The 57,671-nt window shown below is 75.8% G+C and carries 49 protein-coding genes (2 of these 49 only partly in view); 33 read left to right on the top strand and 16 right to left on the bottom strand.

Annotated features, from left to right (window positions below):
* The 4 genes from Sya03_RS21410 to Sya03_RS21395 all read left to right on the top strand — a co-directional run.
* Positions 1 to 3,063, top strand: partial view of a CARDB domain-containing protein gene (locus Sya03_RS21410; RefSeq protein ID WP_203940149.1) — the 3' portion only. It extends 318 nt beyond the left edge of the window; the window shows 3,063 of its 3,381 coding nt (coding positions 319-3,381); its start codon lies off the left edge, out of view; the stop codon is at positions 3,061 to 3,063.
* A 486-nt stretch (positions 3,064 to 3,549) separates the two neighbouring features.
* The gene (locus Sya03_RS21405; protein ID WP_203940148.1) at positions 3,550 to 4,155 is read left to right on the top strand and encodes a helix-turn-helix transcriptional regulator; all 606 of its coding nucleotides are present in this window, start codon (positions 3,550 to 3,552) and stop codon (positions 4,153 to 4,155) included.
* A 488-nt stretch (positions 4,156 to 4,643) separates the two neighbouring features.
* Positions 4,644 to 6,014, top strand: coding sequence for a sugar transferase (locus Sya03_RS21400; protein ID WP_239107733.1), 1,371 nt, complete (start codon positions 4,644 to 4,646; stop codon positions 6,012 to 6,014).
* A gap of 39 nt (positions 6,015 to 6,053) precedes the next feature.
* On the top strand, positions 6,054 to 6,659 hold the full coding sequence (locus Sya03_RS21395; RefSeq protein WP_203940146.1) for a helix-turn-helix transcriptional regulator: 606 nt from the start codon (positions 6,054 to 6,056) through the stop codon (positions 6,657 to 6,659).
* Positions 6,660 to 6,672: 13 nt separating this feature from the next.
* On the opposite strand, the gene Sya03_RS21390 is transcribed toward Sya03_RS21395, so the two are convergent.
* Positions 6,673 to 7,155, bottom strand: coding sequence for a hypothetical protein (locus Sya03_RS21390; protein WP_203940145.1), 483 nt, complete (start codon positions 7,153 to 7,155; stop codon positions 6,673 to 6,675).
* Between the two features lie 117 nt (positions 7,156 to 7,272).
* Here Sya03_RS21390 and Sya03_RS21385 point away from each other — a divergent pair, with 117 nt between their 5' ends.
* Positions 7,273 to 8,208, top strand: a complete 936-nt coding sequence (locus Sya03_RS21385; protein ID WP_203940144.1) for a hypothetical protein — start codon at positions 7,273 to 7,275, stop codon at positions 8,206 to 8,208.
* 8 nt (positions 8,209 to 8,216) lie between these two features.
* A complete protein-coding gene (locus tag Sya03_RS21380) occupies positions 8,217 to 9,113 on the top strand; it encodes a polysaccharide lyase family 20 protein (protein ID WP_203940143.1) in 897 nt (298 codons plus the stop codon).
* Here Sya03_RS21380 and Sya03_RS21375 read toward each other — a convergent pair.
* On the bottom strand, positions 9,092 to 10,165 hold the full coding sequence (locus tag Sya03_RS21375) for a glycosyltransferase family 4 protein (protein ID WP_203940142.1): 1,074 nt from the start codon (positions 10,163 to 10,165) through the stop codon (positions 9,092 to 9,094). The genes Sya03_RS21380 and Sya03_RS21375 overlap by 22 nt on opposite strands.
* 144 nt (positions 10,166 to 10,309) lie before the next feature.
* Between Sya03_RS21375 and Sya03_RS21370 the strand changes: the two genes are divergently transcribed.
* From Sya03_RS21370 to Sya03_RS21335, 8 genes are read left to right on the top strand one after another with little or no spacing between them, the layout of a single operon-like run.
* Positions 10,310 to 11,899 (top strand): tyrosine-protein kinase domain-containing protein, encoded by a 1,590-nt coding sequence (locus Sya03_RS21370; RefSeq protein ID WP_203940141.1) that lies wholly within the window; start codon positions 10,310 to 10,312, stop codon positions 11,897 to 11,899.
* The gene (locus tag Sya03_RS21365) at positions 11,896 to 13,179 is read left to right on the top strand and encodes a nucleotide sugar dehydrogenase (RefSeq protein WP_203940140.1); all 1,284 of its coding nucleotides are present in this window, start codon (positions 11,896 to 11,898) and stop codon (positions 13,177 to 13,179) included. The genes Sya03_RS21370 and Sya03_RS21365 overlap by 4 nt, the downstream gene beginning before the upstream one ends.
* Positions 13,179 to 14,279 carry a non-hydrolyzing UDP-N-acetylglucosamine 2-epimerase gene (gene wecB / locus Sya03_RS21360; RefSeq protein ID WP_203940139.1) on the top strand — a complete coding sequence of 367 codons (1,101 nt, stop codon included), beginning with the start codon at positions 13,179 to 13,181 and terminating at the stop codon, positions 14,277 to 14,279. The genes Sya03_RS21365 and wecB overlap by 1 nt, the downstream gene beginning before the upstream one ends.
* A gap of 22 nt (positions 14,280 to 14,301) precedes the next feature.
* Positions 14,302 to 15,456, top strand: coding sequence for a hypothetical protein (locus Sya03_RS21355; protein ID WP_203940138.1), 1,155 nt, complete (start codon positions 14,302 to 14,304; stop codon positions 15,454 to 15,456).
* Positions 15,453 to 16,268 carry a WecB/TagA/CpsF family glycosyltransferase gene (locus Sya03_RS21350; protein WP_203940137.1) on the top strand — a complete coding sequence of 272 codons (816 nt, stop codon included), beginning with the start codon at positions 15,453 to 15,455 and terminating at the stop codon, positions 16,266 to 16,268. The genes Sya03_RS21355 and Sya03_RS21350 overlap by 4 nt, the downstream gene beginning before the upstream one ends.
* Positions 16,265 to 17,602: a hypothetical protein gene (locus tag Sya03_RS21345; protein WP_203940136.1), complete on the top strand. Its 1,338-nt coding sequence runs from the start codon at positions 16,265 to 16,267 to the stop codon at positions 17,600 to 17,602. Before Sya03_RS21350 ends, Sya03_RS21345 begins: the two co-directional genes overlap by 4 nt.
* A complete protein-coding gene (locus Sya03_RS21340) occupies positions 17,599 to 18,729 on the top strand; it encodes a glycosyltransferase (RefSeq protein ID WP_203940135.1) in 1,131 nt (376 codons plus the stop codon). Before Sya03_RS21345 ends, Sya03_RS21340 begins: the two co-directional genes overlap by 4 nt.
* The gene (locus Sya03_RS21335; protein ID WP_203940134.1) at positions 18,726 to 20,099 is read left to right on the top strand and encodes a lipopolysaccharide biosynthesis protein; all 1,374 of its coding nucleotides are present in this window, start codon (positions 18,726 to 18,728) and stop codon (positions 20,097 to 20,099) included. The genes Sya03_RS21340 and Sya03_RS21335 overlap by 4 nt, the downstream gene beginning before the upstream one ends.
* Here Sya03_RS21335 and Sya03_RS21330 read toward each other — a convergent pair.
* From Sya03_RS21330 to Sya03_RS21315, 4 genes are all read right to left on the bottom strand, one after another.
* Positions 20,083 to 21,198 carry a GNAT family N-acetyltransferase gene (locus tag Sya03_RS21330; protein ID WP_203940133.1) on the bottom strand — a complete coding sequence of 372 codons (1,116 nt, stop codon included), beginning with the start codon at positions 21,196 to 21,198 and terminating at the stop codon, positions 20,083 to 20,085. The two genes, Sya03_RS21335 and Sya03_RS21330, sit on opposite strands and share 17 nt — an antisense overlap.
* Positions 21,199 to 21,215: 17 nt before the next feature.
* Complete coding sequence (locus Sya03_RS21325) at positions 21,216 to 22,334, bottom strand: GNAT family N-acetyltransferase (protein ID WP_203940132.1); 1,119 nt, start codon at positions 22,332 to 22,334, stop codon at positions 21,216 to 21,218.
* Position 22,335: 1 nt separating this feature from the next.
* Entirely contained in the window at positions 22,336 to 23,091 is a 756-nt protein-coding gene (locus Sya03_RS21320) for a polysaccharide deacetylase family protein (protein ID WP_203940131.1), read from the bottom strand.
* A 79-nt stretch (positions 23,092 to 23,170) separates the two neighbouring features.
* Positions 23,171 to 23,821, bottom strand: coding sequence for an FMN-dependent NADH-azoreductase (locus Sya03_RS21315; RefSeq protein ID WP_203940130.1), 651 nt, complete (start codon positions 23,819 to 23,821; stop codon positions 23,171 to 23,173).
* A 91-nt stretch (positions 23,822 to 23,912) separates the two neighbouring features.
* On the opposite strand from Sya03_RS21315, the gene Sya03_RS21310 reads away from it, so the two are divergent.
* Entirely contained in the window at positions 23,913 to 24,443 is a 531-nt protein-coding gene (locus Sya03_RS21310; protein WP_203940129.1) for a MarR family winged helix-turn-helix transcriptional regulator, read from the top strand.
* Here Sya03_RS21310 and Sya03_RS21305 read toward each other — a convergent pair.
* From Sya03_RS21305 to Sya03_RS21295, 3 genes are read right to left on the bottom strand one after another with little or no spacing between them, the layout of a single operon-like run.
* Positions 24,440 to 25,090: a response regulator transcription factor gene (locus Sya03_RS21305; protein ID WP_203940128.1), complete on the bottom strand. Its 651-nt coding sequence runs from the start codon at positions 25,088 to 25,090 to the stop codon at positions 24,440 to 24,442. The two genes, Sya03_RS21310 and Sya03_RS21305, sit on opposite strands and share 4 nt — an antisense overlap.
* A gap of 49 nt (positions 25,091 to 25,139) precedes the next feature.
* Complete coding sequence (ppsA, locus tag Sya03_RS21300; protein ID WP_203940127.1) at positions 25,140 to 27,497, bottom strand: phosphoenolpyruvate synthase; 2,358 nt, start codon at positions 27,495 to 27,497, stop codon at positions 25,140 to 25,142.
* Positions 27,498 to 27,499: 2 nt separating this feature from the next.
* Complete coding sequence (locus Sya03_RS21295) at positions 27,500 to 28,318, bottom strand: pyruvate, water dikinase regulatory protein (protein WP_203940126.1); 819 nt, start codon at positions 28,316 to 28,318, stop codon at positions 27,500 to 27,502.
* A 129-nt stretch (positions 28,319 to 28,447) separates the two neighbouring features.
* Here Sya03_RS21295 and Sya03_RS21290 point away from each other — a divergent pair, with 129 nt between their 5' ends.
* Positions 28,448 to 29,086, top strand: coding sequence for a papain-like cysteine protease family protein (locus Sya03_RS21290; protein ID WP_203940125.1), 639 nt, complete (start codon positions 28,448 to 28,450; stop codon positions 29,084 to 29,086).
* A 42-nt stretch (positions 29,087 to 29,128) separates the two neighbouring features.
* Here the strand turns inward: Sya03_RS21290 and Sya03_RS21285 are convergent, their stop codons facing one another.
* From Sya03_RS21285 to Sya03_RS21270, 4 genes are all read right to left on the bottom strand, one after another.
* Complete coding sequence (locus Sya03_RS21285; RefSeq protein WP_203940124.1) at positions 29,129 to 29,566, bottom strand: CBS domain-containing protein; 438 nt, start codon at positions 29,564 to 29,566, stop codon at positions 29,129 to 29,131.
* A gap of 15 nt (positions 29,567 to 29,581) precedes the next feature.
* On the bottom strand, positions 29,582 to 31,417 hold the full coding sequence (locus Sya03_RS21280; protein ID WP_203940123.1) for a Xaa-Pro dipeptidyl-peptidase: 1,836 nt from the start codon (positions 31,415 to 31,417) through the stop codon (positions 29,582 to 29,584).
* 135 nt (positions 31,418 to 31,552) lie between these two features.
* The gene (locus tag Sya03_RS21275; RefSeq protein ID WP_203940122.1) at positions 31,553 to 32,440 is read right to left on the bottom strand and encodes an ABC transporter substrate-binding protein; all 888 of its coding nucleotides are present in this window, start codon (positions 32,438 to 32,440) and stop codon (positions 31,553 to 31,555) included.
* 22 nt (positions 32,441 to 32,462) lie between these two features.
* Positions 32,463 to 33,515 carry a PDDEXK family nuclease gene (locus tag Sya03_RS21270; protein WP_203940121.1) on the bottom strand — a complete coding sequence of 351 codons (1,053 nt, stop codon included), beginning with the start codon at positions 33,513 to 33,515 and terminating at the stop codon, positions 32,463 to 32,465.
* Between the two features lie 93 nt (positions 33,516 to 33,608).
* Here Sya03_RS21270 and Sya03_RS21265 point away from each other — a divergent pair, with 93 nt between their 5' ends.
* Positions 33,609 to 34,523 (top strand): NAD-dependent epimerase/dehydratase family protein, encoded by a 915-nt coding sequence (locus Sya03_RS21265; protein WP_203940120.1) that lies wholly within the window; start codon positions 33,609 to 33,611, stop codon positions 34,521 to 34,523.
* Positions 34,520 to 35,443 (top strand): RNA polymerase sigma-70 factor, encoded by a 924-nt coding sequence (locus Sya03_RS21260; protein WP_203940119.1) that lies wholly within the window; start codon positions 34,520 to 34,522, stop codon positions 35,441 to 35,443. Before Sya03_RS21265 ends, Sya03_RS21260 begins: the two co-directional genes overlap by 4 nt.
* Positions 35,444 to 35,457: 14 nt before the next feature.
* Here Sya03_RS21260 and Sya03_RS21255 read toward each other — a convergent pair whose 3' ends face one another.
* Genes Sya03_RS21255 through Sya03_RS21245 form a run of 3 tightly spaced genes read right to left on the bottom strand, consistent with a single transcriptional unit; the run spans position 35,458 to position 37,445 of the window.
* The gene (locus Sya03_RS21255) at positions 35,458 to 36,126 is read right to left on the bottom strand and encodes a DNA alkylation repair protein (RefSeq protein ID WP_203940118.1); all 669 of its coding nucleotides are present in this window, start codon (positions 36,124 to 36,126) and stop codon (positions 35,458 to 35,460) included.
* 55 nt (positions 36,127 to 36,181) lie between these two features.
* The gene (locus Sya03_RS21250; protein ID WP_203940117.1) at positions 36,182 to 36,652 is read right to left on the bottom strand and encodes a GrpB family protein; all 471 of its coding nucleotides are present in this window, start codon (positions 36,650 to 36,652) and stop codon (positions 36,182 to 36,184) included.
* The gene (locus tag Sya03_RS21245; protein WP_239107732.1) at positions 36,642 to 37,445 is read right to left on the bottom strand and encodes an alpha/beta hydrolase; all 804 of its coding nucleotides are present in this window, start codon (positions 37,443 to 37,445) and stop codon (positions 36,642 to 36,644) included. The genes Sya03_RS21250 and Sya03_RS21245 overlap by 11 nt, the downstream gene beginning before the upstream one ends.
* A gap of 77 nt (positions 37,446 to 37,522) precedes the next feature.
* Here Sya03_RS21245 and Sya03_RS21240 point away from each other — a divergent pair, with 77 nt between their 5' ends.
* The 15 genes from Sya03_RS21240 to Sya03_RS21165 all read left to right on the top strand — a co-directional run.
* A complete protein-coding gene (locus Sya03_RS21240) occupies positions 37,523 to 37,879 on the top strand; it encodes a MerR family transcriptional regulator (protein ID WP_203940116.1) in 357 nt (118 codons plus the stop codon).
* Positions 37,873 to 38,208, top strand: a complete 336-nt coding sequence (locus tag Sya03_RS21235) for a thioredoxin family protein (protein WP_275411466.1) — start codon at positions 37,873 to 37,875, stop codon at positions 38,206 to 38,208. Before Sya03_RS21240 ends, Sya03_RS21235 begins: the two co-directional genes overlap by 7 nt.
* A gap of 43 nt (positions 38,209 to 38,251) precedes the next feature.
* Entirely contained in the window at positions 38,252 to 39,256 is a 1,005-nt protein-coding gene (locus Sya03_RS21230; RefSeq protein ID WP_203940115.1) for an alcohol dehydrogenase catalytic domain-containing protein, read from the top strand.
* A complete protein-coding gene (locus Sya03_RS21225) occupies positions 39,253 to 39,786 on the top strand; it encodes an SDR family NAD(P)-dependent oxidoreductase (RefSeq protein ID WP_203940114.1) in 534 nt (177 codons plus the stop codon). The genes Sya03_RS21230 and Sya03_RS21225 overlap by 4 nt, the downstream gene beginning before the upstream one ends.
* 102 nt (positions 39,787 to 39,888) lie before the next feature.
* Complete coding sequence (locus Sya03_RS21220; RefSeq protein ID WP_203940113.1) at positions 39,889 to 41,196, top strand: MFS transporter; 1,308 nt, start codon at positions 39,889 to 39,891, stop codon at positions 41,194 to 41,196.
* A 97-nt stretch (positions 41,197 to 41,293) separates the two neighbouring features.
* Positions 41,294 to 43,309, top strand: coding sequence for a molybdopterin oxidoreductase family protein (locus Sya03_RS21215; protein WP_203940228.1), 2,016 nt, complete (start codon positions 41,294 to 41,296; stop codon positions 43,307 to 43,309).
* Positions 43,306 to 44,694: an FAD-dependent oxidoreductase gene (locus Sya03_RS21210; RefSeq protein WP_203940112.1), complete on the top strand. Its 1,389-nt coding sequence runs from the start codon at positions 43,306 to 43,308 to the stop codon at positions 44,692 to 44,694. Before Sya03_RS21215 ends, Sya03_RS21210 begins: the two co-directional genes overlap by 4 nt.
* Positions 44,691 to 47,141, top strand: a complete 2,451-nt coding sequence (gene nirB / locus Sya03_RS21205; RefSeq protein WP_203940111.1) for a nitrite reductase large subunit NirB — start codon at positions 44,691 to 44,693, stop codon at positions 47,139 to 47,141. Before Sya03_RS21210 ends, nirB begins: the two co-directional genes overlap by 4 nt.
* Positions 47,138 to 47,473 (top strand): nitrite reductase small subunit NirD, encoded by a 336-nt coding sequence (nirD, locus tag Sya03_RS21200; RefSeq protein ID WP_203940110.1) that lies wholly within the window; start codon positions 47,138 to 47,140, stop codon positions 47,471 to 47,473. Before nirB ends, nirD begins: the two co-directional genes overlap by 4 nt.
* Entirely contained in the window at positions 47,470 to 48,558 is a 1,089-nt protein-coding gene (locus tag Sya03_RS21195) for a uroporphyrinogen-III synthase (protein WP_203940109.1), read from the top strand. The genes nirD and Sya03_RS21195 overlap by 4 nt, the downstream gene beginning before the upstream one ends.
* A complete protein-coding gene (locus Sya03_RS21190; RefSeq protein WP_203940108.1) occupies positions 48,555 to 49,277 on the top strand; it encodes a sirohydrochlorin chelatase in 723 nt (240 codons plus the stop codon). The genes Sya03_RS21195 and Sya03_RS21190 overlap by 4 nt, the downstream gene beginning before the upstream one ends.
* A 31-nt stretch (positions 49,278 to 49,308) precedes the next feature.
* Complete coding sequence (gene glgX, locus Sya03_RS21185) at positions 49,309 to 51,417, top strand: glycogen debranching protein GlgX (RefSeq protein WP_203940107.1); 2,109 nt, start codon at positions 49,309 to 49,311, stop codon at positions 51,415 to 51,417.
* 84 nt (positions 51,418 to 51,501) lie between these two features.
* Entirely contained in the window at positions 51,502 to 54,333 is a 2,832-nt protein-coding gene (locus Sya03_RS21180; protein WP_203940106.1) for an SWIM zinc finger family protein, read from the top strand.
* Positions 54,330 to 55,391, top strand: coding sequence for an ATP-binding protein (locus Sya03_RS21175; protein ID WP_203940105.1), 1,062 nt, complete (start codon positions 54,330 to 54,332; stop codon positions 55,389 to 55,391). The genes Sya03_RS21180 and Sya03_RS21175 overlap by 4 nt, the downstream gene beginning before the upstream one ends.
* Positions 55,384 to 57,671 carry the 5' portion of a DUF5682 family protein gene (locus tag Sya03_RS21165; protein WP_239107731.1) on the top strand. 190 nt of this gene lie beyond the right edge of the window, so only the first 2,288 of its 2,478 coding nucleotides appear in the window; its start codon is at positions 55,384 to 55,386; its stop codon lies beyond the right edge, outside the window. The genes Sya03_RS21175 and Sya03_RS21165 overlap by 8 nt, the downstream gene beginning before the upstream one ends.

Genomic DNA, 57,671 nt, shown 5'->3' with positions numbered 1-57,671 from the left:
AGCGTGCAGGGCAGCACCGACGGCACCGGTTTCAGCACGCTGAGCGCGTCCGCCGGGCGGGTGTTCGACCCGGCGCGGGCCAACACCGTCACCGTCGACTTCGCGGCGGCGACCGTCCGGTTCGTGCGCGTGCACGTCACCGGCAACACCGGGTGGGGCGCGGCGCAGCTGTCGGAGCTGGAGGTCTACGGCGCCGGCGGGTCCGAGCCGGAGGAGCCGGAGGAGCCGCCGGCGGGCGGCAACCTGGCCGCGGGCAAGCCGCTGGAGGCGTCGTCGTCGGTGTTCGGCTTCGTCGCGGCCAACGCCGGCGACGGCAGCACCGGCACCTACTGGGAGTCCGGCGCGCTGCCGGCCACGCTGACCGCCCGGCTCGGCGCCGACGCGCAGATCACCGGGGTCGTCGTGAAGCTCAACCCGGACCCGGTGTGGGGGCCGCGGACGCAGGCGGTGCAGGTGCTCGGCCGGGTGCAGGGCGCCGCCGGGTTCACGTCGCTGAAGGCGCGCGCCGACTACGCGTTCAGCCCGGCCGGCAACCAGAACACCGTGACGATCCCGGTCACCGGCCGGGCCGCCGACGTGCAGCTGCAGTTCTTCGCCAACAGCGGCGCGCCCGGCGGCCAGGTCGCCGAGCTGCAGGTGCTCGGCTCGTGGGCGCCCGGGCCCGACCTGGTGGTCACCGGGCTGACGTGGTCGCCGTCGGCGCCGAGCGAGGCGTCCGACGTCACCGTCTCGGCCACGGTGCGCAACCAGGGCACCGCCGCGGCGCCGGCCACCACCGCGGACATCAGCGTCGGCGGCACCGTCGCCGGCAGCGCCGCGGTGCCCGCGCTGGCCGCGGGCGCGTCGGCCACGGTAACCGTGAACGCCGGCCGGCGCGCGCAGGGCAGCTACGCCGTGGCGGCCGTCGTCGACCCGGCGAACACCGTGCCGGAGCAGAACAACGACAACAACCGGTTCACCGCCGCCGCGCAGCTCGTCGTGGCGCAGGCGCCCGGCCCGGACCTGACCGTCACGGCCATCACCTCGAACCCGCCGAACCCGGCGGTCGGCGCGGCCGTCACGTTCACCGTGGCCGTGCAGAACCGCGGCACGTCGGCGGCGGGCGCGTCGGTCACCCGGCTCACCGCGGGCGGCGCGACCCTGACCGGGGCCACCCCGGCGATCGCCGCCGGGGCGGGCGCGACCGTCACCATCGGCGGCAGCTGGACCGCCACCAGCGGCGGCGCCACCCTCACCGCCACGGCCGACGCCACCGGCGTCGTCGCCGAGACCAACGAGGGCAACAACGCGCTCAGCCGCTCGATCGTCGTCGGCCGCGGCGCCGCCGTGCCGTACGTGTCGTACGAGGCGGAGGCCGGGCGCTACCAGGGCACCCTGCTGGAGGCGGACCCGAAGCGCACGTTCGGCAACGGCAACTTCGGCACCGAGTCGTCCGGCCGCCGGTCGGTGCGCCTCGGCTCGGCCGGCCAGTTCGTGGAGATCACGTCGGCGAACCAGGCCAACTCGATCGTCGTGCGCAACGCCATCCCGGACGCCCCGGGCGGCGGCGGCATCGAGGCCACCATCAGCCTGTACGTCAACGACGTGTTCAGCCGCAAGCTGACGCTGTCGTCGCGGCACAGCTGGCTGTACGGCAGCACCGACGACCCCGAGGGCCTGACCAACACCCCGGGCGGCCCGGCCCGGCGGCTGTTCGACGAGTCGAACGCGCTGCTGGCCCAGAGCTACCCGCCGGGCACCCGGTTCCGGCTGCAGCGCGACGCCGGCGACACCGCCGCGTTCTACGTCATCGACCTGATCGACCTGGAGCAGGTGGCGCCGGCCGCCGGCAAGCCGGCGGAGTGTCGCTCGATCACCGAGTACGGCGCGGTGCCCAACGACGGCAACGACGACACGGCGGCGCTGCAGCGGGCCGTCACCGACGACCAGAACGGCGCCATCGCCTGCGTGTGGATCCCGGCGGGGCAGTGGCGGCAGGAGCAGAAGATCCTGACCGACGACCCGCTGAACCGGGGCACCCACAACCAGGTCGGCATCCGGAACGTGACGATCCGCGGCGCGGGCATGTGGCACTCGCAGCTGTACACGGTGACCGAGCCGCAGAACGCCCAGGGCGCGATCAACCATCCGCACGAGGGCAACTTCGGCTTCGACATCGACGACAACACCCAGATCTCGGACATCGCCATCTTCGGCTCGGGCCGCATCCGCGGCGGCGACGGCAACGCCGAGGGCGGCGTCGGCCTCAACGGCCGGTTCGGCCGCAACACGAGGATCAGCAACGTCTGGATCGAGCACGCGAACGTGGGCGCCTGGGTCGGCCGCGACTACAGCAACATCCCTGAGCTGTGGAACCCCGGCGACGGGCTGGAGTTCACCGGCATGCGCATCCGCAACACGTACGCCGACGGCATCAACTTCACCAACGGCACGCACCACTCGCGGGTGTTCAACTCCTCGTTCCGGACCACCGGCGACGACGCGCTCGCGGTGTGGGCCAGCACGTACGTGAAGGACCAGGCCACCGATGTGGGGCGCGACAACGCGTTCGTGAACAACACGGTGCAGCTGCCGTGGCGGGCCAACGGCATCGCGGTCTACGGCGGCCGCGACAACCGGATCGAGAACAACCTGGTGTACGACACGGCGAACTACCCGGGCATCATGCTGGCCACCGACCACAGCCCGGTGCCGTTCTCGGGCACCACGCTGATCGCGAACAACGGCCTGTACCGCACAGGCGGCGCGTTCTGGGGCGCGGCGCAGGAGTTCGGGGCGATCACGCTGTTCCCGCAGACGCACGACATCGTCGGCGTGACGATCCGGGACACCGAGATCGTCGACTCGACGTACGACGGCATCCAGTTCAAGAACGGCGGCGGCGCGATGCCGGGCGTGCAGATCACCAACGTGCGCATCGACAAGTCGAACAACGGCGCCGGCATCCTCGCGATGGGCGGGGCGCGGGGCAGCGCGACGCTGTCGAACGTCACCATCACGGGTTCGGCCGAGGGCGACATCGTCCGCGAGCCGGGCTCGACGTTCACCATCACCGGCGGCTGACCGCCGGCGGTCCGGGCCGGCCGGGGACGACGTCCCCGGCCGGCCCTGCGCCGCGAACCGGACTCCGGTCGCCGGGCGGCCGCCCGCTCGACACGTCCGACATGTCGCATGTGCCGCGCAGGCGGTGGCGAACAGGCCGAACCGTCCGCCGTGGACGGCAGATGTGATTCGGTCGATCGGGCAGCGTTTGGCCGCCGGACGCGCCGGGAACGCCATGGGTTACACGCTGAGCGACGGTCCGGACACGGCGCGAACGTCCACATCGACCGGCCGGCGCCGCCGCTGACCTGCCCCGACGCCGGTCGGCGGCGTCCCGCCGGGCGTCGCCGGTGCGGGCGCGGTGGCGGTGCGTGAGCGGGGATTCCGGCGTGTGCACGGGGCGTGGCTTGGCGCTACGGTAGCGGGGCGGTCTGCCGGGTCCCTGCCGGCAGGCCCGTCGCGGTTCGGCGACCGGCCTCGGCCGGCGTCCGCAGGCGAGGAGGTGTGATGACCCGGGTCCTGGTGGTGACGGACGGCGGGCGGTCCGGCTCCCACGTCCGCGCCCTGCTCGGCGTCGAGCCGGACATCGACATCGTCGGCACGCTGCCGTTCGACGGCGACCTCGCGGTGCGCGCCGCCGAGCTGTGGCCCAAGGTCGTCGTCATCGACACCGAGTACATGGTGAGCCAGGTCCTGCCGGTGGCGGCGGAGCTGCGCGCCCGCATCCCCGGCGTCTCGATGCTGCTGCTGTGCGACCCGACCAAGCGCGGCATGCTGCCGCCGCGCCGGCGCGCGGGCGACCTGAGCTTCCTGCTCAAGGACGCGTCGCCGGCGCTGCTGGCCGACTCGGTGCGCCGGCTGGCCGGCGGGGAGCGGATCGTGCACCCGCGCCTGCAGGCCGCCTCGCTCAACACCGAGCGCGGGCTGAGCACCCGCGAGCTCGAGGTGCTGGGCCTCGCCGCGGAGGGCGAGTCCGTGGCCGACATCGCCCACCGGCTCTACCTGTCCGGCGGCACGGTGCGCAACTACCTGTCGGCCGTGATCATGAAGACCGGCGCCCGCAACCGGCTCGACGCCATCCGCATCGCGCGCAAGGACGGCTGGCTGCGCTGACCGGCGCCCGCCCCGTCCCATTTCCGCGCCTGGTTCCACCATTCTTCGGTGAATGGAAATCGTCCGCGCGGTGAACATGAACGACGCTCACGTTTGTTATGACATCTGGCACTGTGGCATTACCGCCGCCGGTGACACGCTTTGTTCAACGCGGAGAACGTCGTTCGGTGACGACCGCGAGGGGACACACGCCTGAGCCAGTGGTGTGGCCGCGCTGTGCCTGAAACCAGGTCAGAGGGGCCGCGCAGGCCACCGGACCGCGGCGCGGGGCCCCGGCGGACGGCGACCTGAAATGCGGACGGGCGTCACCGGACAACCAATTATCCGATCCGTCGAAGGTTTGTCGGAGGGGTACGGGAATGACCTCGAGCATGACGGCGGTTCCTCTGACCGGCGTCCAGGAGCCGAGCCGGGCCGAATCCGGAAAACGGCCGCCCCGGCGCCCCGCACGCCATTGGGAAACCGCATACCGGGCGAAGCTGGTCGCCGTGGACGGCGTGGCCGGCGCGCTCGCCGCCGGCGCCGCGTACGCCGTGCGGCCGGGCGCCGACCGCGACGTCTGGGGCACCGGTGCCTACGCCGCCGTCGCCGCCCTCGCCCCCGTCGTCTGGCTGGCCGTGCTGGGCACCGTCCGCGCCCACGACCGGCGGCGCCCCGGCGACGGCCGCGCCGACCTGCGCGACGTCACCGTCACCGTGGCCGCGCTGCTCGGCTTCGTCGCCTGGCTGGCCTGGGCCACCCCCGTCGAGGTGCCGCGCGACTTCATCCTGCTGCTGCTCGCCGTCGCCGCCGCCGGCACCCTGCTCGGCCGCACGCTGCTGCGCCTCGACCTGCAGGTGCGCCGGGCGCGCGGCGAATGCGTGCAGCGGGTGCTGGCCGTCGGCCGGGTGCCCGCGGTCGACGCCCTCGTGCGCCAGCTGCGCCGCGACAAGCACAACACCGCCCACGTCGTCGGGTGCTGCGTGCCGGTGCTCCCGCCCGACGACGCCGCCTTCTACCTCGGCCCGGTGCCCGTCGTCGGCGGCTTCGACGACGTCGCCGCCGCGCTGCGCACCGTCGGCGCCGACACCGTCGCCGTGCTGCCGTGCCCCGAGCTGGACGCGCCGGCGCTGCGCCGGCTCGCCTGGGCGCTGGAGGACGCGGTCCCGCACTTCGTCGTCATCCCCGGCCTGGCCGACGTCGCCGGGCCCCGGCTCGCCGTCGGCCCCGTCGGCGACCTGCCCGTGCTGCACGTCCGGCACGCCCGCCGGCACGGCCTCGCCTGGCTGCTCAAGGGCCTGCTCGACCGGCTCGCCGCCCTCACCGCCCTGCTGCTGCTGGCGCCGCTGATGGCCGTCATCGCGCTGGTGGTGCGCGCCGGCTCGCCCGGCCCCGCCCTGTTCCGGCAGACCCGCGTCGGCCTCGACGGCCGGGAGTTCACGTTCCTGAAGTTCCGCACCATGTACGTCGGCGCCGAGCTGCGCCGCGCCGAGCTCGAGGACAACAACATCAACGGCGACGGCGTGCTGTTCAAGATGCGCGACGACCCCCGGATCACCCGGGCCGGCCGTATCCTGCGCCGCTGGTCGCTCGACGAGCTGCCGCAGCTGCTCAACGTCCTGTCCGGCGAGATGTCGCTGGTCGGGCCCCGCCCGCCGCTGCCGCAGGAGGTCGCCCGGTACGGCCCGGACGTGCACCGCCGGCTCGCCGTGCGCCCCGGGCTGACCGGCCTGTGGCAGATCAGCGGCCGCTCCGACCTGTCCTGGGAGGACGCCGTCCGGCTCGACCTGCGCTACGTCGACAACTGGTCGCTCGGCCTCGACGCCGTCGTCCTGCTGCGCACCCTCCCCGCCGTGCTTAACCGCACCGGCGCCTACTGACCACCGCCCACACCCCCCGACCGTAGGAGGCTCCCGCCGATGACCACCGTCCTGATCTGCGACCACCACCGGCTGTTCGCCGAGGCGTTCGCGAGCGCGCTGCGGGCCGTGGGCGCGGACGTGCGCGTGGCGGCGGACCCGGCCGAGGCGCTCGCCGCGCAGGCCGCCGAGCCCGCCGACCGGGTGCTGATGAGCGTGCGCTTCCCCGGCGAGGCCGGCCGGGCCGCGATCCGCGAGATCCAGCTGACCTGGCCGCAGACCCACGTCGCGTGCCTCGGCGCCGACGACCCCGCGGCCGAGGAGGCGGTCGTGCTCAGCAAGAAGCGCCCGCTCACCGAGCTCGTCGACGCGGTGCTCCGCGGCACCGGCGCCCCCGAGACCCCGGCGGCACCGGCCGTCCCGCGCGCCCCGCTGCGCACCGCCCGCGTCGACGGCCAGACCCTCGCCGCGCGCTTCCTCACCGACCGCGAGCGCGACGTGCTGCGCCTGCTCGTCGGCGCGCAGCCCACCGGTCAGATCGCCGACGAGCTCGGCATCAGCATCACCACCACCCGCGGCTACGTGCAGTCGATCCTGTCCAAGCTGGGCGTCCACTCCCGCGTGCAGGCCGTCTCGTACGCGGTGCGCCACTCCGTGGTCTCCTGAGGCGGCGGTGCCGTCAGCACAGCAGCGCCAGGTCCCGCTCGATCGCCTCGCGCAGCGACCTGCGGTCCGCCCGGGGCACCCGCCACGCGCCCTCGGACACCTTCGCCAGGAACGCCCGCAGCGCGAACCGGGTGCGCACCGCCGTGTCCGGGCCGATGAGCACCACGCCGTCGGCGGCGGACTCGATGGCGAACGCCCACAGCGTCACCGTGCTGCCGGCGCTCTCGCCGAGCACCGCGGCGTGCCACGGGTCGGCGTCGCCGTTCGCCGCCGCCCAGCAGGCGACCTGCCCGAGCGCGGCGACGATGCGCGCGGCGTCCGGCACCGGCAGCAGCATCGGCGACGCGGCCCGCACGGCCACGTGCAGCGACAGCGCCCCGCAGGCGAGATCCGCCCCGGCCGCGGGCCCGGCGCCCGCCCGCACCCGCAGGCGGGCGAGCCGGCCCGCGCAGGCGCGCACCAGCGTCGTCGCGGCGGCGAACACAACTCCGGCCATACGTCGCCTCCTGCCCTCGAAGAGCACGCTACGACCGCCGCGGCGCGCCGTGCCCGTACGGGCGCACTACTCCGTTTGACCTGTCCCGCTCCGCGCGGACGGGCGTAGGCAGGAGGCATGCCGTTGCGTGGTCGTACCGCCGTCCTGGCCGGGCTGCTGGTCTCGCTGTCGGCCGCGGTCGCGGGCGCGGCCGGCGACCGCCCGGCGCGCGCCGTGACCGTGCCGCCGGTGGTGGCCGGGTGGTGGCGCACCGACCTGACCGGCGTGCCGCTCGGCACCGCCGAGGGCGCCAACCCCGTCGCCGCGGCGCTGGCGCAGCAGTGGTCGCACCACGGCGAGGGCCAGGAGGACGACTACGGCAACCCGGCCGTCGTCTCCGCGCACGCCGAGGGCCTGCCCGCGCCCCCGGCCGGCGGCGACCGGGTGATCCGCCTCGACCACCCGCCGGGCGACCCGGCCACCCACCGCAAGCTGTACAAGTCGTTCAGCGAGCGCACCTGGCCCGGCGGCGCGGAGCCGTTCCGGCAGCGCGACGGCAGCCCGGCCGACGTGTCGGGCCGCTACATCGTGTACGCGTACGTCAGCTCCGCGCGGCTGCGCCAGTCCGACCGCGGCTGGATCAACCTGGCCCAGCTCAAGGAGGGCTACGCCACGGCCGGCGGCGTGCAGACCAGCGACCCGTCCTGGTGGCTGGTGCTGTACCAGCGCGACGGCCGGCAGTTCCTCGACCTGGCGCACTGGAACGAGGGGCGCATCGCGGGCCGCCGCGCCGACATGGCGCCGTACCTCGACCGCTGGGTGAAGATCGAGCTGCGCGTCCGCCAGCACGACCGGATCGAGGTCCACCTCGACGACGAGCTGTTCGACGTCGGCCGGCACGAGCAGTACCCGGTCGGCCGCATGCACCACGCCGGCCGGCCCGGCCCCGACGGCACCGCGGTGACCCGCGAGGAGGGCTGGATCTTCGGCGCCGGCAACTACTCCGACCCCGCCGACCCGGGCGCGGGCAGCCTCGTCCACGTGGGCCTGGCGACCGTGCTCCCGCTCGAGTAGGACAGCCGATGCGCCTGCGCCCCACGGCGGCCGTGACCGCCCTCGCCCTGCTCACCGCCGCCTGCGCGCAGCCGGGCGCGGCCACCCCCGCCGCCGTGCCGCCCGCGCCCAGCGGCGCGCTGTGCACGCTGCCGTCGGTCGCGCCGGCGCTGAGCACCCTGGACTGGGAGTCGGCGCGCCAGCAGACCGTGCCCGGCGACCCGCCGCAGGGCTGGGCCGGCGAGTACGACGCCGGGCTGGTGCACCCGGACAACCGCCAGCCGCAGCTGCGGGTGGTGCGCGCCCCGGACCCGGTGCGGGCCGGCGGCGCGGCCGCCCGCTTCGAGCTGCGCCGCGACGACCCGGTCATCAACAGCGGGACCCGCGCCGAGCTGTCCGCCCCGATCGAGCCGAGGAACGCCGAGCGCTGGTACGCGTTCAGCGTCTTCCTGCCGAGGACGTGGGCGCGCGACCGCTCGCCGGAGATCATCGCGCAGTGGCACCAGCACCACTCGGTGCCCGGCAACCCGCCGCTGGCCATCGCCACCTACCGGGGCCAGTGGGAGATCCAGACCGCCTGGGACGGCCACGAGGACGCCGCCCGGGTGGGCGCGTACCGCACCGGCCGGTGGACGGACTGGCTGGTGCACGTGAAGTGGTCCACCGGCGCTGCCGGCGTGGTGCAGATCTGGCGCGACGGCGAGCCCGTGCGCGGCTTCGCCGACCGGCGCGGCCCGAACACCTACCGCAGCGACCACGGCGTGTACCTCAAGGTCGGCATCTACAAGTGGGACTGGTCGCAGAAGCGGCCGACCGACACCACCCGCCGCTTCCTCTACCTGGACGAGCTGCGGATCGCCCAGACCCGGGCCGGTGTCGCGATCCCGCGGGCCGCGGAGGCCTGCTACCGGCCGAGCAACCCGTAGAACACGCCGAGGTGGTGGGCGGCCGCCGCGGGGGAGTGGTCGCGCAGGTAGCGCTCGCGGCCCGCCGCGCCGTCGCGGCCCGCCGCGGCCGGGTCGGCCAGGTACGCCACGAGGGCCGCCGCCAGCGCCGCCGCGTCGCCCGGCTGCACCACCCGGCCCGCGCCCGCCAGCATGCCCGGCATCGCGCCCACCGCCGTGCCCACCACGGGCCGGCCGGCCGCCATCGCCTCCAGCACGAACATCGGCATCGCCTCGGCCCGGCTCGGCAGTACCGCCGCGCGGGCCTCGCCGAGCAGCTCGCGGACGCGCGCCGGGGGCACCGCGCCGAGCGCGCGCACGCCCGGCACGCCGTCGGTGGCGACGCCGCCGGCGGGGCCCGCGACGACCAGGGTGGCGTCCGGGACCGCCCGCAGCACCGCCGGCCAGGCGGCCAGCAGCACGTCGACGCCCTTGCGGTGCGACACCTCGCCCGCGAACACGACCGTGGGCGGCGCCGCGGCCGCGCCGGTCGCCGGCCGCCAGTCCGCCGGCACCGGGCCGGGGTTGTGCAGCAGGGTCACCGGGGTGCGCGGGGCGAGCCGCCGGACGGCCGCCAGGGCGCCGTCGTTGAGCACCGCCACGCCGTCGGCGGCGCGCAGCACCGCCGCGTACACCGGCCGCCAGAGCCCGGTGCGGCTGGTCGCCACGAAGTCGGAGCCGTGCACCGTGACGAACACCGGGCGGCGCAGCGCGGCCGCCGCGCGCACCAGGGCGCCCTCGCGCAGGAACGCGCCGCGGTGGCTGAGGTGCACGTGCACCACCGCGCCGCGGGGCAGCCCGGCCAGCCGGCGCAGCGCCGCCAGGGCGGGCGCCGCGCCCGCCGCGCGGGCGTCCGGGCGCCACGTCGGCAGCGTCCGCACCGTGGCGTGCGGGGCCAGCAGCTCGGCGTACGTGCGGATCACCGTCTCGATCCCGCCGACCGCGGCCGGGTCGGGGCCCACCTGGGCGATCGTCGGCCAGGTGAGCGACGAGGTCGTGGGCCGGCTGGGGCGCGTGCGGGACTCGGTCGTCACCCGCGGATCGTCCCCCGCGCGCGGGGGACCCCGGACCCTGCATCAGAACTAGTCCCGTTGCCGCATCACGCGGCGCCGCACCGCTCGTAGCGTCGGCGGCGACGTTCGAGAAGAGCCGTTCGCGGCAGCAGGGAGTCGACACCAGTGTCCATCCGTGATCTCCTCCGGACCCTGCGGCGCAATCTGGTCATCGTGCTCGCGTGCCTGGTGGCGGGGATCGGCGCGGGGGCGTTCCTCGCGCTGCGGATGCCGTCGTCGTACACCACCCAGACCCGGCTGTTCGTGTCGAGCAACGGCAGCGACTCCACCGACAGCCTGCTGCAGAACAGCAACCTCGTGCTGGACCGGGTGCCGTCGTACGTGTCGCTGGTCAACTCGCCGCTGGTCGTCAACCAGGTCGTGCAGCGCCTCGGGCTGACCGAGGCGCCGGAGACGGTGGCGCGGCGCATCGAGGCCACCAACCCGCTGCAGACGGCCCTCATCGAGATCACCGTGCGGGACACCACCGCGCAGGGCGCGTACGACCTGGCCGTGGCGATCGCCGAGACCGTGATGTCGGTGGTGCAGGGCATCGAGACGTCCGCGTCGGGCTTCGTGCCGGTGAAGGTGACCGTGGTCAGCCAGCCGGAGCTGCCCGCCCGCCCCGACCTCGCCGGGCCCGCCTGGCGCCTCGGCCTGGGGCTGCTGCTGGGCCTGGCGATCGGCGCCGCCGTGGCCGTCGCCCGGGAGCTGTTCGACTCCCGGCTCAAGGACCCGGAGCAACTGCGCACCAAGCTGGGCCTGCCGCCGCTGGCCGTCATCGCCACCGGCGCCCGGCCCGAGCGGGTGCCGTCGCCGCTGGAGGACGCGTTCTGGACGTCGTCGGCCAGCGAGGGCTTCCGGCAGCTGCGCACCAACCTGCAGGTGCTCGTCGGCTCCGGCGGCCTGCGCTCGATCGTCGTCACCGGGCCGCACACCCCCGACGGGGCGGCGACGGTGGCGCAGAACCTCGCCATCGCGCTCGGCCTGGCGAAGGTCGACGTGCTGCTCGTCGAGGCCAACCTGCGCAACCCGCGGCTCGCGGCCACGTTCGGCATCGCCGAGGACGACCCGGGAGCGGGCGGCCTGTCCGCCGTGCTGGCCGGCACCGAGAGCCTCGACATGGCCATCCACTCCTGGCGCGACGGCACCATCCACCTGCTGCCCGCCGGCCCGCTGTCGATGACGTCCAGCGAGCTGCTCGCCTCCGACGCCATGGAGGACCTGCTCGGCCGGCTGGAGCGCCGCTTCGACCTGATCGTCATCGACGCGCCGCCGCTGCTGGAGGCCGCCGACGCCGCCGTGCTGGCCACCCGCGCCGACGGGGTCGTGCTGACCGTGCGGCACCGCGGCACCCGCTGGGACGCGGTGTGGCGGGCGGTGCAGTCCCTGCACGACGTGCAGGCCCGGGTGCTCGGCGCCGCCGTGCTGGCCAAGGGCCGCATCCCCGACGTGGCGCCGGGCGACGCGGCGCTGCGGGTGCCGGTGGCGTCGTCGCGCTGGGCCGGTGGCGTGCCCGCCCAGCGCGACGGCGCCGCCGCGCCGCCCCGGCGGCCGCTGCGCTCGGTGCCCGACCTGCCCAGGGCCGTCATCCTGCCGCCCGCCGACGTCACCCGGCCGATCCTGCCGATCCTGCCCGCCCGCGGCGTCGCCGCGGTCGGCGAGAACCACCGCGACCCGCACCGCCGGGACCAGCACGAGGAGAACCAGGCATGACGCACTCAGCTGTCGACTCGCGGCGCGTGGTGGTGGTCGGGCAGGGCTACGTCGGCCTGCCGCTGGCGATGCGCGCCGTCGAGGTCGGCCACCGGGTCACCGGCTACGACGTCGACACCAACCGCACCAAGCTGCTCAACGCGTCCGAGTCGTTCGTCGAGGACGTCCCGGCCGCCGTGCTGGAGGCCGCCCACACGTCCGGCCGCTACCAGGTGTCGTCGGAGGCGCGCAGCTGCGCCGGCTTCGACGTCGCCGTCATCACCGTGCCGACGCCCCTGCGGGACGGCAACCCGGACCTGTCCTACGTGGAGAGCGCGGCCCGCACGCTGGGCCGGTTCCTGCGCCCCGGCGCCACGGTGGTGCTGGAGTCCACCACGTACCCCGGCACCACCGAGGAGTTCGTCGCCCCGATCCTGGAGGAGGTGTCCGGCCTGGTCGCCGGCGTCGACTTCCACCTCGGCTACAGCGCGGAGCGGATCGACCCGGGCAACCGGACGTGGACGTTCGTCACCACCCCGAAGGTGGTCTCCGGCGTCGACGAGCGCTCGCTGGCCGCCATCGACGCGTTCTACGCGGGCCTGGTCGACCGCACCGTGCCGGTCGGCTCGCCCCGGGAGGCGGAGCTGGCGAAGCTGCTGGAGAACACGTTCCGGCACGTCAACATCGCCCTGGTCAACGAGGTCGCGATGTTCGCCCACGAGCTGGGCATCGACATCTGGTCGGTGATCGACGCCGCCGCGACCAAGCCGTTCGGGTACATGCGGTTCACGCCCGGCCCCGGCGTCGGCGGGCACTGCCTGCCGATCGACCCGTCGTACCTGTCGTGGCGGGTGAAGCGGTCGCTCGGGCGCAGCTTCCGGTTCGTCGAGCTGGCCAACGACATCAACGAGCACATGCCCGACCACGTCGTGCACCGGCTGATGGTGGCGCTCAACCGCTCGCACCGCTCCGTCAACGGTGCCCGGGTGCTGCTGCTCGGCCTGTCGTACAAGCCGAACACCGGCGACGCCCGCGAGTCGCCGGCGGTGTCGGTGGCCCAGCAGCTGCTGACGCTCGGCGCGGAGGTGCGCGGCGCCGACCCGTACCTGCGTGAGGGCCACGTCGACCGGGTCGTGCGGGTCGACCTGACCGCCGAGGAGCTGACCGCCGCCGACGCCGTGGTGGTGCTCACCGACCACGACGCCTTCGACTACGACCTCGTCGCGCAGCACGCCTCGTACGTGCTGGACTGCCGCCGCCGGGTGCCGCGCGACGCCGCCGCCCAGGTGGAGCTGCTCTGATGCGCGTCGTCTGCGTGGCCGCGGCCCGGCCCAACTTCATGAAGGTCAAGCCCGTGCTGGACGCGCTGGAGCGCACCGGCGCCGAGGGCGTGCTGGTGCACACCGGCCAGCACTACGACCGCGCGATGAGCGACGTGTTCTTCGCCGAGCTGCGGCTGCGCGCCCCCGACCACCACCTCGGCGTCGGCTCGGGCAGCCACGCCGAGCAGACCGGCCGGCTGATGACCGCGTTCGAGCCCCTGCTCGACAAGGTGGAGCCGGACGTCGTGCTCGTCGTCGGCGACGTCAACTCCACCCTGGCCTGCGCCCTGGTGGCGGCCAAGGCGGGGGTGCGGGTGGCGCACGTCGAGGCCGGGCTGCGCAGCCGCGACTGGTCGATGCCGGAGGAGGTCAACCGGGTCGTCACCGACCGGGTCAGCGACTACCTGTTCGCGCCGTCGCCGGACGCCGTGGCGAACCTGCGCGCCGAGGGCTACCGCGCGGACCAGATCCACCTGGCCGGCAACGTCATGGTCGACACCCTGCTGGCCAACCTGGACCGGGCCCGCGGCACCGGCGTGCACGACCGGCTCGGCCTCACCCCCGGCGGGTACGGGCTGGTCACCCTGCACCGGCCGGCCAACGTGGACGACCCGGCCCGGCTGGGCGCCCTGCTCGGCGCGCTGGGCGAGATCGCCGCGGACTGCCCGCTGGTGTTCCCGGTGCACCCGCGCACCCGCCGGCTGCTCGACGGCGCCCCGCTGAGCCCCGCGATCACGCTGATCCCGTCGGCCGGCTACCTCGACTTCATCGCCCTGCAGGCCGGCGCCCGGGTGGTGCTCACCGACTCCGGCGGCGTGCAGGAGGAGACGACCGTGCTGGGCGTGCCGTGCCTGACGCTGCGCGAGAACACCGAGCGGCCCATCACCATCACCGAGGGCACCAACACCCTCGCCGGGGTCGAGCCGGCCGCGGTCGTGGCCGCCGCCCGCGCGGTGCTCGCCGACCCGCCGCCCGCCCGCCGCCCCGCGCTGTGGGACGGCCACGCGGGCGACCGCATCGCCGCCGTCCTCGCCGCGGACCACGGCCGAGCCCGCCCGCGCCCCACCGACCTCGCCTGACCGCACGCCCCAGGGAGAGACCGTGACACCTCGGAACCCGTCCAGCGACGTCGAGACGCCCGCGCGGGTCGCCGCCCTCGACCCGCAGGGCCAGGCGCTCGTGCGGCGGCTGCTCGCCGTCGCGGTGCGCGGCCTGCCGCTGATGTACCTGCCCGGCGCGGACGAGTTCGCGTTCACCCGGGCCGGCTCCGAGCGGCACCTGGAGCTGCGCGGCACCAGCTACCGGTACGCGGCGATCGTCGCGCTGGGCGCGCACTTCCTGCCCGAGGCCGAGCAGCGGGCCGTGCTGGGCGGGCACACCGCGGACGCGTTCACCGACCTGCTGGTGCGGCGGCTGCCGGAGACCACCAACCTGGGCGACGCCGCGCTGGTGGCGTGGGCCGCGGCGCAGGCCGGCCGGCCCGGGCTGGACGAGGCGCTGCGCCGCGCCGGCGAGCTGGACGACGCCCAGCCCCGCCAGTACGTCGTCGAGACGTCCTGGCTGGTGTCGGCGCTCGCCACGGCCCGCGGCGCCGCCGACGTCGAGCAGCGGCTCGCCCGGGCCCGCGGCCGCCTGCTGGGCAGCCGGCAGGGCGCGGGACCGCTGTTCCCGCACGGTACCGACCGCGGGATGCTGCCCTGGTACCGCAGCCACGTCGGCTGCTTCGCCGACCAGGTGTACCCGATCCAGGCGCTCGCCCGGTTGCACGCCTCGGGGGACGACCCCGAGGCGCTGGCGGCCGCCCGGGCGTGCGCCGAGCGCATCACGAGCCTCCAGGGCGCCGAGGGGGAGTTCTGGTGGCACTACGATGCGCGCACCGGCGGCCTGGTCGAGGAGTTCCCCGTCTACAGCGTCCATCAGCACGCGATGGCGCCGACGGCACTCCTCGACCTGGCCGAGGTGTCCGGTGACGACGTCCTGCCCTCGGTGCGGCGCGGACTGTCCTGGCTGGAGCGTCCCGGCGCGGAGCCGATGATCGCCGACGAGCTCGGCATGGTGTGGCGCAAGGTGTACCGCGGCGACCCGAAGAAGCTGGCTAGGGCTATCAACGGCGTCAGCACCCGGCTGGCGCCCGGCGTGCGGCCCGTCCGCCGCCCCGCGCACCCCACCGCCGTCGACCGCGAGTGCCGCCCGTACGAGTTCGGCTGGCTGCTGTTCGCCTGGCTCGGCGCGGTCCGCCCGGGCGGTGCCCGGTGACCCGCTCGATCCCGCGCCCCCGCGTCCCGCTGCCGGTCGAGCAGCCGGCCCGGCGCCGCCTGCTCGGCGTCGGCGTCGACGCGCTGACGATGGAGCAGACGGTCGCCAGCTGCGTCGCCGCCACCGCCGAGTCCCGGCAGCTGGAGATCGGCGTGGTGAACGCGGCGAAGATGGTGAAGATGCGCAGCGACCCCGCGCTGCACGCTGCCGTGTCCGGCTGCGACCTCATCGTCGCCGACGGGCAGGCCGTCGTGTGGGCCAGCCGGCTGCTGCGCGCGCCGCTGCCCGAGCGGGTCGCCGGCATCGACCTGTTCCTCAACCTGCTCGCCGAGGCGGAACGGCGCGGCCTGTCCGTGTACTTCCTCGGCGCCCGCGCCGACGTGCTGCAGCGCACCGTCGCCGAGCTGAAGCGCCGCTTCCCGGCGCTGCGCGTCGCCGGCAGCCGCGACGGCTACTACGCCGACGCCGACGCGCCCGCCGTCGCCGACCGGATCGCCGACAGCGGCGCGGACCTGCTGTTCCTCGGCATGACCTCGCCGCGCAAGGAGCGCTTCGTCGCCGAGTACGGCCGGCGCACCGGCGCGAAGGTCGTGCACGGCGTCGGCGGCTCGTTCGACGTCGTCGCGGGCGTGGTCCGCCGCGCCCCCCTCGCCTGGCAGCGGGCGGGACTGGAATGGCTGTACCGGGCGCTGCAGGAGCCACGGCGGCTCGGCGGCCGCTACGTGAAGACCAACGCGGTCTTCGTGGCCCTGGTGCTCGCCGACCTCCTCCGGCCCGCCCGCCGCCGGGGCCCCCGCGGCGGCCGCGGGTGACCACGGCGCCCCCCGTCGTCGTGGAACCGGCCGCCGCGGGGCCGGCCCCGCGCCCCGCCGTCGCGCAGGCCAGCGTCCCCGCCACCGCGGGTCGCGGCCCGATCGCCCTGCTGCTGCTCGCCGTCGCGCTCGCGGCGGCCGTGCCCGTGCTGCCCGGCAAGCTGCTGCTGCTCGACGTGGCGGTGCTGCTGGCGCTGCCGCTCATCGCGTCCACCCTGGTCACCGACCGCCGGTTCGGCTGGCCGGTGCTGGTGATCGGGGCGTGGGGGCTGGGCCTGCTGTTCGCCGACCTCGCCGCCGGCAACGGCCCGCGCGTCGGCCAGCACATGGTCGCCGCGTTCGGCATCCTCACGCTCAGCGCCGCGCTGGTGCGGCTGTCGCGCAACGACCCGGAGCGGCTGCGGCTGCTCATCGCGGCCCTGGCCGTGGGCGTCGCCGTCGGCGGCCTGAGCACCGGCGAGGCCGGCCCGACCTCCTACCTGTACCCGAATGGTCCGCCCGCGACCCCGGCGATCCTGTGGAAGTACAAGCTCGCCGAGCCGATCAGCATCGCCGTGCTGGCGCTGTGCGACATCCGCTGGCGGGCCGGCTCGCGCACCCCCACGTTCGCCGCGCTGATCCTGCTCACCGCCGCCGACATCGTCTGCGACCTGCGGTCGCTGGCCGTCGCCACGCTGTGCGCGCTCGCGCTGGCGGCCATCGCGGCGACCAAGCGGGTCCGGCTGCGCCCGGCCACGATCATCGCGCTCGGCGGCATCCCGTGCCTGCTGCTGGTCGGCGGGTTCTTCGCGGCGGCCAAGGCCGGCTGGCTGGGGGAGCGGTCCGTCGAGCAGTTCCGCGGCGGCGCCCAGGTGGACTTCTGGACCATCATGGCCAACGGCCGGCCCGAGGGCCTGCAGGCGCTGTACCTGATCTCCGAGAAGCCGTACGGGTGGGGCTCGCAGCCCGGCATCGACAGCGTCACGTTCGCCGAGTCGCTCACCTTCATCAACGAGCACAACGTGACCGTCGACGTGAACCTGCCCAAGGACTGGATCGTCAAGACCGACCCCGGGCTCGCCGCGCACTCGCAGGCGCTCGACACCGTCGTGCAGGCTGGGCTGCTCGCCGTCCCGTTCTGGATCTTCCTGCTGGCGGTGGGGCTGCGCCGGGCGATGACGGCGATCCGGCTGCGGGCCGGGCCGCTGATCGCCTTCTGGACCGTCGCCACCGGCTGGAACCTGCTGTTCGAGCCGCTCGTCTGGCCCAACCACCTGCTCATGGCCGGCTACCTGGCCGTGGTGCTGCTGCCGCTGCCCGGCCAGGCGGAGCTGCGTCCCGAGGAGGCCCGGTGACCGCCCCGCGCATCGCCGTGCTGGTGCCCACCCTGGAGTCGGCCGGGGCCGAGCGGGTGGCCCGGGCGCTGGCCGAGCGGTTCGCCGCGAGTGCGCACGTCACCGTCGTCACGTTCGACCCGAAGCTGAGCCGCCGGGAGCTGGCCCGCGCCGGCGCCCTGCCGTGGGCCGGCCGCGTCCCGGCCGGCTGCGCGCACGACCACCTGCCCGCCACCGGGTCCGGCATCCCGCGGCTCGGCGTGCTGGCCGCCCGGTTCGCCGCGCTGGCCCGGCGCCGCCGCTTCGACGTCGTGTACTCGTTCCTGACCTACCCCAACGTCGTCGTGGCGGTGGCCCGGCTGCTCGGCCGCGGCCGGTACGTCCACGTCGCCAGCGAGCACGCCCTCGCCGACAACCTGCGCGCCAACGGCCGCGGCCCGCGCCTGCTGGCCGGCGCCCTGCCCGTGGTGTACCGGCTGCCCGACCACATGGTGGTGGTCAGCGACGCCGCCCGGCGCAGCCTGCGCGCCGCCGGGGTGCTGCCGCGCCCCGAACGCGCCGTCACCATCCCCAACCCCATCGACCTGGCCGCGGTCGAGGCGCTCGCGGCCGGCGAGAGCCCGGGTGCGGGCGCGCGGGGCGGCGACGGCCCCCTGGTCGCCTGCTTCGCCCGCCTGCACCCGCAGAAGGACCACCGCACCCTGCTGCGCGCCCTCAGCCTGCTGCCGGCGCCGTTCCGGCTGCTCGTCGTCGGCGACGGGCCGCTGCGCGCCGAGCTGGAGCGGCACGCCGCCGAGCTCGGCGTCGCCGACCGCACCGAGTTCCGGGCGGCCGTCGACAACCCGTACCCGCTCATGCGCCGCGCCGACGTGCTGGCACTCACCTCGCGCGAGGAGGGCTTCGGGCTGGTCGCCCTCGAGGCCGCCGCGCTGGGTGTGCCGTTCGTCGGCACCGCCGTCGGTGGGCTGGCCGATCTGTGCGACCGGCTCGGCCAGCCCACCGTCCCGCCCGGCGACGCCGAGGCGCTGGCCGCCGCGATCGCCCGGCTGGCCGCCGCCCGCCCCGCGCCCGTCGCGCCGGACCGGCTGCGCCCGTACGACCTGCCCGCCGTCGCCGACGCCTACCGGGCCCTGGGGGCCGCGCGATGACCGCCACCGCCGCACCCGAGGTGGAGCGCCCGGGCGCGCCGCGCCGCGGCATGCTCATCGGCCTGCTCGTCAACGGCGGCGCCCGGGCGCTGCTCGTCGCCACCCCCGCCGTCACGCTGCCGCTGGTCACCGGCGGGCTCGGCACCGTCAACTACGGCGCGTACGCCGTCATCACCGCGATCGCCGCGTTCCTGCCGTGGGCCGACTTCGGCGTCTCGCTCAGCATGGTGACGTCGGTGTCGCAGGCGTCCGGGCGCGGCGACACCGCCGGGATGCGGGCCGTCGTGTCCACCGGCCTGGCCATGCTGCTCGGCGTCGGCGCGGCGCTGCTCGCCGGCAGCGTGCTGCTGTGGGCGCTGGTCGACTGGCGGTCCGTGCTCGGCCTCACCGACCCCGGCGTCACCGCCGACGTGTCGCTCGCCGTGCTGTTCGTCTTCCTTTCGTTCGCCGTCGGCATCCCCGCCAACCTCGGCATGAAGGTGATGCTGGGCCTGCAGATGAACCGGGCGTTCGCGTTCTGGCAGGCCGCGTCGGTGCCCGTGGTCATCGCCGCGGTCGCCGGCGGCCACGCCCTCGGCGCCAGCCTGCCGTGGTTCGTGCTGGCCACCGTCGGCACCCCGAACCTGATGGCCGTGCTCGCCTCGCTGTGGCTGTTCCGCCGCGCCCGGCCGGACATCGCGCCGCGCCTGGCGCTGGCCGAGCGGTCCCGGCTGCGGCCGATGCTGTCGCTCGGCGCCGCGTTCGCGGTCAACAGCATCGCCTGGGCCGTCGGCTACTCCACCAGCAGCATCGTCATCTCGCACGCCGTCGGCGCCGAGGCGGCCGGCGTCTACAACGTCAGCGAGCGGCTGTCGTCGGTCGGCTTCATGGTGTTCGAGAGCCTGCTCCTGCCGCTGTGGCCGATGTTCGGCGCGCGGCTGGCCGCCGGCGACTACGCGGGCACCCGGCGCAACGTGCGCACCGCCGCGCTGGTCAGCACCGTCGTCGGGCTGGTGGTGTCCGCCGCGTTCGTCTGGGCGGCGCCGCCGGTCATCCGGGTCTGGCTGGGCGAGGCCTACGTGCCGTCGCAGGGGCTGCTGCTGGCGCTGGCCGTCTCCTCGGTGATCCAGTTCGCGGCCGAGCCGTTCGGCCTGGTGCTCAGCGGCGCCGGCGCGAAGCGGTTCCTGCTGGTCAGCGCGCTGCTGATGGCGGTGACGACGCTGCCGCTGTCGATCTGGCTGGCGGACGCCGTGGGCGTCGCCGGGCCCACCTGGGCGCTGTGCATCAGCCTGACGGTGTTCGTGCTGGCCCCGTCGGCGTACTACGCCCACCGGCACACGGCCGCGCCGGCCACCGAGCCGGTCACCGGGCCGGTCACTGCGCCGAATTGACCAGCGCCCGCCGGTCCTTCAGCCGCCGGTACACGGCCGCCGCCCGCGGCGTCGCCCACGCCGCCGCCTGCCCGACCGCCCCGGCCGGCATGAGCACCAGCTCGCCCAGCGGCCGCCGGTCGGGGAACAACTCGTGGGTGATCGTCTCGCTCAGCCCGGTGCACGAGTCGATGACGGCGAACCGCTCGTCGGCGTGGAACCGGGTCAGCAGCGTCGACAGCACCTGCACGCCGGGGGAGAACCGGCGCAGGTCCTCGTCGTAGGTCGTCTTGAACGCGAACAGCGTGTCGCCGGCGAGCATCAGGCAGTCCCAGGCGACCGGGCGGCCGCCCGCCTCCAGGCTGGTCAGCCACAGGGCGCCCTGGGCGGCCAGCCGGTGGCAGGTCTCCCGGAAGAACTCGGCGTGGCCCGGCCGGCACGCGATGGCGGTGCCCTCGCGGCCCTTCCAGCCGGCCGCCTCCATCGCCAGGAACCCGTCCACGGCGGCGTCCAGGTCCCGGCCGTCGGCGAGGTGCTCCACCAGGCGTACCTCGCCCAGCTCGGCGGCGAGCAGCGCGGCGTTGCGGCGCAGGTTCTTGCGCCGGCTCGCGCTCAGGTCGCCGAGGTAGGTGGGCTCGGGCCGGCGCCGCACCACGGGCCGCTCCCGCCGGCCCAGGGTGACGGCCCGGCGCGCGCCGGGGCCCAGCGCCGCCCGCAGCGCGGCCGCGACCGGCCCGTCGAGGCCCAGCAGCCCCAGCGCCGTCACGGGCGCGACGGCGTCGAGCGCGCCCAGCGCCGCCCGCCAGGTGTCCGCGGGGGCGTCCGGCGCGACCAGCGGCGTGCCGAGGTAGCAGTAGTCGTGCCGCCAGGTGGCCACGGTGGGCAGCGGCAGCCGCCGGTAGGTGCGGGTGCGCACGACGGGCAGCGCGAAGCGCAGCTGCCGGCCGTGCTCGACCACCGCCAGGGCGATCCCGGCGCCGGCGCCGAGGCGGCGGGCGGCGGGCAGCACCACGTCGGGGCCGAGGAAGGCGTTGGCCTCCAGAGCGGTGTGCCCGAGCTCGCGCCACCGGTCGATCAGTGCGGCGCCGAGCTCGGACAGCGGGATCAGCCGGGCGGACACGTCGGTACCTCCTCGGGTCAGGCCGCGCGGCGCAGCAGCTGCTTGACCGCGGGCGGGGTGCGCCGCGACGCGAGCCGGTAGAACCGGTACGGCGACTGGCACAGCCGCACGTACGGGAACCGCAGCCCGTGCGGCAGCAGGTCGACGGTCTCCAGGGTCTGCTCGCCGGTGGCCAGCCGGTACTTGTACGAGCCGGTGCCCGGGCCGAGCGACAGCCGCCGCAGCCCGGTCTGCGCCGCGTGCCGCACGCCCTCGACGAGCAGCAGCAGCGACGGCGAGCAGCGCGCCCACGCCTCGTCGAAGCCGCCGAGCCAGTAGTGGGTCTCGTCGCCCGCGGACACGAACAGCGCGGTGCCGACCGCGGCGCCGTCGACCTCGGCGGTCCACAGGTGCAGCCGGCCGGGGCCGGCCGACCGGCCGGCGCCGCGCAGCATCGCCACCACCTCCGGCGTCAGCGCGGCCGAGCCGCCGCGCTCCTGCCAGCGGTCCATGTGCAGCCGGACGAAGTCGTGCAGCGCCGCGTCGTACTCGGCGGGGGAGGCCGCGCGGCGGAACGTGCCGCCGGCCTTGGCGAAGTCGCGCTGGCGGGCGCGGATCTGCTGGCGGAAGTTGCGGCTGCGCCCGGCGAGCCATGCGTCGTAGCCGCCGGCGGGCAGGTCCACGTACGGGGCGCGGGTGGTGCTGACGGGGGCGAGGGCGGGGCGCCGGCCGGGCCAGTTCTGCCGCAGCAGGGTCGCCCACGCGCCGTCGGCGGGCACGTCCTGCAGCGCCAGCACGTCGACGGCCTCGCCGCTGTCGCGCAGCGCCGCGCCGATCGCGGCGGCGACCTCGGCGCGGCGGCCCGGCGCGGTGACCGGTTCGGCGAACGACGAGGTGACGTCGGCCAGCAGCCGCCAGGTGGCGATGCCGAACCGGTCCCGGGTGACGTAGAACGGGGCCATCGCGACCAGCTCACCGGCGTCGCGCACGGCCACCGCCCGCAGCTCCGCGCCGGCCGGGCGGGCCGACGCCCACCACGGCAGCGCCCACGCGGGCGCGCAGTACGGCCGGGCCGCCGCCACGGCCGCCGCGTCCCACCCGGCCCGCTCGCGCTCCAGCTGGGCGGGGTCGGTCAGGATCTCGGCGGACAGCGCCACGTCAGCGTCCCCTCAGGAAGAGCTTGGCGGCCAGGCGGGCGCCGAAGTCGCGGTCGGTGACGCCCACCCGGGGGCGGGCGTACGTGTCGGCCAGGCCGGGGGCGCGGTTCACCGCGCAGGCGTACGCGTAGCCGGCCTCCCGGACCGCGCGCACGGCGGCGCCGTCGACGGAGCCGTACGGGTAGCAGAAGGTGCGCGGGGGCTTGCCGAGCAGGTCGGCCAGGGCCCGGCGGCTCGCGGAGACCTCGCGGCGCAGCACCGCCGGGTCGCAGCCGGCCAGGCGGGCGTGGGTGACGGTGTGCGAGCCGATCTCGTAGCCCTCGCCGGCGAGCATGCGCAGGTCGTCGGCGGTCATCAGCTCGCGGCGCGGCGGCGGGTCCCACGCGTTGACGCCGCCGAGCAGGCCGGTGACGGCGTAGAAGGTGGCGCCGAAGCCGTGCCGGCGCAGCTCGGGCAGGGCGTGGGTGAGCACCTCGTGGTAGCCGTCGTCGAACGTGATGCCGACCAGCCCGGCGGTGGAGCCGCGGGCGGCGGCGTCGCCGAGCTCGGCCATGGAGACGCCGCGCAGGCCGAGCGCGGCCAGGGCGGCCATCTGCTCGGCGAAGCGCTGCGGGGTCACGTACAGGTCGAACGGGTCCTCGGCGACGGTGCCGACGGCGTGGTACATGAGCAGGGGCGGCCGCCCGGCGCAGGCGGTCACCAGGCGGCCGCGGACGCTGCTCCGTCGTGCCGTACCGGCGCGTGCCGTACTCGTCACCCGCTGAACCCCCTCGACGCACCCGGATCGCTGAGGTCAGCGTGCCGGGGCCCGGGCGGGGCGGGAACGTCCAGGGGGACTAGCGCAGCTGCGGGGTCACGGCCCCGGCGAGGGCGCGGCCGGCGTCGACGGCGGCCTCGTGCGCCGTCTTGCGCATGACGTGGGCGACCTCGGCGAAGTCGTCGAGGGCGGGGTTGACGCCGACGAGGGTGAACTCCCGCTCGACGAGGGTCAGGTCGGCGCCCCACACGTCGGCGACGATGCGGCGCAGGTAGTCGGTGTTGTGGTCCCAGCCCTCACGCGGGGTGCCGGGCCCGTACGCGCCGCCGCGGGTGGTGAGCACGGCGACGGGCCGGCCGTCGAGGAGGCGCTCGCCGTGGAAGCCGCCCGCGAGGGCCAGGTCGATCCAGGTCTTGACGTGCTGGGAGACGCCGTAGTTGTAGAACGGCAGGGCCAGGATGGCGGCGTCGGCGTCGCGCAGCTCCTGGGCGAGCGTGCCGGCCAGGGCGAGCGCGTCGCGCTGGGCGTCGGTGCGCTGCTCCTCGGGCAGGTACGAGCCCTGGATGGCGTGCGCCCAGGCGTCGGCGGGCAGGGGGTCGGCGCCGAGGTGGCGCCGGACGACCGCGACGCCGGGCCGGGCGGCGACGGCCTCGGCCTCGGCGAGGTCGGCCAGCTCGCTGCTGGCCGAGCGCGGGCCCTGGATGCTGGCGTCGATGCGGAGGATCGTCACCGTGGCTCCTCAGTTCGAGTTGAATGTTCAAACTGAGCATGGCACGGCAGGATTGAACATTCAACTCGCGGGAGATCGCTATCGTGTGACCGTGAGCACCCCTGGCGGCGACGACGTCCCCTGGCTGACGACGGACGAACGGCGCGCGTGGATGGCGCTGACGACCATGATCATGACGCTGCCCGGCGCGATCGACGCCCAGCTCAAGCGCGACTCCGGCATCAACTTCTTCGAGTACTCGATCCTGGTCATGCTCGACCGCTCGCCTGGCCGCGCGGTGCAGATGAGCGTCCTCGCGCTGTACGCGGGCGGGTCGCCGTCGCGGCTGTCGCACGCCGTCAGCCGCCTGGAGCGGCACGGCTGGGTCGGTCGCCGGCACGGCGAGAACCGGTGCGTCGAGGCGGTGCTCACCGACGCCGGCGCGGCCGCCCTCGTCGCCGCGGCCCCGGGGCACGTGCGCGAGGCCCGCCGGCTGGTCGTCGACGCCGTCGACCCCGCGCAGATCGGCACCCTCGAGCACCTGTGCCGGCAGATCGTGCAGGCGGCCGCCCCCGAGACGGGCGCCCGGCTGGAGGAGAACCTCGCCAAGGGCGACGGCGCCCCGCCCGACACGCCCTGCTAGGGCCGGTCGGTCACCGCGCCCTCGCGCAGGGCCAGGGCCACCGCCTCCAGGGTGGTGTGCACGCCGAGCTTGCTCAGCATGTGCTGCGAGTGGCTGCGCACCGTGTTGACCGACACGTCGAGCTTCGCCGCGATCTCCCGCCGGCTCAGGCCCCGCGCGGTGAACTCCAGGATCTGCCGCTCGCGGACCGTCAGCCGGTCGATCGGGTTCTCCCGGGCCGCCGCGTCGCCCCCGCCGGCCGCGAGCACCCGCAGTACCCGGGCCAGCACGGCCGGCGGCAGCCACGCCTCGCCGCGCGCCGCCGCCACCACGACGCCGGCCAGCTGCTCCAGGCCGATCTCCTTCGGCGCCCAGCTGATCGCGCCGGCCGCGACGGCCGCCGCCACCCGCTCCGGGTCCGAGTCGCCGGAGATCGCCACCACCGCCGGGGCGTTCTCGCGCCCGGCCAGGTCGCGGATCAGCGCGAGCGCGTCCCAGCCCTCGCTGTCGGTGGCGGCGACCACCACGTCGTCGTCCACCCCGGCGGCGGGCGGCGCGTGTGCCGCCCGCGCCGCCGCGATGCCGGGCTGGTGGACCAGCGCCTCCGCGAGGCCCTGCGCGAGCGCCTGCTCGCTGTCCACGATCAGGACCCGGATGGCAGTCTGCATGTGATCACTGTCGCGCATGCCGGCCGCGGCCGCCCGAGCGGTCCGGACTTCACCGCCGGCCGAGGGCGATCCAGGTGTCGACCACGGTGTCCGGGTTCAGCGAGATCGAGTCGATGCCCTGCTCCAGCAGCCACGCCGCCAGGTCGGGGTGGTCGCTCGGGCCCTGGCCGCAGATGCCCACGTACTTGCCGCGCGCCTTGCAGGCGGCGATGGCGGCCGCGATGAGCTGCTTGACCGCCGGGTCGCGCTCGTCGAACGCCGCGGCCACCAGGCCCGAGTCGCGGTCCAGGCCGAGGGTGAGCTGGGTCAGGTCGTTCGAGCCGATCGAGAAGCCGTCGAAGTGGTCGAGGAACGCGTCGGCGAGCAGCGCGTTCGACGGGATCTCGCACATCATGATCACCTCGAGGCCGTTCTCGCCGCGGCGCAGCCCGTGCTCGGCCAGCAGCGCGACCACGCCCTCACCTTCGGCCACGGTGCGCACGAACGGAATCATGATCTTGACGTTGGTCAGCCCCATCTCGTCGCGCACGTACCGCAGCGCGGCGCACTCCATCGCGAAGCACTCGGCGAAGTCCGGCGACAGGTACCGCGACGCGCCCCGGTAGCCGATCATCGGGTTCTCCTCGTGCGGCTCGTAGAGCTCGCCGCCGACGAGGTTCGCGTACTCGTTGCTCTTGAAGTCGCTCATCCGCACGATCACCGGCTCCGGCGCGAACGCGGCCGCCAGCATCGACACGCCCTCCGCGATCCGGGTGACGAAGTAGTCGCGCGGGCTCGGGTACGCGGCCACCGCCTCGTCGACCTGCTCGCGGACCCGGCCGGTCAGCGACTCGCGGTCCAGCAGCGCCTTCGGGTGGATGCCGATCTGCCGGTTGATGATGAACTCGAGCCGGGCCAGGCCGATGCCCGCGTGCGGCAGCCGGGAGAACGCGAACGCCTGGTCGGGCGTGCCCACGTTCATCATGATCTTGACGTCGATCGCCGGCATCTCGCCCCGGTCGGACTCCTCGACCACGAAGTCCAGCGCGCCGTCGTACACGAAGCCGGTGTCGCCCTCCGCGCAGGAGACCGTGACCTCGCGGCCGTCGGTCAGCGTGCGGGTGGCCTGGCCGGTGCCCACGACGGCCGGGATGCCCAGCTCGCGGGCGATGATCGCGGCGTGGCAGGTGCGCCCGCCCCGGTTCGTCACGATCGCCCCGGCCCGCTTCATGATCGGCTCCCAGTCGGGGTCGGTCATGTCGGCGACCAGCACCTCGCCCGTGCGGAACTCGTGCATGTCGGCCGCCGACGCCAGCACCCGCACCGGGCCCGCGCCGATCTTCTGGCCGATCGCCCGGCCCTCCACCACCACCGTGCCGCGCTGCGGCAGGCTGAACCGCTGCTGCGCGCCCGCGCCCTGCCGCGACTTCACCGTCTCCGGGCGCGCCTGCAGGATGTACAGCCCGCCGTCGACGCCGTCCTTGCCCCACTCGATGTCCATCGGCCGGCCGTAGTGCCGCTCGATCGTCACCGCGTGCCGGGCCAGCTCCTGCACCTCGGCGTCGGTGAGGCTGAGCAGCCCCCGCTCGGCCGCCGGCACGTCGACGAACGCGGTGCCGCGCTCGGCGTACACCATCTTGGTGGCCTTGCCGCCGATGCCGCGCTTGAGGATCGCCGGGCGGCCCGCCGCCAGGGCCGGCTTGTAGACGTAGAACTCGTCCGGGTTGACCGCGCCCTGCACCACCGCCTCGCCCAGGCCGTACGACGACGTGATGAACACGGCGTCCGGGAAGCCCGACTCGGTGTCCATCGTGAACATCACGCCCGAGGCCCCGACGTCGGCGCGCACCATCCGCTGCACACCCGCCGACAGCGCCACCTCGTCGTGGGCGAAGCCGTGGTGCACCCGGTACGCGATGGCCCGGTCGTTGTACAGCGACGCGAAGACCTCCTTGACGGCCGTCAGCACCGCGTCGATGCCGCGCACGTTGAGGAACGTCTCCTGCTGGCCCGCGAACGACGCGTCCGGCAGGTCCTCCGCCGTCGCGCTGGAGCGCACCGCCACCGGCAGCTGCGCGTCGCCGTCCGCCAGCCGCTCGTACGCCGAGCGGATGTCCGCCTCCAGGTCCGCCGGCAGCGGCTGCTCCACCACCGCCGCCCGGATCCGCGCCCCCGCCTCGGCCAGCCGCCGCACGTCGTCGGTGTCCAGCCCGGCCAGCTCGGCGGTGATCAGGTCGCCGAGCCCGCCGGCGACGAAGTCGCGGTAGGCGTCGGCGGTGGTGGCGAAGCCGTCGGGCACGCGGACCCCGGCCGCCGCCAGGTTGCCGATCATCTCGCCGAGCGAGGAGTTCTTGCCGCCGACCTGGTCGAGGTCGGCCATGCCGAGGTCGGCGAACCAGCGGATGCGCGGGGACGGGGTGTCAGGCATTCTCAGCTCCGTTGCTTGAACGTCTGCAGGATGACGGTGGACATCTCCTCCACGGACTTGGCCGAGGAGTCGAGCGTGGGGATGCGGTGCCCGCGGTACAGCGCCTCCGCGCGCCGCAGCTCGTACGTGCACCGCTCCAGCGAGGCGTAGGAGGAGCCGGGCCGGCGCTCCTGGCGCACCTGGCTGAGCCGGGCGGGGGTGGTGGTCAGGCCGAAGCAGCGCTCCCGCAGCGCGCGCACCGGCCGGGGCAGCTCGGCGTCGTCGAAGTCCTCCTCCACCAGTGGGTAGTTGGCGACGAAGACGCCGTGCTGCAGCGCCAGGTACATGGTCGTGGGCGTCTTGCCGCAGCGTGACGGCCCGATCAGGATCACGTCCGCCTTGTCGAGGGCGCGCAGGCTCTGCCCGTCGTCGTGCTCGATGGCGTACTCGACGGCCGCCATCCGGGCGTTGTAGCGCCGCACGTCGCCCATGCCGTGCAGCCGGGCGGCCAGCCGCACCCCCTTGTGGCCGAGGATGCCCTCGACCCGTTCCAGGTGCAGGTCGAAGAAGTCGATCAGCGGGCACACGCTCTTGTGCAGCTCCTGGCGCACCTCGGTGACGGCCGTCGTGGAGAACACCAGCGGGGTGACCGGCCCGGCGGCGGCCGCGTCGAGGATCGCCACCACCTTGCGGGCCTCCTCGACCGTCACGATGAACGGGAACAGCCGCCGCTCGAAGTGCAGGTCGGGGAACTGCAGCAGCAGGGCGTTGCCCATCGTCTCCGCACTGATGCCGGTGCTGTCGGAGAGGAAGAACACGGGGACGGGCGGCTGCTCGCTCACCGCTCCATTCGACCATCCGGACCCGCCCCATGGGGCAGTGAGATTCGCCCTTGTGACCGCGCGGGCACGCTCCGTCGGCCGCGCCGCCGGGTGCGACGGTGACGGGACGCTCGAAACAGGGGAGGGCCGATGACGGCACCGGCGGACGCGCGGCGTTCGGAGGACGGCAACTACTGGTGGGACGGCGCCGAGTGGCGCCAGCTCTCGGACGACGGCCACCACTACTGGGACGGCGCCCAGTGGCACCCGGCGGAGGACTCCGCCCCCGCCTCCTCGTCGTCGGCCGCCGTGTCCGGCGGCGGGCCGGTGTGCGAGCCGGTCAGCGTGCACCACTCGGTGAGTCTCGTGGCGCAGCCCACCGACACCAGCTGCTGGGCGGCCTCGATCGCCATGCTGGTCGGCGAGACCCCGCAGGCGGTCGTCGACCGGGTCGGCCTGGAGATCGACGGCAGCTACGGCTGGGACCAGATCGAGCCGGCCGCCCGGCAGTGGGGCCTCACCCCGCTCTACCCGGCCTGCGGCATGCCCGACCTGCTCGCCTCCTGGCTGTACCAGCACGGCCCGCTGTGGGTGGTGGAGATCGGCGCCCCGTACCACGCCGTGGTCGTGGGCGGCATCGAGGGCGACGGCACCGAGGACGGCACGTACGTCACGGTTTACAACCCGTGGCCGCCGAACGGCGGCGCCGTCGAGCAGGAGACGTTCCGCAAGTTCGAGTCCGACTTCGAGCTGGGCGCGGGCGCCAACGCGGCGCTGCTGCACCGCTGACCACGGGCGTGGGGCGGCCGCGACCCGGCCGCCCCCGCACGCTCAGCCGGGCTCGCCCGTGATGTAGCCCGCCAGGGCGGTCCGCTCGTTCTCCAGCTCGCCCATCCGCCGCTTCACCACGTCGCCGATGCTCGCGATGCCGCCGAGGCGGCCGTCCACCAGCACCGGCAGGTGCCGGAACCGGCCCTCGGTCATCAGCCGCTCGACCTCGGCCAGGTCGGCGTCCGGGCCCACCGTGCGCACGTCCGTGGTGGCGATCGCCGACACCGGCTCCGTCAGCACGGCGGCGCCGCGCCGGGCCAGCGCCCGCACGATGTCGCGCTCGCTGACGATGCCCTGCACCGCCGCGCCGTCGCCGGACACCACCGCCGCTCCGATGCCGTGCTCGGCGAGCAGCGCCAGCAGCTGCTGCACCTGCGCCCCCGGGTCGATGGTGACCACCCGGTCGCCCTTGTCGCGCAGAACGTCACTGATCCGCATGAGAGCCTCCAGAAACTACGTCAGGGGTACGAGAACGTTGCCCAATCCGTGCCGGACCCTGACCTCGGTGCCGGCCCGGTACCGCAGCGTGTGGTCGCGGTCCGTGCTGATCAGCACCACCCCGATCCGGTGCCCCGCCCGGAACACATGATCGGTCGGCTGCAGGTCCCAGCTCACGGTGTACGCCTTCCCGGCCGTGATGGGAAGGCTCCGAGCGGCGGATACCCGGTTGCGCACGTCCAGCCAGCCCCGCGTGACGATCTCGTACGGCGTCTCGGCGGTCACGTACTCGCGCCGGGCGAAGCACCCCGGGTCGCCCGGCGCCGACGGCCCCACGCAGTCCTGCCCGGGCACCGTGCGCACGCCCGCGTACCGCTGCGCCGGCCCGTAGTCGACCAGCAGCGCCGTCAGGTACGGCGACCGCCCGTCCAGGCTCGCCCGCAGCGTCACCCGCGGCGTCCCGGACAGCCGGCGCTCCCGCCCCAGCGGCGGCGTCAGGTACGCCAGCCGGTTCGTTCCGTCACCCGGCGCGGCCAGCTGCGCGGCGGTCTGCGCCGGGTCGTCGACGAACCCGGCCTGCGTGCCGAGCCCGCCGGGCAGCGGCGACAGCCCGCCCGGGGTCAGGAACAGCGGCCTCGTCCGCGCCTCCGGCACCGGCCAGGTGCGGTGCGTCGTCCAGGTGCCCGGCGCGGTCTCCACGTCGGCCGCCGGCTCGGCCATGATGCCGTTCGGCACCCGGTGCAGCCAGAAGTCGAACCAGCGGTGCAGCGTGCGCAGCCACTCGGCGCGCCGCACCGTGAACGGGTCGGTGTGCGCGCCCTGGTGCAGCCAGATCTTCTTCGGCACCCGCAGCGCGTCCCACCACTGCCCGGCCTGCTTCGTCCGCACGTTGAAGTCGTGCAGCCCGTGCACCACGAACACGCTGGCCCGCACCCGGTGCGCGGCGCGGGTGTAGTCCCGCTCCGCCCAGAACGCGCTGTAGTCACCCGTCTCGCGGTCCTGGTCGCGGCGCAGCGCGTCCATCGCGGCCGCGCACACCTCCGGGTTCCGCCGGGTCAGCACCGCCTCGGCCAGCACGTCGGTGTCCTCGCCCTGGTAGCCGCCCGGCGCCACCACCCCGCCGTTGGCCCGGTAGTAGTCGTACCAGCTGGAGATCGCTGCGATCGGCACGATCGTCTCCAGCCCCGGCACGCCCGTCGCGGCCACCGCGTTGGGCAGCGTCCCGTTGTACGACACCCCGATCATGCCGACCTTCCCGGTCGACCACCCGGCCGCCACGGCCGCCCCGGCGGCGTCCGCGCCGGGCGCCCGCCCGTTCAGCCAGTCCACGACCGCCTTCATCCCGAGCGTCTCGTTGCGCGCCCCCGAACTGGGACACCCCTCCGACCCGCCGCTGCCGATCCCGTCGGCGAACACCACCGCGTAGCCGCGCGGCACGAAATAGTTGTCCAGGTAGCCGGAGAAGAAGATCTCCTCCTGCGCCCGCGCGGTCCCCGCCGACCGGCGGGCGGCGTCGTCGCGGTCGATGTCGTCGTGGTTCGGCACGTCGTTCAGGCCGGCGTAGTACGGGCTCGGCTGGAAGATCACCGGCACCCGCAGCCCGTCCAGCGTCTCCCTGGGCCGGATCACCCGCACCTCGACCCGGTCGCCGCGGCCGTCGCCGTCGCTGTCGGTGGCGCTGGTGACCCACAGCCGCTCGCGGACCGCCTGGGTGTAGTCGAAGACGGGCTCGGTGACCCCGTCGCGCACCACGACGGCGGGCGCCTCGGGCTTCGGTGGTGCGGCGGTCGCCGGCGGTGCGGCGGCGGCGACGAGCGCCACGGCGGTGACCAGCGGGATCCAGGTACGCATGGGGTGGGCGCCTCCTGACGCAGCGTGCACGGTCCCGTCAGCCTATTGGGGTCCGTCGATGCGTTTCAACGGCCGGGCGGCACTGTCAGGCACGCGACCCATGGCGCCGCCGCGGTGGTCACCCCGCCGGCCGGGTCAGCCGGCCACCCGGGCGATCGACCCCGCCGGCGGCTCCGGCACCGCGTCCGGGTGCAGGATCGCCGCGATCGCCTCCACCCCGTCCACCAGCCGCGGCCCCGGCCGCACCACCAGGCCGTCGCCGTCGATCGCCCACACCTGCGCCCCCGGGAACCGCGGCGCCACCGCCCGCGCCTGCTCCGCCGCCCCGTCCAGGTGGAACCCGCACGGCGTCACCAGCACCACGTCCGGCCGGGCGCCGGCCAGGACCTCCCACGACGTCTCCACCGACCGCTGCCCGGCCCGCGCCGCCACCGGCTCGCCGCCCGCCGCCGTCACCAGGTCCGGCACCCAGTGCCCCGCCGTGAACGGCGGCTCCACCCACTCGACGATCGCCACCCGCGGCCGCGGCCGGCCGGCCACCGCCGCGGAGACCGCCGCGAGCCGCTCCCGCAAGCTTTCCACCAGGGCTTCGGCCCGCTCGGGTACGCCGGCCCGCGCCCCCACGGTCAGGATCGTGGCGAGCACGTCGTCCAGGCTGTACGGGTCGAGCGTCAGCACGTCGGCGCGGCAGCCGAGGAGGTCGAGGGCGTCCTCGACGTGGTCCGACGGCAGCGCGCACACCCGGCACAGGTCCTGGGTGAGAATGAGGTCGGGTGCCAGCCCGGCGAGCGCCCCCGCGTGCAGCGTGTACAGGTCGGCGCGCGCCGCCATCTGCTCCTTGACGTACGCGTCGATCTCCCCGGGCGTCATGCCCGACGTGTCCCGCCCGCCCACGACGACGGTCTTCTCGGCCCGCGCGGACGGCGGCTCGTCGCACTCGAACGTGACGCCGACGAGGTCGTCGCCGAGGCCGAGGGCGTAGACGATCTCGGTGGCGGAGGGCAGCAGCGAAACCAGGCGCATACCCCCATCCTGCCCGGCGCGTCTAGCCGTTCTCGGCCGGCTCGTACCCGAAGTCGCCGGTCGGGGCCAGGGCGAGCAGCCGGCTCAGGACGGGTTCGGTGTTCGTGCCCCACATCTTCGAGACCACCCAGGTCCGCTCGCCGTCGTGCAGGGGCGCGTCGAGGAACCACCGGCCGAGGCGCTTGACGGAGCCCGGGTAGGTGTGGAGGAAGGCCGAGACCAGCTGATCTCCGCTCAGGATGCCCTCGACGGGCAGGAAGCGCGACCGCGGCACCGCCGTGGCGAGTTCCGCGGCGGTGACGCCGGCCTGATGGAGTCCGGTGATCATGGCGAGCACGGCGTGGCGTTTGCGGAGCGGGCCGGTCTGACCGTGGGGCGTGGTGATCAGGTACGGGGTCCAGTCGCGGCCGTCGGTGGTCGCCTCCCGCGCCTGGGTCTGCTTACGGCGGATCTGGACCGTCAGCTCGCCCGCCTCCGGCAGCGGGATGATCTGCTGCACGTCGAGCAGCAGGCGCTCGCCCACCTTGTACGGCGTCAGCTTGACGCACCGGATGTCCAGGCCGTAGACGTCGGCGAGCCACAGCACGGTCGTCGTGATCTCCCGGTCGAACCCGGCCGAGACGAGCACGACGCGCACCTCGCGGCTCAGCACCGCGTCCTCGCCGCCCGCGTCCTCCAGGAATTCGGCCAGCCGCGTGCGGGCGTCGTCGACAGCGTCCGGTTCCACCTGGGCCAGGTAGTGCTGATGGTGCTCGACGAGGTCGTCGAAGGTCATCACCGAGACCATGGCGGCGTACCGCAGTGCCTGCAACTCCACATGGCCGCCGTCGGTGGTCCGCTTGAGTTCGATGACGACGAGACGGCCGTCCCGGTCGACGCCGAGCAGGTCGATCCGGCGTCTCGCGTCGGTGAACGCCCCGAACTCCTCGGCGACGACCAGGACGTCGTCGACGATCATGTCGATCCGCGCCCGCAGGAGTCGTTGCAGGTCGGCGCGTTCGAGCACCTGCTCGGCGGCGAAGGTGGTCGACGGGACGGGCACCAGCACATCGGAGGTCATCTCGAACAGCGGCATGACGCCAGTCTGGCGGGCCCCGGCGTGTCACACGCGGGCGGGCCGTCTCGTCTCCGGGGCAGGTGCCGGTGTGCGGATGAGGACGGTGGCGGGATGCGGGTGTTCGTGGCGGGTGGGTCCGGGGTGCTGGGGCAGCGGCTGGTGCCGCGGCTGGTGGCGCGCGGTCATCAGGTGACCGCGACCACCACGACGGCGGCGAAGCTGGGGCTGCTGGAGCGGCTCGGCGCGGAGCCCGTCGTCATGGACGGGCTGGACGCGGCGGCGGTCGGGGAGGCGGTGGCGGCGGCCCGGCCGGAGGTGATCGTGAACCAGATGACCGCGTTGTCGCCGGCGCACGCGGGCCGGCCGAACCCGCGGCGGCCCGAGCGGTTCTTCGCCCGGACCAACCGGTTGCGCGGCGAGGGCGTCGACCACCTGCTGGCCGCGGCGGAGGCGACCGGGGTCGCCCACGTCGTGGTGCAGGGCCACGCCAGCATGAACGGGCGGCGCAGCGGCGGGTGGGTCAAGACGGAGGAGGACCCGCTGGAGGAACTGGCGGGCACGACCGCGATCAACCGCATGGAACGGGTGGTGGTCGCGGCGGGCGGGGCGGTGCTGCGCTACGGCGGGTTCTACGGGCCCGGCGCCCACGACGACCAGGTCGACCTGGTGCGCCGGCGGCTGCTGCCGCTGATCGGGGACGGCGCCGGGCACGTGTCGTGGGTGCACGTCGACGACGCGGCGGCGGCCACGGTGCTGGCGGTGGAGCAGAAGGCGGCGGGCGTGTTCAACATCGTCGACGACGAGCCGGCGCCCGTTCGCGAGTGGCTGCCGTACCTTGCGGAGTGTGTGGGGGCGAAGCCGCCGCGGCGGGTGCCCGCGTGGCTGGCGCGGCTGGTGGCCGGTGAGATGGCGGTGGGCATGATGACTCAGGGGCGCGGATTCTCCAACGCGAAGGCCAAGCGGGAGCTGGGCTGGGTGCTGCGGTACCCGTCCTGGCGGCAGGGCTTCCGGGACGAGCTGGGATGACCCGCACGGAGGAGTTCGAGGCGCTGCGGCCGCTGCTGTTCTCGATCGCGTACCGGCTCCTCGGCAGCGTGGCCGAGGCGGAGGACGCCGTGCAGGACACGTGGCTGCGGTACGAGTCGACGCCGACCCGCCCGGCGTCGGCCAAGGCGTTCCTGTCCGCGGTGGTCACCCGCCTGTCGATCGACGTGCTGCGCTCGGCGCGCCACCGCCGGGAGGCGTACGTGGGGCAGTGGCTGCCCGAGCCGCTGCTCACGGACCCCTACGCCGACCCGGCGCGGTCGGCGGAGCTGGCCGACTCGGTGTCGATGGCGGCGCTGCTGCTGCTGGAACGCCTCAGTCCGCTGGAGCGGGCGGTGTTCGTGCTGCGGGAGGTGTTCGGGTTCGGGTTCGCCGACGTGGCGGCGGCCGTCGGCCGGTCCGAGGTGGCGTGCCGGCAGCTCGCCGTCCGCGCCCGCCGGCACATGGACGCCGGTCGCCCCCGCTTCGCGGCGGACCGCCGGGAGCGCGAGGAGCTGGCCGCGCGGTTCTTCGACGCCCTGCGCGACGGCGACGTCGAAGGCCTGCGGGAGCTGCTGGCCGCCGACGTGCAGATGGTCGGCGACGGCGGCGGCAAGGCGCCCGCGTTCGCGCGCGCCGTGACCGGCGCGGACCGGGTGGCCCGCGTGCTCGCCGGCTTCGCCCCGGCGATCGGCCGGATCGGCGCCACGGTGCGGCGGCACGAGATGAACGGCCAGCCCGGCGCCGTCCTGCACGACCGGGACGGCCGCGTCGGCGGCACGATCACCCTCGACGTGCTCGACGGCCGGGTCCAGAGCGTCCGCTGGGTGGTCAACCCCGACAAGCTCGGGCACGTGGGCCCGGTGGCGGACCCGTGGGCTCTGGCCCGCGAGCTGAAGGCGGCCCGCCGGCCCGGCGCCTGACCCGGCCCGGGGCGTCAGGCGTGCTGGCGCCGCACCATCTCGGCGATCCAGACCGGCGCGTACGGCGACGTGCAGCCGGGCGGCGTCGGGTAGTCCTTGAGCACTCCCAGGCGTTCGCCGATCGCGACGGCGCGGGCGCGGTGCTCCGGGTGGTCGATGCCGATCTGCGCCAGGCAGTGGTTCATCGCCCACTGCAGCCGGTCGGGCGCGCCCTTCATCTCGGCCTCGACGACGTCGAGCAGCCCCGGCAGGTCCAGCCCGCCGGGCTTCTTCGCCACCCTATCCGTGGTCAGCGCCCACCCGGCGCTCGCCACCACCGGGTCCGCGTCGGCGGACCAGGCCACCCGCAGGTCCTCGGCGTGCGGGCTCTTCTTCACCACGTAGTTGACGAGCCAGTCGTGCACCTTGGGGACGCGGGCGTCGCGCAGCATGGCGTCCAGCTCGTCGCGCCCGAACGCCTTGGGCCGGCAGATCAGCAGCGCCAGCAGCCGCGCCGCGGTGTCCGCCGTCGCCCACAGCTCGCGGGCCAGGTCCTGCTGCGTCTTCAGCCGCTTGGCGACCGCGCGCAGCTTGCCGAGGTTGACTCCGTGGTCGTCGCCGTGGCGCAGGTTGACCTCCCGCGCCTTCGGATCCTCCAGCGCGGCCAGCTCGGCCATCACCTCGGCCACCGTCGCCTCAGCCACCCCGGCCCTCCCGCCCCTCGTGTGTGCGGTCAGCCTACGAGCCGCCTCCGACAGATCAGCCGCTGACGCGGTCGAAGAACGCCGACTTGCGCTGCTCGTAGCCGGGCGCCGGGTCCAGCTTCAGCGCGTTGTACTGCGCCAGCAGCGCGGGGTCGGCCCGCAGCGCGCGCCACGTCGTGGTGAACCGCACGTCGTGCGCCGACCCGGCCGGGGTGGCCGCCAGCCCGGCCGGCAGCGCCGCCGGCACGGCGAAGGTGGCCAGGGTCGGCTGCCAGATCTCCGGCAGCACCACCGGGTACAGGGTCCGCAGCACCGCCACCGCCGCCGCGAAGTCCGCCGGGCCGACGCGCAGGTGCAGGTCGACGTCGCCCTTCGTCAGGGCGCCCGGCACCGAGCATCCGCCGGTCAGCAGCAGCTCGTGCGGCGGCAGCAGCGGGGCCAGCCGGGCGCGTTCGGCGGCCAGGACGGCCTCGGCCGCCGCGCGCAGCCCGTCGGCGGGCACCAGGCGTGGCCCGTCAGCGGGCACCGGCCGCCTCCGCGATGGCGGCGACCACGGCCGGGCCGTGGGTGAGCGACGGGTCGTTGTGGTCGGCGCCGGGCAGCTCCACGACCGTCACCGGGCCGGCGGCGCGGTCGGCGACCTCGCGGCTCTGCGCGGCCGGCACGACGGTGTCGGCCGTGCCGTAGACGACGGTGACGGGCACGTCCAGCGTGGCGATGCGGCCGGCGACGTCGAAGCGGTCGCGCAGCAGCAGGCCGACCGGCAGCCACGGGTAGTGCTCGCGGCCCGCCGCCGCCAGCGACGCGAACGGCGAGCGCAGCACCAGCGCGGCCGGGCGGTGCGCGGCGGCCAGCTCCGTCACCACCGCCGCGCCGAGGCTCTCGCCGGCGTAGACGATGCGCTCCGGCGGGAACCCCGCCGCCGTCAGGTGGGCCAGGCCGGCGCGGGCGTCGCGGGCCAGGCCCGCCTCGGTGGGGGAGCCGGGGTTGCCGCCGTAGCCGCGGTAGCCCAGCACCAGCACGGTGAGGCCCTCGGCGGCCAGGGCGTCGGCGAGGACGCGGCGGTCGGCGCGGTGGCCCGCGTTGCCGTGGGCGAACAGCACCGCCACCCGGCGGTCCGGCCCGGCCGGGCGCACCAGCAGGGCGGCCAGGCGCAGGCCGTCGGAGGTCGTCAGCGCGACGTCGGCGGCCGTGTCGGCCGGCGCGGCGCGGTCCGGGAGGTAGACGAGCCGGCGCTGGCCGGACCACGCCGCCACCAGCACCAGGGCCACGACGATCACGACGGCGAGCAGCACCCGCACAGTCTGGCGCACCGGCACCCTGCCAGGCTAAGCGCTTGCCTTGACGCCGGTGGCAGGGCCTACCGTGGGCGGCGCACCACGGAGGAGGGGCCCGGATGCTGATCGGGGAACTGGCCGGGCGGGCCGGCACGAGCGCCCGCACCCTGCGCTACTACGAGGCGCAGGGGCTGCTGCACGCCGAGCGGGACGCCAACGGCTACCGCCGCTACGCCGAGGAGGAGCTGCGCGTCGTGCGGGAGATCCGCACCCGGCTCGACGCGGGGTTCCCGCTGGCCGACGTGCGGCCGTTCGTGGCCTGCCTGCGGGCCGGCAACGACGCGGGGCACGTGTGCCCGGACGCGGCGGCGGTGCTGCGCCGCCGGCTCGCCGAGGTGGACGGCCTGCTGACCGAGCTGGGCGCGGTGCGCAACCGGCTGGCCGAGCAGCTGGCCTGCGGGGCGGGCCCGTGCTGACCGCCGTCACCGACGCCACCTTCGCCGCGGTGGTGCTCGCGAACCCGAAGCCGGTCGCGGTGGACTTCTGGGCCGAGTGGTGCCCGTCGTGCCCGCGGATGACCCGGGCGCTGGAGGGCCTGGCCGCCGAGGCGGGCGACGACCTGGTCGTGGTCACCCTGAACGTGGACGAGAACCCGCAGGCGACCCGGGCGTACCGGGTGCTGTCGCTGCCCAGCGTGCTGCTGTTCCGCTCGGGCGAGGTCACCGCCACGGTGGTGGGGGCGAAGCCGCCGTCGGCGCTGCGGCGGCTGCTGCTGGGCGAGCCGGAGCCGTACGCGAACCGGTAGCGGCGGGCATAGGCTGACGGCACGCCGATCGGAAGGATGTGCCGTGCGAGCCGTCGTCCTGGAGTCGTTGCGCCCCATCGAGGAGAACCCCGTCGCCCTGCGCGAGGTGGACACACCGTCGCCCGGGCCGGGCCAGGTCCTCGTGAAGATCAGCTCGTGCGGCGTGTGCCGCTCCAACCTGCACATGATCGAGGGGGACTGGGCGCCCGCCGTCCCGTCGAAGCTGCCGATCATCCCCGGCCACGAGGTGGTCGGGGCGGTCACCGAGGTCGGCGCGGGCGTCGACTGGCTGGCCGTGGGCGACCGGGTCGGCGTCCAGCCGCTGTACGACACGTGCGGGCGCTGCGCGTACTGCGTGTCCGGCCGCGAGCAGCTGTGCCAGGCGAAGGAGATCACCGGCGAGAGCGTCGACGGCGGGTACGCCGAGTACCTGCTGGCCGCCGCCGCGCACACCTACCGGCTGCCCGACGGGCTGTCCGACGTGGACGCCGCGCCACTGTTCTGCCCGGGCATCACCGCGTACGGCAGCCTCAGCAAGGCCCGGCTGTCGCCCGGCGCGTCCGTGGCGGTGTTCGGGGTGGGCGGCGTCGGGCACCTGGTGCTGCAGATGGCCGGGCTGTGGGGCGCCGACGTGATCGCCGTGACCCGCGGCCGCAACCACCAGGAGCTGGCCGAGGAGCTGGGCGCCACCGTCGTCGACGGCACCGCCGAGCCGGGCGCCGCCCTGGCCCGCCGCGGCGGCGTCGACGCGGCCATCGTGTTCGCCCCGTCCAGCGCCGTGCTCGGCGAGGCGATCCGCGCCACCAAGCCCGGCGGCATCGTCGTGGTGGGCGCCGAGGCCGAGATCGGGCCGCTGCCGTTCGCCGACGAGAAGACCGTCGTCGGGTCGGTGCTGGGCACCCGCGAGCAGATGCGCGAGGTGCTGCGGCTCGCCGCCGCCGGCAAGGTCCGGGCGCACTGCGAGCGGTTCGCCCTGGACGAGGCGACCGAGGCGCTCACCCGGCTCAAGCAGGGCCGCATCCGCGCCCGGGCGGTCCTCGTCCCGTGACGGACCGGCAGGCGCTGGTGGTGGGCGCCTCCAGCGACATCGGCCGGGCCGTCGCCGTCGAGCTGGCCGGGCTGGGCTACGCGCTCAGCCTGTGGGGCCGCGACCCGGCCCGGCTGGCGGCCACCGCCCGGGCCGCCGGCGGGGCGGTGGACGTGGTGGACCTGGCCGCGAGCGGCACCCTGCCCGCCGCCGTCGCCCAGGTCGCGGACCGCGGCCCACTGGCCGCCGTCGTCTACGCGGCCGGGCTGTTCGACTGGGCGCCCGCCGACGCCGCCGACGCCGCCAAGCACGGCCTGGCCGGGCTGTCCCGCGCCACGTTCCTCGACGTGCGCGACCGCGGCGTCAAGGTCAGCCTCGTGTCGCCCGGGCTGGTCGCCGCCGGCGCCGGCCTGGCCGCGCCCGCCGCCCGCCACCCCGAACGGCTGCTGGCCCCGGCCGACGTGGCCGCCGCGGTGCGGTTCGTCGTCACGTTCCCGGCCCGCGGCTGCCCGACGGAGATCCGCCTCCAGCCCCAGCACAGCCCGGACTGACCCGGCCTCACGGCGGCCGGGCGGCCGTGGTGAGCCCGATGTCACGGTGTCGCCACCGGCGCGCGTCCGCAACGGTAACGACCGGCCCGCAGGGTACGGGGCATGACCGCCACGCTGACGCCGCCGCCCGTTGCCGAGCGCGCCCCCGGGCGCCACATCACCCACTGGGACCCCGAGGACGAGACGTTCTGGCGGGTGACGGGACGGCGCGTCGCCCGCCGCAACCTCGTCTGGTCGATCCTCGTCGAGCACTTCGGGTTCTCGATCTGGCTGCTGTGGAGCGCCGTGGCGGTCAGCCTGCCCGCGGCCGGGTTCGCGTTCACCGTCGACCAGCTGTTCTGGCTGGTGGCCGTGCCGAACCTGGTGGGGGCGGTGATGCGGCTGCCGTACACGGCGGCGGTGGCCCGGTTCGGCGGGCGCACCTGGACCACCGTGTCGTCGGCGCTGCTGCTGATCCCGATCGGGTTGATGACGGCGTGCGTGCTGAACCCTGCGACGCCGTACTGGATGTTCCTGGTCGCCGCGACCACGGCGGGCCTCGGCGGCGGCAACTTCGCCTCGTCGATGGCGAACATTTCGTACTTCTACCCGGAGCGGCACAAGGGGGTCGCGCTGGGCGTGAACGCCGCCGGCGGCAACCTCGGCGTGGCCGTGGTGCAGTTCGCGGTGCCGCTGGTCATCGTGGCGGGGGCCGGGCTGCACCTGGAGTACGCGCCGCTGCTGTGGCTGCTGCCCGTCGTGGCGGCCACGGTGGGTGCCTGGCTGTTCATGGACAACCTCGCCGTCACCCGGGCGCCCGTGCGGGAGCAGGCGGTCGTGCTGCGCAACCGGCACACCTGGGTCATGTCGTTCCTCTACATCGGCACGTTCGGCAGCTTCATCGGGTACTCGGCGGCGCTGCCGCTGCTCGTCAAGGGCGAGTTCCCGGCGGTGGCGGGCGCGCTGTGGGCGGCGCTCGGCCCGCTGGTCGGCTCGGCGGCGCGGCCGGTGGGCGGCTGGCTGGCGGACCGGTTCGGCGGCGCCCGGGTCACCGCGCTGACGTTCGTCGCGATGGGCGCCGGCGTCGGCGCGGTGCTGCTGAGCCTGCGCGCCGGCAGCTTCGCGCCGTTCCTGGCCGGGTTCCTGCTGCTGTTCGTCGCCAGCGGCGTCGGCAACGGCTCGACGTACCGGATGATCCCGGCGATCTTCCGCGGCCGGCCGAAGGGGCGCACCGAGGCGGCGGCCGTCATCGGCATCGCCGCAGCGGTCGGCGCGCTCGGCGGCTTCCTCATCCCGCGCGGGTTCGGCATGTCGATCGCGGCCACCGGCGGCATCGACGCGGCCCTGTGGGTGTTCCTCGCCGGCTACGCGGTCTGCCTCGCGGTGACGTGGGCGTGCTACCTGCGCCGGGTGCCGGCCGGGGCGATCTGAGCGTCACCGTGGCCGGACGTCGGTTGTGATGCGTGATTTGCAGACCCGAAACACAGCGAGACGGGAAAGGAAACGGCTGGTGGAGAGCCTGTCCGGCATGACGACGGCGGACACCCACTGCCCGTACTGCGCGCTGCAGTGCGCGATGCGGCTGTCCGCGGGCGACCCGGTGACCGTGTCCGGCCGGGACTTCGTGGTCAACGGCGGCGGCCTGTGCCAGAAGGGCTGGACGTCGGCGGAGCTGCTGGCGCACCCCGACCGGCTGACCGCGCCGCTGGTGCGCCAGGCGGGCGTGCTGCGCCGCGCCACCTGGGACGAGGCGCTCGACCGGGTGGTGGCGGGGGTGCGCGACGTGCAGCGCGCGCACGGCCGGGACGCGGTCGCCGTGTTCGGCGGCGGCGGGCTCACCAACGAGAAGGCGTACGCGCTGGGCCGGTTCGCCCGGGTCGCGCTGCGCACCGCCACGATCGACTACAACGGCCGGTTCTGCATGTCGTCGGCGGCCGCCGCCGGCAACCGGGCGTTCGGCGCCGACCGCGGCCTGCCGTTCCCGGTCACCGACATCCGCGACGCCGGGGCCGTGCTGCTGGTCGGCGCGAACCCGGCCGAGACGATGCCGCCGTTCCTGCGGCACCTGCCGGGCGAGCGGCTGATCACGGTGGACCCGCGGGTCACCGCGACCGCCCGGCACGGCGCCCTGCACCTGCAGCCCACGCCGGGCACCGACCTGGCGCTGGCGAACGGGCTGCTGCACCTGGCGATCACCGAGGGCCTGGTCGACGAGGCGTACGTGGCCGCGCGCACCACCGGCTTCGACGAGGTGCGCCGCACGGTCGCCCAGTGGTGGCCGGCCCGGGTGGAGCGGCTGACCGGGGTGCCCATCGCCGACCTGCTCGCCACCGTGCACCGGCTGGCCGCCGCGGACACGGCGATGGTGCTGACCGCCCGCGGCGCCGAGCAGCACGCCACCGGCACCGACACGGTCACCGCGTTCGTCAACCTGGCGCTCGCGCTGGGCCTGCCCGGCCGGCCCGGCTCCGGCTACGGCTGCCTCACCGGGCAGGGCAACGGCCAGGGCGGCCGCGAGCACGGCCAGAAGGCCGACCAGCTGCCCGGCTACCGCAGGCTCGACGACCCGGCCGCCCGCGCGCACGTGGCGGCGGTGTGGGGCGTCGACCCGGACGACCTGCCCGGCCCGGGCCCGTCGGCGTACGAGCTGCTCACCGCCGAGAAGATGCGCGCGCTGCTGGTGTTCGGCTCCAACCCGGTGGTGTCGGCCCCGCGCGCCGCCGGCGTCGAGCGCCGCCTCGCGGGCCTGGACCTGCTCGTCGTCACGGACTTCGTGCTGTCGGAGACGGCGGCGCTGGCCGACGTGGTGCTGCCCGCCGCGCAGTGGGCCGAGGAGGACGGCACGATGACCAACCTGGAGGGCCGGGTCATCCGGCGCACCCGGCTGCGCCCGCCGCCGCCCGGCGTGCGCACCGACCTGGAGATCCTCGCCGCGCTGTCCGGCCGCCTCGGCGCGCCGGTCAGCGCCCGGCCGCGGGAGGTGTTCGACGAGCTGCGCCGCGCCTCGGCCGGCGGCACCGCCGACTACGCGGGCATCACCTACGAGCGGATCACCGCCGAGGGCGGGGTGTTCTGGCCGTGCCCGGCCGAGGACCACCCCGGCACCCCCCGGATGTTCCTGGAGAGGTTCGCCACCCCCGACGGCCGGGCCCGGTTCGTCGCCGTCGACCACCGCGGGCCCGCCGAGCAGCCGTGCGCCGACTACCCGCTGTACCTGACCACCGGGCGGGTGCTCACCCAGTACCAGTCGGGCGCGCAGACGCGCCGCATCGCCGGGCTGCCGGGCCGGGCGTTCGTCGAGCTGCACCCCGACCTGGCCGGCCGGCTCGGCATCGCCGACGGCGACGACGTGGCCGTCAGCACCCGCCGCGGCAGCGCCACCGCGCCCGCCCGGCTCAGCACCGCCATCCGCCCCGACACGGTGTTCATGCCGTTCCACTGGGGCGGCGCCGCGCGCGCCAACACGCTGACGAATCCGGCGCTCGACCCGGTGTCGCGGATGCCGGAGTTCAAGGTCTGCGCGGCCCGGGTGGCACTCGCATGAGGGTCGTGGTGGCCGGCTACGGCATGGCGGGCGCCCGCGTGGTCAGCGAGCTGCGCGCCCGCGGCGCGGACGTCACCGCCTTCGGCGCCGAGACGCACCGGCCGTACAACCGGGTCATGCTGTCCACGCTGCTGGCCGGCAAGGTCCGCGAGGACGACCTCACCCTGGCCGCCCCGCCGCCCGGCGCGGACCTGCGCCTCGGCGTGCCCGTCACCGCGCTCGACCTGGCCCGCCGGGTCGTGGTCACCCCCGAGGGCGAGCAGGCGTACGACGCGCTGGTGCTGGCCACCGGCGCCACCGCCGTGCTGCCCCCGATGGACGGCGTGCCCGCCGCCACCGCGCACGTGCTGCGCACCCTCGACGACTGCCGGGGCATCCTGGCCGCCGCCGGGGGCGCCCGCAGCGCCGTGGTGCTCGGCGGCGGCCTGCTCGGCCTGGAGGCCGCCCGCGGGCTGGCCGGGTGCGGGCTGGCCGTCACGGTCGTGCACGCCGGCGGGCACGTGATGGACCGCCAGCTCGACCCCGACGGCGGCCACGTCCTCGCCCGCACCCTGCGCGACCTCGGGGTGTGCGTGCGGGTGGGCGCCCGCGCCACCGCCTGGACCGGCGACCGGCTGCTGCTCGCCGACGGCACCGCCGTGCCGGGCGACCTGCTCGTGGTGGCGTGCGGCGCCCGCCCCGACACCGCGCTGGCCCGGGCCGCCGGGCTGGCCGTGCACCGCGGCGTGCTCGTCGACGACGGCCTGCGCACCAGCGACCCGCACGTCTACGCCGTCGGCGACTGCGCCGAGCACGACGGCACCGTGCACGGCCTCGTCGCCCCCGCCTGGGAGCAGGCGGCCGCCCTGGCCGACCGGCTCACCGGCGGCACCGCCCGCTACCGCGGCTCCCGGCTGGTCACCCGGCTCAAGGCCGGCGGCATCGACCTGGCCGCGATGGGCAGCGTCGCGCCCGACCCGGACGCCGAGGTGGTCACGTTCGCCGACCCGGCGCGGGGCACGTACGTGCGGCTGGTCATCCGCGGCGACCGCCTCGCCGGGGCGGTGCTGCTCGGCGACAACCCGTCCGTCGGCGCCGTCACCCAGCTCTACGACCGCGACGCGCCGGTGCCCGCCGACCGGCGGTCGCTGCTGTTCGGGCGGGCGTTCGGGGCGGAACCCGCCGCGCCGGCCGCGTCGCCCGCGTTCATGCCGGACCACGCCGTGGTGTGCCGGTGCAACTCGGTGCCGAAGGCCGCGATCACCGCGTGCTGGCGCTCCGGCGCGCGCAGCGTCGCCGACGTCGCCGCCGCCACCCGCGCCACCACCGGCTGCGGCGGCTGCGCCGACGCGGTCACCGGCATCGTCGACTGGCTGTCCACCGTGGAACCGGAGGTCACCGTATGAGGCTCGTCGTCATCGGCAACGGCATGGTCGGGCAGCGGTTCGTGGAGTCGCTCGCGGCCCGCGACACCGCCCGGCGCTTCACCGAGGTCACCGTGCTGGGGGAGGAGACCCGGCGGGCGTACGACCGGGTGCGGCTGTCGGCGTTCTTCGACGGCGTCAGCGCCGAGGAGCTGACCCTCGCCCCGCCCGGCGTGCCGGCCGGCACCACCATCCGGCTCGGCGAGCCCGCCACCGCCGTCGACCGCGAGGCGCGGGTGGTGCGCACCGCGGCGGGGGAGTACCCGTACGACGCGCTGGTGCTGGCCACCGGCTCGCGGGCGTTCGTGCCGCCGGTGCCCGGCACCGGCAGCCCGGGCGTGTTCGTCTACCGCACCCTCGACGACCTGGAGGCGCTGCGCGCGCACGCCGCCGGGCGCTCCGCCGGGATCGTCGTCGGCGGCGGGCTGCTCGGCCTGGAGGCGGCGAACGCGCTGCGCCTGCTCGGGCTGCGCACCGCCATCGTCGAGTTCGCGCCGCACCTCATGCCGATGCAGGTCGACGCGGCGGGCGGCGCGATCCTGCGCCGCCGCATCGAGGAGCTGGGCATCGACGTGCACACCGGGGCCGGGGTCACCGGCATCGCGCCGGACGGCGACCGGCTGGCCGTGGGCGCCGGCGAGCTGACCCTCGGCGCCGACCTGGTGGTGTTCGCCGCGGGCGTGCGCCCCCGCGACGAGCTGGCCCGCGCCGCCGGGCTGCCGGTGGCCGAGCGCGGCGGCATCCTCGTCGACGCGTCCTGCCGCACCGCCGACGAGCGCGTCTTCGCCATCGGCGAGTGCGCCGCCGTCGACGGCCGCTGCTACGGCCTGGTCGCCCCCGGCTACGCGATGGCCGACGTCGTCGCCGACCGGCTGCTCGGCGGGGACGCCACCTTCGGCGGCGCCGACATGTCCACCAAGCTCAAGCTGCTCGGCGTCGACGTCGCCAGCTTCGGCGCCACCACCGGCCCGCTCGACGTCGTCTACGCGGACCCCGCCCACGGCCTGTACGCCAAGCTGGTGCTCACCGACGACGCGCGCACCCTGCTCGGCGGCATCCTCGTCGGCGACGCCGCCGCCTACGGGGTGCTCAAGGCGGCCGTCGGCGGCCCGGTGCCCGGCAAGCTGGCCGACTTCCTGTCCGCGGGCGCGCCCGACGTGGCGCTGCCCGGCGACGCCCAGGTGTGCAGCTGCAACGCCGTCACCAAGGACCAGGTGCTCGGCGCGATCGGCGCCGGCTGCGCCGACGTGGGCTGCCTCAAGGCGTGCACCCGCGCCGGCACCACCTGCGGCTCCTGCGTGCCGCTGCTGAGGTCGCTGCTCACCGAGGCCGGGGTGGCGCAGTCCACGGCGCTGTGCGAGCACTTCGCGTACTCCCGGCAGGAGCTGTTCGACCTCATCCGGGTGCGCGGCATCGCCACCTTCTCGGCCCTGATCGGCGAGTACGGCACCGGCCGCGGCTGCGACGTCTGCAAGCCCGTCGTCGCCTCGATCCTGGCGTCGCTCGGCGGCGGGCACGTGCTCGACGGCGAGCAGGCCGCGCTGCAGGACACGAACGACCACTTCCTCGCCAACATCCAGCGCGACGGCACCTACTCGGTGGTGCCGCGCATCCCCGGCGGGGAGATCACCCCCGAGCGGCTCATCGTCATCGGCGAGGTGGCCCGCGACTTCGGCCTCTACACCAAGATCACCGGCGGGCAGCGGATCGACCTGTTCGGCGCCCGCGTCGAGCAGCTGCCCGCGATCTGGCGCCGGCTCGTCGACGCCGGGTTCGAGTCCGGCCACGCGTACGGCAAGGCGCTGCGCACCGTGAAGTCGTGCGTCGGCTCCACCTGGTGCCGGTACGGCGTGCAGGACTCCGTCGGCCTCGCCGTGGCCCTGGAGCTGCGCTATCGCGGCCTGCGCTCGCCGCACAAGCTCAAGAGCGCCGTCAGCGGCTGCGCCCGCGAGTGCGCCGAGGCGCGCAGCAAGGACTTCGGGGTCATCGCCACCGAGACCGGCTGGAACCTCTACGTCGGCGGCAACGGCGGGTTCCGTCCCCGGCACGCCGACCTGTTCGCCACCGACCTGTCCACCGAGGAGCTGGTGCGCACCATCGACCGGTTCCTCATGTTCTACATCCGCACCGCCGACCGGCTGCAGCGCACCGCCGCCTGGCTGGAGGCCCTCGACGGCGGCCTGGAGCACCTGCGCGCCGTCATCGTCGACGACAGCCTCGGCATCTGCGCCGAGCTGGACGCCGCGATGGACCGGCACGTGGGCGGCTACGCCGACGAGTGGCGGGCCGTGCTGGAGGACCCCGACAAGCTGCGCCGGTTCGTCTCGTTCGTCAACGAGCCGCAGACGCCCGACCCGTCCATCGCGTTCACGGTCGAACGCGAGCAGCGGGTGCCCGTCCCCCTCGGAATGCCGGAGGTCAGCGCATGACGACGACGATCACCTGGACGGCCGTGTGCCGCCTGGGCGACCTGCTGCCGGAGCGGGGCGCCGCCGCCCTGGTCGGCGGCGTGCAGGTCGCCGTGTTCCGCCTGCACGACGACCAGGTGCGGGCGGTCGGCAACCGCGACCCGCTGTGGGGCGCCAACGTCATGTCCCGCGGCATCGTCGGCACCCGCGGCGGCCGGGCCGTCGTCGTGTCGCCCATGCACAAGCAGGCGTACGACCTGGACACCGGCGCCTGCCTCGACGACCCGGCCGCCGCCCTGCCCGTGTACGCGGCGCGGGTGCGCGACGGCGTCGTGGAGGTGGTGGCCGGATGACGGCGGCGCTGCCGCTCACCGGATTCACCGTGGCGATCACCGCCGAGCGGCGGCGCGACGAGATGAGCGCGCTGCTGCAGCGCCGCGGCGCCCGCGTCGTCAGCGCCCCCGCCATCACCATCGTCCCGCTGCGCGACGACACCGCCCTGCAGGCCGCCACCGAGCTGTGCGTGGCGCTGACGCCCGACATCGTCGTCGCCACCACCGGCATCGGGTTCCGCGGCTGGCTGGAGGCCGCCGAGGGGTGGGGCGTCGGCGAGCAGCTGCGCGCCGGGCTGCAGCAGGCCCGGCTCATCGCCCGCGGCGCCAAGCCGTGCGGCGCGATCCGGGCCGCCGGGCTGAGCGAGCACTGGTCGGCGCCCACCGAGTCGTGCGAGGAGATCCTGCGCGAGCTGCTCGCCGAGGGCGTCGCCCGCAAGCGCATCGCGGTGCAGCTGCACGGCGGGCCGCAGGAGGAGTTCGTCGGGGCGCTGCGCGGCGCCGGGGCGGAGGTCGTCGAGGTGCCCGTGTACCGGTCGCAGGTGCCGGACGACGTCGCGCCGCTGCGCCGCCTCGTCGAGCAGATCCTCGCCGGCGGGGTGGACGCCGTCACGTTCACCAGCGCGCCCGCCGTCACCACCCTGCTGGAGGTGGCCGGGCGCGCCCCCGCCGAGCTGTTCGGCGCCCGCACGGTGGCCGCGTGCGTCGGCCCGGTCACCGCGGCGCCGCTGCTGGCTGCCGGGGTGCCCGCGCTGGTGCCCGACCGGGCCCGGCTCGGCGCGCTGGTCAAGGCGGTCACCGACGAGCTGCCGCGCCGCGCCCGCCGGTTGCGGGTCGCCGGGACCGACCTGGAGCTGCGGGGCCACGCCGTGCTCGTGGACGGCGAGCCGCGTACCCTCGCCCCCGCCTCGATGGCGACGCTGGCCGCGCTCGCCGACCGGCCCGGCGCGGTCATCTCCCGCGCGGCGCTCGTCGCGGCCCTGCCGCGCGGCGCCGACGGCCACGCCGTCGACATGGCGGTGGCCCGGCTGCGCGCCGCCCTGGGCTCGCCGCGCTACGTCGAGACCGTCATCAAGCGCGGCTACCGGCTGCGGGTCGACGCGTGACCGCCCTCGTGCTCGTCGCGCACGGCACCCGGTCGGCCGCCGGGCAGGCGCAGGTGCGCGCGGTGGCGTCCGCCGTGCGCCGCCGCGCGCCCGGCATCGACCTGCGGCTCGCCTACGCGGACGTGCAGGAACCGCACGTCCGCGAGGTCGCCGCCGCCCTCGACGGGCCCGCCGTGGTCGTGCCGCTGCTGCTCACCGCCGGCTACCACGTCCGCGTCGACATCGCCGGCGCCGTCGCCGGCCGCCCCGCCGTGGTCACCGCGCCGCTCGGGCGCGACCCGCGGCTGCTCGCCGAACTGGCCGCCCGGATCGCCGCCGCCGGCCCGGCCGACGCCGTCGTCCTGGCGGCCGCCGGGTCCAGCGACCCCCGCTCGATCGCCGAGGTCGCCGACGTCGCGCGGGCCCTGCCCGGCGACCCCGTCGTCGGGTACGCGGCCGGGCCGTCCCCGCGGGTGCCCGACGTCGTCGCCCGGCTGCGCGCCGCCGGCGCCGAACGGATCGTCGTCGGCGCGTACCTGCTGGTCGACGGCGTGTTCCACCGCGGCCTCGCGCGCGCCGGCGCCGACGCGGTCACCGCCCCGCTGGCCACCTCGCCCGTCGTCGCCGAGGCCGTCCTCGACCGCTGGCGGGCCGCCGCCGACGTGACAAGCGCAACCCCGGGGCCCGCCGACGTTTCACCCAGCGTGGCGTGGGCAATGCGTGCCGCGAGCCGCGCCTGATCCCGGGCCCGGCACCGCGAGGGGGAGATCGTTGAACATCTGGCCGGGAGCGCCGTACCCGTTGGGCGCCACCTACGACGGCGGCGGCACCAACTTCGCGCTCTTCTCCGAGGTCGCCGAACGGGTCGAGCTGTGCCTGTTCGACGACGACGGCACCGAGACGCGCATCGACCTGCCGGAGCGCGAGGCCCTCGTCTGGCACGGCTACCTGCCCCGCGTCGGTCCCGGCCAGCGCTACGGCTACCGGGTGCACGGCCCGTTCGACCCCGCCGCCGGGCTGCGCTGCAACCCGAACAAGCTGCTGCTCGACCCGTACGCCAAGGCGATCGACGGGCACAACGAGTGGAACGAGGCGCTGTTCTCCTACCGGTTCGGCGACCCGACCTCGTACAACGACGCCGACTCCGCCCCGTACACGCAGCGCTCCGTGGTCATCAACCCGTTCTTCGACTGGGCCAACGACACCCCGCTGCGCATCCCGTACCACGAGACCGTGATCTACGAGGCGCACGTCAAGGGCATGACGGCCCGGCACCCGAAGATCCCGGAGGACGTCCGCGGCACCTACTCCGGGCTCGCCCACCCGGTGATGATCGACCACTTCAAGAAGCTGGGCGTCACCGCCGTCGAGCTGATGCCGGTGCACCAGTTCGTGCACGACAGCGGGCTGACCGAGCGCGGCCTGTCCAACTACTGGGGCTACAACACCATCGGCTTCTTCGCCCCGCACAACGACTACGCCTCGTTCGCCGAGCACGGCGGGCAGGTGCAGGAGTTCAAGTCGATGGTCAAGGCGCTGCACCGGGCCGGCATCGAGGTCATCCTCGACGTGGTCTACAACCACACCGCCGAGGGCAACCACCTCGGCCCCACCCTGTCGTTCCGGGGCATCGACAACCCGGCCTACTACCGGCTCGTCGACGGCGACCGGCAGTACTACTACGACACCACCGGCACCGGCAACAGCCTCAACGTGCGCCACCACGAGTCGCTGCGGCTCATCATGGACTCGCTGCGCTACTGGGTCACCGACATGCACGTCGACGGCTTCCGCTTCGACCTGGCCGCGTCGCTGGCCCGCGAGTTCCACTCCGTCGACCGGCTGGCCGCGTTCTTCGACCTGGTCAACCAGGACCCCATCGTCAGCCAGGTGAAGCTCATCGCCGAGCCGTGGGACGTCGGCGACGGCGGCTACCAGGTCGGCGGGTTCCCGCCCCTGTGGACGGAGTGGAACGGCAAGTACCGCGACACCGTCCGCGACTTCTGGCGCGGCGAGCCCGGCACCCTCGGCGAGCTGGCGTCGCGGTTCACCGGCTCCTCCGACCTGTACGAGATCGACGGCCGGCGGCCCATCGCCAGCATCAACTTCGTCACCGCCCACGACGGCTTCACCCTCGAGGACCTCGTGTCCTACAACGAGAAGCGCAACGCCGCCAACGGCGAGGACAACCGCGACGGCGAGAGCCACAACCGCTCCTGGAACACCGGCGCCGAGGGCCCCACCGACGACCCCGACGTGGTGGCCCTGCGCGAGCGCCGCAAGCGCAACTTCCTCGCCACGCTGCTGCTGTCGCAGGGCGTGCCGATGATCGCCCACGGCGACGAGCTCGGCCGCACCCAGCAGGGCAACAACAACGTCTACTGCCAGGACAACGAGCTCAGCTGGGTCGACTGGACCGACGCCCGGCACCACGACGTGCTGACCCGGTTCACCGCCGACCTCACCCGGCTGCGCGCCGAGCACCCGATCTTCCGCCGCCGCCGCTTCTTCGACGGCCACGAGGTCGAGGGCACCAAGGTCACCGACATCGCCTGGCTGCGCCGCGACGGCCAGCCGATGGGCGGCGCCGACTGGGACGGCGCGAACACCGTCACGGTGTTCCTCAACGGCCAGGGCATCCCGGAACGCGACGCGCTCGGCGAGCCCATCGTCGACGACTCGTTCCTGCTGCTGTTCAACCCCCTCGCCGAGGGCGCCACCTTCACCCTGCCCGGCGCCGAGTACGGCCAGATGTGGGAGGCCGTCGCCGACACCGCCGACCCGCTGCTGGCCACCCCGGCCCGCCGCACCGGCGTCAAGGCGGGCGGCACGGTCGAGCTGATCGGGCACTCGCTGCTCGTGCTGCGCTGCCGCTACTAGCGTCGCCACGGCCGGCGGTGGACGTGCGTCCGCCGCCGGTCGTGCCTGCCGGGTGATGTCGTACCCGGTGTCTAGGTTGTCGGGGTGCCCCTCGAACGCTGGTCGCCCGCCCAGGCCCTCGCCCTCGCCCCCGACGCGTCGTCGCAGCGGGCCGGCCGGGCGCTGAGCGGCCCGGCCGCGTGGGTCTCGGCGGGGGCCGACGACGAGGGGCTGTGGGGCGAGGCGCGCGGCAGCGGCCGCAACCCCTACCAGGTGTGCGTCGACCCGGCCGGGCCGGCGTACCGGTGCTCGTGCCCCAGCCGCAAATTCCCCTGCAAGCACGTCGTCGGGCTGCTGCTGCGGTGGTCCGACGCGGGCCTGCCGGAGGCGGCGGCCCCGCCGTGGGCGCGGGAGTGGCGCGAGCGCCGGGCCGCGGCCCCGAAACCGGCCGCGAAGGCCGCCGCCGCGCCCGACCCGGCCGCCGTGGCCAAGCGGGCCGAACGCCGCGCCGAGCGCGTCGCCGGCGGCATGGCCGAGCTGCGCCGCTGGCTCGACGACCAGGTCCGGCACGGCCTCGCCGCCGCCGAGCAAACCGGGCCCCGGCCGTACGAGGCGATGGCCGCCCGCCTCGTCGACGCGCAGGCCCCCGGCGCGGCGGGCGCGGTGCGCCGGCTCGCCCGGCTGCCCGGCTCCGGCGCCCACTGGGCCGACCGGCTGCTCGGCGAGCTGGGGCTGCTGCGGCTGCTCGCCGCCGGCCACGAGCGGCTGGAGCAGCTGCCCGGCGACCTCGCCGCCACCGTGCGCACCCGCATCGGCTTCCCGGTGGCGAGCGAGGACGTGCTGGCCGGGCCCGCCGTGCACGACCGGTGGCAGGTGCTCGGCCGCACCGAGATCATCGACGACGCCCTGACCACCCGGCGCACCTGGCTGCGCGGCGCCGGCACCGGGCGGTTCGCGCTCATCCTGTCGTTCGCCGCGCCCGGCCGCAGCCTGCCCACCGACCCGCCGCCGGGCACCGAGCTCACCGCCGGCCTGCACTACCACCCGGGCGCCTGGCCGCAGCGGGCCCTGCTCGGCGCGGTCGAGGCCACCGGAGCGATGACGGCCCCGGCGGGCGGCTCCGTCGCCGACGCCCTGCGCGAGCGCGCCGCCGCCCTCGCCGCCGACCCCTGGCGCGACCTGGTGCCGGTCGTGCTGGCCGGTGTCGTGCCCACCGCCGACGGCCACCTGGCCGACGCGGCGGGCGACGCGCTGCCGCTGGTCACCGACACGCCCTGGTGGCTGCTCGCCGCCGCGGGCGGCCACCCGGCCACCGTCGCCGCCGAGCTGGGCCGCGATGGGCTGCGGCCGCTGTCGGCGTGGGCCGAGGGCGCCTTCGTCACCGCCCCCGACACCTACGCCGGCGGCGGGCCGCGCACGGCCGAGCTGCCGCCCGAGCTGCTGTCGGCCGCCCTCGTCGGCACCGACCGGCGGCCCTGGCCCGGCGGGGCCGTCCCGCACGTCGGCAGCCACCCCGGCACCCCCGCGGGCCTGCTGGAGGCGGCGGCCGCCGCGGCCGTCCACGCCCGCGCCGGCCGGCCCGCCGGCACCGGGCACCCCGCCGTCGCCCCGGCGCCCGCCGAGACCACCCGGCCGCTGCCGCCGGCCGCCGCCGCCCGCGCCGCCCGCATCCTCGCCGACGGCGGCATCCCCGGCGGCGGCCACGCCCAGGGCGAGATCCTCGCCGAGTGGCTCGCCGCGGTGCCCGCCGACCGGCACGTCCCGCCCGGCGTGCTGCCCGCCCTGCTCGACGCCGGCCGCCGCGCCACCGCCCTGCGGCCCGACATCGCCCGGGTCGCCGGGCGCCGCGGCCGGTGGCTCGCCGCCCAGTCGCCCGCGTGGGCGTACCTGCTCGACGAGGCCGCGGCGGCCGGCGCCGGCGACGACGCCTGGCTCACCGGCACCGTCGGCGAGCGCGCCGCCCACCTCGAACGGCTGCGCCGCCGCGACCCCGCCGCCGGGCGCGAGCTGCTCGCCGCCCACTTCGCCGCCGAGAGCGCCCACGACCGGGCCCGCTTCCTCGAGGCGCTCGCCACCGGGCTGTCCCTCGCCGACGACGCGTTCCTCGAGGACGCCCTCGACGACCGCCGCCGCGAGGTCCGCCAGGCCGCCGCCGACCTGCTGCGCACCCTGCCCGGCTCCGGCTACCAGCACCGCATGGCCGCCCGCGTCGCCGCCTGGGTGCGCGTCGAGCGGCGGCTGCTCGGCCGCGACCGCCTCGTCGCCGAACCGCCCGCCGCCGTCGGGCCCGACCTGCGCCGCGACGGCGTCGAACCGCGCGCCCCGCGCGGCACCAGCCCGTCGGCCGCCCTGCTCACCGACGTCGTCGGCGCCGCCGGGCTGGCCGTGTGGGCCGACCGGTTCCGGCTCACCCCGCAGGCCGCCGTCGCCCTGCCCGTCCTCGACGACCTCGGCCCCGCCCTGCTGCACGGCTGGGCCGTCGCCGCCGCCCGCGAACGCGACGCCGCCTGGGCCGGCGCCCTCGTGCCCGCCCTGCTCGAACGTCCCCGCGACGCCGCCGACCGGCAGCTGCTGTGGGCGCTGTTCGAGCTGCTGCCGCCCGACCGGGCCGCCGAGCTGGCCGCCGCCGAGTTCCGCCGCGACCCGTCGCTCAGCGGCGACCTGCTCACCGCGTACCGCGGCCGGTGGCCCGCCGGGCTCGCCGAGGCCGTGCTGCGCGTCGTCGAGGGCCGCGCCCGCACCGACGAGCAGGCCTGGCAGCTCGGCCACCTGTGCCGCCAGGTCGCCACCACCATGCCGCCCGCCGCGCACACCGCCGCCCGGGCGCTCGCCGACCGCCTCGCCACCGCCGGCGTCGGCGACGCCCGCCTGCGGCCCGTCGCCCAGCTCGCCGCCGTCCTCACCTTCCGCCACGACATGCACGAGGAGCTCCGATGACCGCGCTGCGACCGCACGCCGAGCAGCAGTACGCCGACGAGCTGGCCGCGCTCGCCGCCGCCGACGACCGCCCCCGCCCGCCCGGGTGGCGGCTGTCGCCGCAGGCCGTCGTGACGTACCTGCTCGGCGACGGCGCCAAGATCAGCCCCAAGTACGTGGGCCCGCGCCGGCTCGTCGAGGTCGCCGTCGCCACCCTCGCCACCGACCGGGCGCTGCTGCTGCTCGGCGTGCCCGGCACCGCCAAGACCTGGGTCTCCGAGCACCTCGCCGCCGCCGTCAGCGGCGACTCCACCCTGCTCGTGCAGGGCACCGCCGGCACCGCCGAGGAGGCCATCCGGTACGGCTGGAACTACGCCCGCCTGCTCGCCGACGGCCCGTCGCCCGCCGCGCTCGTGCCCAGCCCCGTCATGCGCGCCATGGAGACCGGCGCCATCGCCCGCGTCGAGGAACTCACCCGGGTGCCGTCCGACGTGCAGGACGCCCTCATCACCATCCTCAGCGAGAAGACCCTGCCCGTGCCCGAGCTCGGCACCGAGGTCCAGGCGCAGCGCGGCTTCAACGTCATCGCCACCGCCAACGACCGCGACCGCGGCGTCAACGAGCTGTCCAGCGCCCTGCGCCGCCGCTTCAACACCGTCGTGCTGCCGGTGCCCGCCTCGGCCGACGAGGAGGTCGACATCGTCGCCCGCCGCGTCGCCCAGCTCGGCCGCTCCCTCGACCTGCCCGACGTCCCCGCCGCCCTCGACGAGATCCGCCGCGTCGTCACCGTCTTCCGCGAGCTGCGCAACGGCCTCACCGAGGACGGCCGCACCCGGCTCAAGGCCCCCACCGGCAGCCTGTCCACCGCCGAGGCCATCAGCGTCGTCACCAACGGCATGGCCCTGGCCGCCCACTTCGGCGACGGTGTCCTGCGCCCCGCCGACGTCGCGTCCGGCATCGTCGGCGCCGTCGTCAAGGACCCGGTCTCCGACGCCGTCGTCTGGCGCGAATACCTGGAGACCGTCGTCCGCGAGCGCCCCGACTGGCGCGACTTCTACCGCGCCGCCCGCGATGCCTGAGCGCTTCTACGGCATCCGCCACCACGGCCCCGGCTCCGCCCGGGCGGTGCTGCGCGCCCTCGACGCCCAGCAACCCACCATCGTGCTCATCGAGGGCCCACCCGAGGCCGACGACCTGGTCCGCTGGGCGGGCGCCGGCCTGGAACCCCCGGTCGCCCTCCTCGGCTACGCCGCCGACGACCCGCGGCGGGCCGCGTTCTGGCCCTTCGCGGTCTTCTCCCCGGAGTGGCAGGCGCTGCGCTGGGCGGTGGCGCACGGCGTCCCGGTCCGCTTCTTCGACCTCCCGTACGCCTACCGCGCCGCCACCCCGGACGGCCGCCTGGCCCCACCGCCGGGCCCTGCCGCGCCGCCCGACCCCTCCGCCGCGCCCTCCGGGCTGGATCCCTCCGCCGGTGGCCCTGACTCACCCGGCGGGCCCGGCTCCGGGTCCGAGGGGCCTGACCCCTCGGCCGGCTCTGACCCCTTGGCCGGCTCTGACCCCTCGGCCGGCTCTGACCCCTCGGCCGGGCCTGACCCCTCGGCCGGCTCTGACCCCTCGGCCGGGCCTGACCCCTCGGCCGGGCATGAGCACACGGCCGAGCACGGCCAACCCGGCCTGTCGCCGGCCCCGGACGGGCCGGAGGACCCGGCCGCCCGGCGGCGGGTGCGGCCCGTCGATCCCATCGGGGAGCTGGCCGCCGCGGCCGGCTACGACGACGCCGAGCGGTGGTGGGAGGACGTCGTCGAGCACCGGGGCGCCCCCGCCTTCGAGGCCATCGCCGAGGCCATGGCCGCGATCCGCGACGGTTCCCCCGAGGACCCCGACGACCTGGTGCGGGAGGCGCACATGCGCACCGTGCTGCGACAGGTGCGGCGCACCCACGAGGAGGTCGCCGTGGTGTGCGGGGCGTGGCACGTGCCGGCGTTGACGCGGCGGGTCACGGCGGCCGCCGACGCCGCGCTGCTGAAGGGGCGGCGCAAGGCGAAGGTGACGTTCACGTGGGTGCCGTGGACGTACGGGCGGCTGGCGTCGTGGCAGGGGTACGCGGCGGGGGTGCGGTCGCCGGGCTGGTACCACCACCTGTTCACCACCGGCGACGAGGTGGTGCCGCGGTGGCTGGTGGGGGCGGCCCGGGTGCTGCGGGAGGAGGGCACGCCCACGTCGTCGGCGCACGTGATCGAGGCGACGCGGCTGGCGGAGGCGCTGGCGACGTTGCGGGGGCGGCCGCTGGCCGGGCTGGCGGAGCTGACCGAGGCGACCGAGGCGGTGCTGTGCGAGGGCGACCGGCTGCGGCGAGAGCTGGTGGACCGGCGGCTGGTGGTGGGCGAGCGGCTCGGGGCGGTGCCGGACGACATGCCGGCGGTGCCGCTGGCGCGGGACGTGGCGGCGGCACAGCGGCGGCTGCGGTTGCGGCCCGAGGCTCTGGACCGGGAGCTGGACCTGGACCTGCGCAAGGAGACGGACCTGGGGCGCAGCCGGCTGCTGCACCGGTTGCGCAGCCTGGGGGTGGCGTGGGGGGTGCCGGAGAACCGGGGCGGCACGACGGGCACGTTCCGGGAGCAGTGGCGGCTGCGGTGGGAGCCGGAGTTCGCGGTGCAGTTGGTGGACGCCAGCGCGTACGGCACGACGGTGGAGGCGGCGGCGACGGCGCGGGTGGCGGAGTCGGCCGCCGGGGCGGAGACGCTCGCGGACGTGACGGCGCTGGTGGAGGTGTGCCTGCTGGGCGACCTGACGCAGGCGTACCCACCGGTCCTGACCGCGCTGGACGCGAAGGCCGCGCTCGACGCGGACGTGGCGCACCTGATGGCGGCCGTGCCGTCGCTGGCGCGGACGCTGCGCTACGGCGACGTGCGCAACACCGACGCGGGCGGGCTGGCCGGGGTGACGGCGCGGCTGGTGACGCGGGTGTGCGCGGGGCTGCCCGCGGCGGTGACGGCGCTGTCGGACGCGTCGGCGGCGGAGCTGCGCACCCACGTGGACGCGGTGCACGCGGTGCTGGGGCTGCTCGCCGACGACGCGTTGCGGGAGCGCTGGCTGGACACCCTGGAGGGGCTGGCCGGCCGCGACGACCTGCACGGGCTGCTCGCCGGGCGGCTGACCCGGCTGCTGCACGACGCGGGGCGCCTCGGCGCGGCGGAGGTGCGGCGGCGGCTGGGGCTGCCGCTGACGGTGGGTGGCACGCCGGCGCACGCGGCGGCGTGGGTGGAGGGGTTCCTGGCCGGCGGCGGGCTGCTGCTGGTGCACGACCCGGCGCTGCTGGAGCTGGTGGACGCCTGGGTGGCGGACATCGACCCCGACGC

Source organism: Spirilliplanes yamanashiensis (assembly GCF_016863475.1).
Lineage (GTDB): Bacteria > Actinomycetota > Actinomycetes > Mycobacteriales > Micromonosporaceae > Spirilliplanes > Spirilliplanes yamanashiensis.
The sequence above is the reverse complement of the archived record's forward strand: the minus strand, read 5'-3'. Positions and strand labels throughout refer to the sequence as shown.

Coding starts and splice junctions, on each gene's coding strand:
- Sya03_RS21405 (WP_203940148.1), top strand. CDS start 3,550: ATGACCCGGGTCCTGGTGGTGACGGACGGCGGGCGGTCCGGCTCCCAC.
- Sya03_RS21395 (WP_203940146.1), top strand. CDS start 6,054: ATGACCACCGTCCTGATCTGCGACCACCACCGGCTGTTCGCCGAGGCG.
- Sya03_RS21390 (WP_203940145.1), bottom strand. CDS start 7,155: ATGGCCGGAGTTGTGTTCGCCGCCGCGACGACGCTGGTGCGCGCCTGC.
- Sya03_RS21385 (WP_203940144.1), top strand. CDS start 7,273: ATGCCGTTGCGTGGTCGTACCGCCGTCCTGGCCGGGCTGCTGGTCTCG.
- Sya03_RS21380 (WP_203940143.1), top strand. CDS start 8,217: ATGCGCCTGCGCCCCACGGCGGCCGTGACCGCCCTCGCCCTGCTCACC.
- Sya03_RS21365 (WP_203940140.1), top strand. CDS start 11,896: ATGACGCACTCAGCTGTCGACTCGCGGCGCGTGGTGGTGGTCGGGCAG.
- wecB (WP_203940139.1), top strand. CDS start 13,179: ATGCGCGTCGTCTGCGTGGCCGCGGCCCGGCCCAACTTCATGAAGGTC.
- Sya03_RS21335 (WP_203940134.1), top strand. CDS start 18,726: ATGACCGCCACCGCCGCACCCGAGGTGGAGCGCCCGGGCGCGCCGCGC.
- Sya03_RS21305 (WP_203940128.1), bottom strand. CDS start 25,090: ATGCAGACTGCCATCCGGGTCCTGATCGTGGACAGCGAGCAGGCGCTC.
- ppsA (WP_203940127.1), bottom strand. CDS start 27,497: ATGCCTGACACCCCGTCCCCGCGCATCCGCTGGTTCGCCGACCTCGGC.
- Sya03_RS21290 (WP_203940125.1), top strand. CDS start 28,448: ATGACGGCACCGGCGGACGCGCGGCGTTCGGAGGACGGCAACTACTGG.
- Sya03_RS21285 (WP_203940124.1), bottom strand. CDS start 29,566: ATGCGGATCAGTGACGTTCTGCGCGACAAGGGCGACCGGGTGGTCACC.
- Sya03_RS21280 (WP_203940123.1), bottom strand. CDS start 31,417: ATGCGTACCTGGATCCCGCTGGTCACCGCCGTGGCGCTCGTCGCCGCC.
- Sya03_RS21275 (WP_203940122.1), bottom strand. CDS start 32,440: ATGCGCCTGGTTTCGCTGCTGCCCTCCGCCACCGAGATCGTCTACGCC.
- Sya03_RS21270 (WP_203940121.1), bottom strand. CDS start 33,515: ATGCCGCTGTTCGAGATGACCTCCGATGTGCTGGTGCCCGTCCCGTCG.
- Sya03_RS21265 (WP_203940120.1), top strand. CDS start 33,609: ATGCGGGTGTTCGTGGCGGGTGGGTCCGGGGTGCTGGGGCAGCGGCTG.
- Sya03_RS21260 (WP_203940119.1), top strand. CDS start 34,520: ATGACCCGCACGGAGGAGTTCGAGGCGCTGCGGCCGCTGCTGTTCTCG.
- Sya03_RS21240 (WP_203940116.1), top strand. CDS start 37,523: ATGCTGATCGGGGAACTGGCCGGGCGGGCCGGCACGAGCGCCCGCACC.
- Sya03_RS21220 (WP_203940113.1), top strand. CDS start 39,889: ATGACCGCCACGCTGACGCCGCCGCCCGTTGCCGAGCGCGCCCCCGGG.
- Sya03_RS21215 (WP_203940228.1), top strand. CDS start 41,294: ATGACGACGGCGGACACCCACTGCCCGTACTGCGCGCTGCAGTGCGCG.
- Sya03_RS21210 (WP_203940112.1), top strand. CDS start 43,306: ATGAGGGTCGTGGTGGCCGGCTACGGCATGGCGGGCGCCCGCGTGGTC.
- nirB (WP_203940111.1), top strand. CDS start 44,691: ATGAGGCTCGTCGTCATCGGCAACGGCATGGTCGGGCAGCGGTTCGTG.
- nirD (WP_203940110.1), top strand. CDS start 47,138: ATGACGACGACGATCACCTGGACGGCCGTGTGCCGCCTGGGCGACCTG.
- Sya03_RS21195 (WP_203940109.1), top strand. CDS start 47,470: ATGACGGCGGCGCTGCCGCTCACCGGATTCACCGTGGCGATCACCGCC.
- Sya03_RS21175 (WP_203940105.1), top strand. CDS start 54,330: ATGACCGCGCTGCGACCGCACGCCGAGCAGCAGTACGCCGACGAGCTG.